At 50.4% G+C, this 57,671-nt stretch carries 52 protein-coding genes, 1 pseudogene and 1 riboswitch (1 of these 54 only partly in view); of the genes and pseudogenes, 34 read left to right on the top strand and 19 right to left on the bottom strand.

The features are described from left to right. Window positions 1-59 precede the first annotated feature (59 nt). The 9 genes from IVG45_RS00240 (at window position 60) to IVG45_RS00280 (ending at window position 14,372) form a co-directional block, all read left to right on the top strand. A complete protein-coding gene (locus IVG45_RS00240; protein ID WP_230874548.1) occupies window positions 60-893 on the top strand; it encodes a LysR family transcriptional regulator in 834 nt (277 codons plus the stop codon). A gap of 255 nt (window positions 894-1,148) precedes the next feature. Continuing rightward, window positions 1,149-1,604: a hypothetical protein gene (locus tag IVG45_RS00245; RefSeq protein WP_196433919.1), complete on the top strand. Its 456-nt coding sequence runs from the start codon at window positions 1,149-1,151 to the stop codon at window positions 1,602-1,604. 94 nt (window positions 1,605-1,698) lie between these two features. After that, window positions 1,699-3,060 carry a TolC family protein gene (locus IVG45_RS00250; protein WP_196433920.1) on the top strand — a complete coding sequence of 454 codons (1,362 nt, stop codon included), beginning with the start codon at window positions 1,699-1,701 and terminating at the stop codon, window positions 3,058-3,060. Then, window positions 3,057-4,604, top strand: coding sequence for an efflux RND transporter periplasmic adaptor subunit (locus IVG45_RS00255; RefSeq protein ID WP_196433921.1), 1,548 nt, complete (start codon window positions 3,057-3,059; stop codon window positions 4,602-4,604). Before IVG45_RS00250 ends, IVG45_RS00255 begins: the two co-directional genes overlap by 4 nt. An 18-nt stretch (window positions 4,605-4,622) precedes the next feature. Continuing rightward, on the top strand, window positions 4,623-7,817 hold the full coding sequence (locus IVG45_RS00260) for a CusA/CzcA family heavy metal efflux RND transporter (RefSeq protein ID WP_196433922.1): 3,195 nt from the start codon (window positions 4,623-4,625) through the stop codon (window positions 7,815-7,817). Continuing rightward, entirely contained in the window at window positions 7,810-10,131 is a 2,322-nt protein-coding gene (locus IVG45_RS00265; protein ID WP_196433840.1) for a heavy metal translocating P-type ATPase, read from the top strand. Before IVG45_RS00260 ends, IVG45_RS00265 begins: the two co-directional genes overlap by 8 nt. Before the next feature lie 39 nt (window positions 10,132-10,170). Next, window positions 10,171-10,494 carry a hypothetical protein gene (locus tag IVG45_RS00270; RefSeq protein ID WP_196433841.1) on the top strand — a complete coding sequence of 108 codons (324 nt, stop codon included), beginning with the start codon at window positions 10,171-10,173 and terminating at the stop codon, window positions 10,492-10,494. A 334-nt stretch (window positions 10,495-10,828) separates the two neighbouring features. After that, window positions 10,829-11,416, top strand: coding sequence for a recombinase family protein (locus IVG45_RS00275; protein WP_196433842.1), 588 nt, complete (start codon window positions 10,829-10,831; stop codon window positions 11,414-11,416). A gap of 7 nt (window positions 11,417-11,423) precedes the next feature. Beyond that, window positions 11,424-14,372 (top strand): Tn3 family transposase, encoded by a 2,949-nt coding sequence (locus tag IVG45_RS00280; RefSeq protein ID WP_196433843.1) that lies wholly within the window; start codon window positions 11,424-11,426, stop codon window positions 14,370-14,372. A 375-nt stretch (window positions 14,373-14,747) separates the two neighbouring features. Here IVG45_RS00280 and IVG45_RS00285 read toward each other — a convergent pair whose 3' ends face one another. The 8 genes from IVG45_RS00285 to IVG45_RS00320 all read right to left on the bottom strand — a co-directional run bounded on the left by IVG45_RS00285 (window position 14,748) and on the right by IVG45_RS00320 (window position 19,074). Continuing rightward, the gene (locus IVG45_RS00285) at window positions 14,748-14,984 is read right to left on the bottom strand and encodes a hypothetical protein (RefSeq protein ID WP_152429037.1); all 237 of its coding nucleotides are present in this window, start codon (window positions 14,982-14,984) and stop codon (window positions 14,748-14,750) included. 269 nt (window positions 14,985-15,253) lie between these two features. Next, on the bottom strand, window positions 15,254-15,610 hold the full coding sequence (locus tag IVG45_RS22925) for a TniQ family protein (protein ID WP_020485767.1): 357 nt from the start codon (window positions 15,608-15,610) through the stop codon (window positions 15,254-15,256). Next, window positions 15,611-16,513 carry a TniB family NTP-binding protein gene (locus IVG45_RS00295; protein ID WP_026147273.1) on the bottom strand — a complete coding sequence of 301 codons (903 nt, stop codon included), beginning with the start codon at window positions 16,511-16,513 and terminating at the stop codon, window positions 15,611-15,613. Beyond that, a complete protein-coding gene (locus tag IVG45_RS00300; RefSeq protein ID WP_230874541.1) occupies window positions 16,507-16,995 on the bottom strand; it encodes a Mu transposase C-terminal domain-containing protein in 489 nt (162 codons plus the stop codon). The genes IVG45_RS00295 and IVG45_RS00300 overlap by 7 nt, the downstream gene beginning before the upstream one ends. 15 nt (window positions 16,996-17,010) lie before the next feature. Next, on the bottom strand, window positions 17,011-17,625 hold the full coding sequence (locus tag IVG45_RS00305) for a class I SAM-dependent methyltransferase (RefSeq protein ID WP_196433844.1): 615 nt from the start codon (window positions 17,623-17,625) through the stop codon (window positions 17,011-17,013). Between the two features lie 38 nt (window positions 17,626-17,663). Next, window positions 17,664-18,014, bottom strand: a complete 351-nt coding sequence (locus tag IVG45_RS00310; protein ID WP_196433845.1) for a hypothetical protein — start codon at window positions 18,012-18,014, stop codon at window positions 17,664-17,666. Between the two features lie 11 nt (window positions 18,015-18,025). Beyond that, window positions 18,026-18,469: a hypothetical protein gene (locus IVG45_RS00315; protein WP_196433846.1), complete on the bottom strand. Its 444-nt coding sequence runs from the start codon at window positions 18,467-18,469 to the stop codon at window positions 18,026-18,028. Window positions 18,470-18,477: 8 nt separating this feature from the next. Beyond that, entirely contained in the window at window positions 18,478-19,074 is a 597-nt protein-coding gene (locus tag IVG45_RS00320) for a recombinase family protein (protein WP_196433847.1), read from the bottom strand. Between the two features lie 152 nt (window positions 19,075-19,226). On the opposite strand from IVG45_RS00320, the gene IVG45_RS00325 reads away from it, so the two are divergent. The 14 genes from IVG45_RS00325 to cysG all read left to right on the top strand — a co-directional run bounded on the left by IVG45_RS00325 (window position 19,227) and on the right by cysG (window position 33,470). Further along, entirely contained in the window at window positions 19,227-22,304 is a 3,078-nt protein-coding gene (locus IVG45_RS00325) for a Tn3 family transposase (protein WP_196433848.1), read from the top strand. Window positions 22,305-22,564: 260 nt separating this feature from the next. Continuing rightward, a riboswitch (cobalamin riboswitch) is annotated at window positions 22,565-22,694 on the top strand. A gap of 88 nt (window positions 22,695-22,782) precedes the next feature. Then, on the top strand, window positions 22,783-22,959 hold the full coding sequence (locus IVG45_RS00330; protein ID WP_196433849.1) for a CbtB domain-containing protein: 177 nt from the start codon (window positions 22,783-22,785) through the stop codon (window positions 22,957-22,959). A 1-nt stretch (window position 22,960) separates the two neighbouring features. Next, a complete protein-coding gene (locus IVG45_RS00335; RefSeq protein ID WP_196433850.1) occupies window positions 22,961-23,611 on the top strand; it encodes a CbtA family protein in 651 nt (216 codons plus the stop codon). An 82-nt stretch (window positions 23,612-23,693) separates the two neighbouring features. Continuing rightward, window positions 23,694-24,494 (top strand): precorrin-4 C(11)-methyltransferase, encoded by an 801-nt coding sequence (gene cobM, locus IVG45_RS00340; RefSeq protein WP_196433851.1) that lies wholly within the window; start codon window positions 23,694-23,696, stop codon window positions 24,492-24,494. Between the two features lie 2 nt (window positions 24,495-24,496). Continuing rightward, window positions 24,497-25,321, top strand: a complete 825-nt coding sequence (locus tag IVG45_RS00345; RefSeq protein WP_196433852.1) for a sirohydrochlorin chelatase — start codon at window positions 24,497-24,499, stop codon at window positions 25,319-25,321. A gap of 6 nt (window positions 25,322-25,327) precedes the next feature. Then, window positions 25,328-25,996, top strand: a complete 669-nt coding sequence (locus IVG45_RS00350) for a precorrin-8X methylmutase (protein ID WP_196433853.1) — start codon at window positions 25,328-25,330, stop codon at window positions 25,994-25,996. 50 nt (window positions 25,997-26,046) lie between these two features. Further along, a complete protein-coding gene (locus IVG45_RS00355) occupies window positions 26,047-27,144 on the top strand; it encodes a cobalt-precorrin-5B (C(1))-methyltransferase (RefSeq protein ID WP_196433926.1) in 1,098 nt (365 codons plus the stop codon). 2 nt (window positions 27,145-27,146) lie between these two features. Next, window positions 27,147-28,454, top strand: coding sequence for a precorrin-6y C5,15-methyltransferase (decarboxylating) subunit CbiE (gene cbiE / locus IVG45_RS00360; protein WP_196433854.1), 1,308 nt, complete (start codon window positions 27,147-27,149; stop codon window positions 28,452-28,454). Continuing rightward, entirely contained in the window at window positions 28,444-29,220 is a 777-nt protein-coding gene (cobI, locus tag IVG45_RS00365) for a precorrin-2 C(20)-methyltransferase (RefSeq protein ID WP_196433855.1), read from the top strand. Before cbiE ends, cobI begins: the two co-directional genes overlap by 11 nt. After that, window positions 29,213-29,950 carry a cobalamin biosynthesis central domain-containing protein gene (locus IVG45_RS00370; RefSeq protein WP_196433856.1) on the top strand — a complete coding sequence of 246 codons (738 nt, stop codon included), beginning with the start codon at window positions 29,213-29,215 and terminating at the stop codon, window positions 29,948-29,950. The genes cobI and IVG45_RS00370 overlap by 8 nt, the downstream gene beginning before the upstream one ends. Before the next feature lie 10 nt (window positions 29,951-29,960). Next, a complete protein-coding gene (locus IVG45_RS00375) occupies window positions 29,961-30,353 on the top strand; it encodes a cobalamin biosynthesis protein (protein WP_196433857.1) in 393 nt (130 codons plus the stop codon). Continuing rightward, window positions 30,350-31,714: a precorrin-3B C(17)-methyltransferase gene (gene cobJ / locus IVG45_RS00380; protein WP_196433858.1), complete on the top strand. Its 1,365-nt coding sequence runs from the start codon at window positions 30,350-30,352 to the stop codon at window positions 31,712-31,714. The genes IVG45_RS00375 and cobJ overlap by 4 nt, the downstream gene beginning before the upstream one ends. Continuing rightward, window positions 31,704-32,063, top strand: coding sequence for a (2Fe-2S) ferredoxin domain-containing protein (locus IVG45_RS00385; protein WP_196433859.1), 360 nt, complete (start codon window positions 31,704-31,706; stop codon window positions 32,061-32,063). The genes cobJ and IVG45_RS00385 overlap by 11 nt, the downstream gene beginning before the upstream one ends. Window positions 32,064-32,081: 18 nt before the next feature. Continuing rightward, the gene (cysG, locus tag IVG45_RS00390) at window positions 32,082-33,470 is read left to right on the top strand and encodes a siroheme synthase CysG (protein WP_196433860.1); all 1,389 of its coding nucleotides are present in this window, start codon (window positions 32,082-32,084) and stop codon (window positions 33,468-33,470) included. Window positions 33,471-33,596: 126 nt separating this feature from the next. Here the strand turns inward: cysG and IVG45_RS00395 are convergent, their stop codons facing one another. Continuing rightward, window positions 33,597-34,820 carry a DDE-type integrase/transposase/recombinase gene (locus IVG45_RS00395; protein WP_230874542.1) on the bottom strand — a complete coding sequence of 408 codons (1,224 nt, stop codon included), beginning with the start codon at window positions 34,818-34,820 and terminating at the stop codon, window positions 33,597-33,599. A 230-nt stretch (window positions 34,821-35,050) separates the two neighbouring features. Between IVG45_RS00395 and IVG45_RS00400 the strand changes: the two genes are divergently transcribed. The 11 genes and pseudogenes from IVG45_RS00400 (at window position 35,051) to IVG45_RS00455 (ending at window position 49,945) form a co-directional block, all read left to right on the top strand. Beyond that, entirely contained in the window at window positions 35,051-35,671 is a 621-nt protein-coding gene (locus tag IVG45_RS00400) for a recombinase family protein (protein WP_196433861.1), read from the top strand. A gap of 3 nt (window positions 35,672-35,674) precedes the next feature. Then, complete coding sequence (locus tag IVG45_RS00405; protein WP_196433862.1) at window positions 35,675-35,905, top strand: WGR domain-containing protein; 231 nt, start codon at window positions 35,675-35,677, stop codon at window positions 35,903-35,905. A gap of 172 nt (window positions 35,906-36,077) precedes the next feature. Then, entirely contained in the window at window positions 36,078-37,121 is a 1,044-nt protein-coding gene (locus IVG45_RS00410; protein ID WP_196433863.1) for a restriction endonuclease, read from the top strand. A 235-nt stretch (window positions 37,122-37,356) separates the two neighbouring features. Next, window positions 37,357-40,398, top strand: a complete 3,042-nt coding sequence (locus tag IVG45_RS00415) for a type I restriction endonuclease subunit R (protein ID WP_196433864.1) — start codon at window positions 37,357-37,359, stop codon at window positions 40,396-40,398. Continuing rightward, window positions 40,391-41,395, top strand: coding sequence for a PDDEXK nuclease domain-containing protein (locus IVG45_RS00420; RefSeq protein WP_196433865.1), 1,005 nt, complete (start codon window positions 40,391-40,393; stop codon window positions 41,393-41,395). Before IVG45_RS00415 ends, IVG45_RS00420 begins: the two co-directional genes overlap by 8 nt. Further along, complete coding sequence (locus IVG45_RS00425; protein ID WP_196433866.1) at window positions 41,392-42,702, top strand: restriction endonuclease subunit S; 1,311 nt, start codon at window positions 41,392-41,394, stop codon at window positions 42,700-42,702. The genes IVG45_RS00420 and IVG45_RS00425 overlap by 4 nt, the downstream gene beginning before the upstream one ends. Continuing rightward, window positions 42,699-43,724, top strand: coding sequence for an AAA family ATPase (locus IVG45_RS00430; protein WP_196433867.1), 1,026 nt, complete (start codon window positions 42,699-42,701; stop codon window positions 43,722-43,724). Before IVG45_RS00425 ends, IVG45_RS00430 begins: the two co-directional genes overlap by 4 nt. 22 nt (window positions 43,725-43,746) lie before the next feature. Beyond that, window positions 43,747-44,903, top strand: a pseudogene (locus IVG45_RS00440) (IS3 family transposase). A 165-nt stretch (window positions 44,904-45,068) separates the two neighbouring features. Further along, complete coding sequence (locus tag IVG45_RS00445; protein WP_196433869.1) at window positions 45,069-46,679, top strand: type I restriction-modification system subunit M; 1,611 nt, start codon at window positions 45,069-45,071, stop codon at window positions 46,677-46,679. Between the two features lie 412 nt (window positions 46,680-47,091). Beyond that, on the top strand, window positions 47,092-48,513 hold the full coding sequence (locus IVG45_RS00450; RefSeq protein ID WP_196433870.1) for an SMEK domain-containing protein: 1,422 nt from the start codon (window positions 47,092-47,094) through the stop codon (window positions 48,511-48,513). Continuing rightward, window positions 48,503-49,945 carry an argonaute/piwi family protein gene (locus IVG45_RS00455; RefSeq protein WP_196433871.1) on the top strand — a complete coding sequence of 481 codons (1,443 nt, stop codon included), beginning with the start codon at window positions 48,503-48,505 and terminating at the stop codon, window positions 49,943-49,945. Before IVG45_RS00450 ends, IVG45_RS00455 begins: the two co-directional genes overlap by 11 nt. 232 nt (window positions 49,946-50,177) lie before the next feature. Here the strand turns inward: IVG45_RS00455 and IVG45_RS00460 are convergent, their stop codons facing one another. From IVG45_RS00460 to trbG, 10 genes are all read right to left on the bottom strand, one after another. Next, on the bottom strand, window positions 50,178-50,387 hold the full coding sequence (locus tag IVG45_RS00460; RefSeq protein ID WP_196433872.1) for a cold-shock protein: 210 nt from the start codon (window positions 50,385-50,387) through the stop codon (window positions 50,178-50,180). A gap of 151 nt (window positions 50,388-50,538) precedes the next feature. After that, window positions 50,539-51,027 carry an OmpA family protein gene (locus tag IVG45_RS00465; protein WP_230874543.1) on the bottom strand — a complete coding sequence of 163 codons (489 nt, stop codon included), beginning with the start codon at window positions 51,025-51,027 and terminating at the stop codon, window positions 50,539-50,541. 10 nt (window positions 51,028-51,037) lie between these two features. Further along, on the bottom strand, window positions 51,038-51,736 hold the full coding sequence (locus IVG45_RS00470) for a TraX family protein (RefSeq protein ID WP_196433873.1): 699 nt from the start codon (window positions 51,734-51,736) through the stop codon (window positions 51,038-51,040). A gap of 36 nt (window positions 51,737-51,772) precedes the next feature. After that, the gene (locus tag IVG45_RS00475) at window positions 51,773-52,351 is read right to left on the bottom strand and encodes a hypothetical protein (RefSeq protein WP_196433874.1); all 579 of its coding nucleotides are present in this window, start codon (window positions 52,349-52,351) and stop codon (window positions 51,773-51,775) included. 125 nt (window positions 52,352-52,476) lie between these two features. Continuing rightward, window positions 52,477-53,871, bottom strand: a complete 1,395-nt coding sequence (trbL, locus tag IVG45_RS00480) for a P-type conjugative transfer protein TrbL (protein WP_196433875.1) — start codon at window positions 53,869-53,871, stop codon at window positions 52,477-52,479. Then, window positions 53,868-54,164, bottom strand: coding sequence for an entry exclusion lipoprotein TrbK (trbK, locus tag IVG45_RS00485; RefSeq protein WP_196433876.1), 297 nt, complete (start codon window positions 54,162-54,164; stop codon window positions 53,868-53,870). Before trbK ends, trbL begins: the two co-directional genes overlap by 4 nt. Window positions 54,165-54,170: 6 nt before the next feature. After that, the gene (trbJ, locus tag IVG45_RS00490; protein ID WP_196433877.1) at window positions 54,171-54,974 is read right to left on the bottom strand and encodes a P-type conjugative transfer protein TrbJ; all 804 of its coding nucleotides are present in this window, start codon (window positions 54,972-54,974) and stop codon (window positions 54,171-54,173) included. A gap of 23 nt (window positions 54,975-54,997) precedes the next feature. After that, on the bottom strand, window positions 54,998-56,401 hold the full coding sequence (locus IVG45_RS00495) for a TrbI/VirB10 family protein (RefSeq protein WP_196433878.1): 1,404 nt from the start codon (window positions 56,399-56,401) through the stop codon (window positions 54,998-55,000). 4 nt (window positions 56,402-56,405) lie between these two features. Next, window positions 56,406-56,843 (bottom strand): hypothetical protein, encoded by a 438-nt coding sequence (locus IVG45_RS00500; protein ID WP_196433879.1) that lies wholly within the window; start codon window positions 56,841-56,843, stop codon window positions 56,406-56,408. Between the two features lies 1 nt (window position 56,844). After that, window positions 56,845-57,671 carry the 3' portion of a P-type conjugative transfer protein TrbG gene (gene trbG / locus IVG45_RS00505; RefSeq protein WP_196433880.1) on the bottom strand. It continues 76 nt past the right edge of the window, so the window shows 827 of its 903 coding nt (coding positions 77-903); its start codon lies off the right edge, out of view — the gene reads right to left on this strand; the stop codon is at window positions 56,845-56,847.

Genomic DNA, 57,671 nt, shown 5'->3' on the forward strand with positions numbered 1-57,671 from the left:
TTAGTAAAATACCGGTTTTCTATGAAACAATAGGTTTTTCCTATTCAATTGGGGTAGATATGGAAATGCAACAAATACGCTATTTTCTGGCGGTATGCGATAAGGGATCGTTTACGCGGGCCGCGCAATCGGCTTTTGTTGCGCAGCCGTCGTTGACGCAAGCAATTAAAAAGCTGGAGGACGAACTGGGCGGGGAGTTATTCAGCCGCGAACGCAGCGGCTGTCGTTTGACATCGCTGGGGCGTTTGGTGGAGCCGACCCTGAGGCAGATTTTTCACGAGGCGCAAACCATCAAGGCCGAGGCTGTCCGCTTCAGCCGCTTGAACACCGTGCCGCTGCGCATAGGCGTGATGGCTACTATTGCCGCGCAACATCTCAGCACGTTCTTTGCCGACTTCCAGCAAGAACGGCCGCATGTGGAATTGGAACTGGTGGTGGATAACGAGTGTAATCTGGCGCAGCAATTGGATGAGGGAAGGCTGGATTTGATGGTCAGTGCGCCGACCTCGCCGCTGCCGGCGCATTTACAGTCCTTAAAGCTGTACGAGGAGCGTTATGTAGTGGTTTTTAACGACAAGCATCGCTTCAATCAATTGGAGGTCATCGATTTGGCGACCATCCAATCCGAGCCTTATCTGGATCGCCTAAACTGCGAATTACGCGAAACCTTGCGCGGCGTTTGCCTGGGCCGGCAGATCAATCTCTATGCGGCTTATAGAAGCAACAGCGAGGAATGGATATTGAGCATGGTGCGGGCCGGGTTAGGCGTGGCGTTGATGCCGGAATTCAGTGTGCCGAAGCGGGGCGATAAGCTCAAAACCCGGTATTTAGGGGTAAAACAAGCAGTCGTGTCACCAGCCGCCATTTTAATCTGTCGAACTGGTCTCTTCTGAACACCGACGGTCCGGAATGGCTATTTTCCATGCACCACGAATCATTGCTGACGGTCCCTTGCAGCCAGTTCGAAGTCCAAAAATTACTCAAGGTTCAGTCATAACCAGAAAGCGGACACAGCTGCACATCTGCGTGAATCCGTATAACTCAATGAGCTATTCTCTCAAAAGTCGATAACTGACAAATCCAGCCGTCTGTGTGTACAACGGCAAAAAACTGGGTATTAATGCTTTCGTGTGATAAATTTATTAGACATGAATGCCTTACGACACTCCAAAAATTGGCTCTCTATCGTGCTGATCCTCGCTATCCTTGGTCATTTTGGCCTAGGTCATCGCGATGCGTCGGCCTTTGTGCTGTGTTTTGGGGTGGATGGCCATGTCGCTGTGGAGCATATCGGGCATGATCATGGCATCGGTCCGGACAAAAACGACCATTTCAGCGATGCAGCCGGTGTCCATTTCACCGGCGGCGATACACCTTGTAACGCCCCATGCACCGACATCTCTCTGGATGGCGATGATCACATCCCATTGTCATTAACGGATTTTGTAAAAATAGCGCTTGATAGCGGGCTTTTGCCGATATTTTTCCTCTTTTCGCTCTTGGCGCTTCATGGCCGATCTTTTATTCGGCAACCGATATTTTTCGATCCACCGTTCACCGATCCCCGGCTGCTCGCCCTGCGCAGCATCGTTTTACTGATTTAGCCCCATCTCCTAGCTGCAACCTACCAGCCAAAATCGCAGGTTTAATGCCTGTGTTTTTTGCTGACGTTATCTCTATGCTACGGAGAAGTTTTCCATGTTCCTGAATTCTATGCGGTCATTTGGCATCGCATTGTGTTGTTTCATCATTGCCGGTCCGGTAGATGCCAATTCGTCTGACGGCACGCTGTCGTCGGCTCAACCGGACTATCAGGTTCCGAGTGATTCCAGTCGGCCCATCGCCGAGGAACCGACCGGCGTCTTGGTTTTATCTCAAGCCCTTGCTTTAGCATTAACCCAGAACCCGGAACTGTCGGCCTTTTCCTGGGAGAGCCGCGCACAGGAAGCCGCCACCCTACAAGCCGGATTGCTCCCTAATCCCACCTTCAACGCTAATGCTTCGAACTTCGGTAATCGGGTTCTTCAGGGCTTCGATGGCGATTCAGTTACCTTGGAACTCAGTCAATTGATCGAGTTGGGCGGTAAGCGTACCGCACGCATCGAAGCCGCCGCGCTGACCAAGCAGCTCGCCGATTGGGATTACGAAGCCAAACGTGCCGATGTGCTTACCCAAGTGACTCAAGCCTTTATTGACGTGTTGGCGGCTCAGCAGCGCTTGGCGCTAACCCAACAAACGCATAATTTGGCGAATCAGACGACCTTAACAACCACTGCACGAGTGCAGGCAGGCAAGGTATCGCCCGTTGAAGAAACCAAGGCCAAAGTTGCTCGCGCTTCGGTGCAAATTGAGCTGATGCGAGCCCAGAAGGAACTGGAAGCCGCCCGCAAGCGTTTAGCCGCTGGCTGGGGTAGCACTACACCGCGTTTTGAGACGGTGAGCGGAAATTTGGAAAACATCCAAATACCCGCGTCCCTGGATTCATTGGCGCAACGCCTCTCCAAAAATCCCGATTTAGCCCGTTGGGCCACCGAAATTACCCAACGTCAGGCACTCATCTCCATGGAAAAGTCCAAAGCCATCCCGGATGTGACCGCGACCGTCGGCGCCACTAAATATCTGATGCCCAATGATTACGCCTTAGTGGTGGGTTTCTCGGTGCCCTTGCCGGTGTTTGATCGCAATCAAGGCCGCATTCAGGAAGCCGAGCATCGGTTGAGCAAAGCGGAACAGGACATGCGTAACACCGAGGTACGTATTACCACCGCATTGAACACCGCTTATCAGGCTTTGGATGCCGCCCATTCCGAAGTGATGACCTTACGCCAAGAGATTCTGCCCGGTGCGCAAAGTGCCTACGACGCGGCCCGCGAAGGTTATCGCTTGGGCAAGTTCGGTTTTCTGGATGTGCTCGACGCGCAGCGCACCCTGTTTAGCGCCAAAAACCAGTATTTAGTGGCCTTGGCCAATTATCACAAGTCCGTGGTTGACGTAGAACGTCTGGTTGGCAGCGGCATGAACGAGACAGTGGCGGACAGCCAACCCGAGGTATCACCATGAACACGATTAACAAAAAACAATGGATCGCTATTACCGCGATTATTGCTGTCGGTCTCCTGCTCAGCCTATTCATTTTGAACATCGACAAGTCGATGCCGGAAGGAGAGGAACACGGCGAAGAAAGCCATGCAACCGCAAAGCCCCATGATGCTGACAGCGATGAGGATCATGAGCACGCCGATGCAACCCAACAGGATCAAGGGCTGCACGGTGGCGCCGTTTACAGTGACGGTGACTTCAAACTGGAAATCGTGCTCAGTGAAGAAGGCGGTGAACCACGCTTCCAGATTTATGCGTTTGATCAGGATAAACCACTGCAACCCACGGCTGTACAACTCACCATGAGGTTGACACGCCCGAGCGGTGAACAACAGCAGATCGAATTCGAGCCCGAAAAGTCGTATTGGCAAAGCATCCAGGCGATTGATGAGCCGCATAGTTTTGCCGCTAATATTACCGCCAGGCACGGCAGCCGGACGTTTGATTTTGTCTTTAGCAAGGAAGAAGGCAAAGTAGCCCTGAGCGACCAGCAAATCACACAAAATGGTATCTCGCTGCAAACTGCCGGCCCAGCCCACATCGTCAGCGCCGTAAAGCTACCCGGTGAAATTCGCTTCAATGAAGACAAAACCTCGCATGTGGTACCGCGTCTGGCCGGTGTCGTCGAGAGCATTTCCGCTAATCTCGGTCAAGCAGTGGAAAAAGGCCAAGTGATTGCTGTGATTGCCAGTACGGCGTTATCGGAACAGCGTAGCGAGTTATTGTCGGCGCAAAAACGTCTGGAACTGGCTCGCACCACCTTTGCGCGGGAAAAACATTTATGGGAGGCGAAAATCTCAGCGGAGCAGGATTATTTGCAAGCCCGGCAAGTGATGCGGGAAATGGAAATTGCCGTTCAAAACGCCCAGCAAAAATTGATCGCACTCGGCGCAAGCCCCACGGTACCGGCCAATAGCGGCAGCCTCAACCGTTATGAAATTCGTGCACCGTTCGACGGCATGGTGGTCGAGAAGCATATTGCTTTGGGCGAAGCGGTCAAGGAAGACGCCAGCATCTTCACCATTTCCGACTTATCAACGGTATGGGCGGAAATTATCGTCTCGGCGAAGGATTTGAATGTGGTCCAGGTTGGCAAGCAAGTCACCATCAAGGCCACGGCATTCGACTCTACCGCATCCGGCACCTTGTCCTACGTAGGCGCATTGATGGGCGAACAAACCCGCACCGCCACGGCACGGGTCACGCTCGATAATCCGCAGATGGCCTGGCGGCCCGGCTTGTTTATCACCGTCGATCTGCCCGCCAAGGAAAGCGACGTTCCGATAGCGGTCGCCAGTGATGCCATTCAGATGGTGAAAAATCAAGCGACGATCTTTATTCGCGTGCCGGGTGGCTTTGTTGCCCAACCGGTTACGACCGGCCTCTCCGATGGCAAAGTCACCGAAATCGCAGCCGGACTGATGCCGGGCACGGAATACGCGGTTAACGGCAGCTTTGTCATTAAATCCGAGCAAGGCAAAAGCAGTGCCGAGCACTCGCATTAATCCCCAGGAGCGCACATCATGTTTGAACGACTGATTCGTTTAGCGATAGAGCAACGCTGGCTGGTGATGCTGGCTGTACTGGGCATGGCGGGCCTCGGTATTTTCAATTACTCGATTCTGCCGATTGATGCCGTGCCGGACATTACCAATGTTCAGGTGCAAATCAATACCACGGCGCCGGGGTATTCGCCGTTGGAAACCGAACAACGCATTACCTACCCCATCGAAACCGTCATGGCCGGCTTGCCTCATCTGGAGCAAACCCGGTCGCTGTCCCGCTACGGTTTGTCGCAAATCACCGTGATTTTCCAGGATGGCACCGACGTCTATTTCGCCCGGCAACTGGTGAATCAACGCATCCAGGAAGCCAAGGATAAATTGCCTGCCGGTATCACGCCAGCGATGGGGCCCATTTCCACCGGCCTGGGCGAGATTTATCTGTGGATTGTCGAGGCTAAGGAAGGCGCCAAGAAGCCGGACGGCTCGCCTTATACCGCTACCGACCTGCGTGAAATCCAGGACTGGATCATCAAGCCGCAACTGCGCAATGTGCCGGGCGTGACCGAAATCAATTCCATCGGCGGCTATGCCAAACAATATCAGGTGGCGCCGAACCCGGAAAAACTCGCATCCTACGGTTTAACTTTACAGGACATCGTCACCGCGCTGGATCGCAATAACAACAATGTCGGGGCCGGCTATATCGAAAAACGGGGCGAACAATACCTGATTCGGGCACCCGGTCAGGTGCATTCGCTAGAGGATATGCGCAACATCATTCTCGGCAATGTGCAGAGCGTGCCGATTCGCATCCGCGATGTCGGCGAGGTGGGCATTGGCCGGGAACTGCGTACCGGCGCCGCCACCGAAAATGGCCATGAGGTTGTGTTGGGAACTGTGTTCATGCTGATTGGCCAAAACAGCCGCGCCGTTTCGCAAGCCGTCGACAAGAAAATGGCGGAAATTAACCGCACGCTGCCGGAAGGCGTGCAGGCGGTTACCGTTTACGACCGGACCGTGCTGGTCGACAAAGCCATCAATACCGTCAAGAACAACTTAATGGAAGGCGCTGTCCTGGTGATCGCGATTCTGTTCCTGTTTCTTGGCAACATCCGCGCGGCTGTCATTACCGCGATGGTGATACCGCTGGCGATGCTGTTCACCTTTACCGGCATGGTGACCTATCAAGTCAGCGCCAACTTGATGAGCTTGGGAGCCCTGGACTTTGGGGTGATCATTGACGGTGCGGTGGTGATCGTCGAAAACTGTGTGCGGCGATTGGCCCATGCCCAGGAACACCGGGGGCGTGCGCTGACCCGCACCGAGCGTTTTGATGAGGTGTTTACCGCCTCCAAAGAAGCCCGTCGGGCGCTGATATTCGGCCAGTTGATCATCATGGTGGTGTATTTGCCGATCTTCGCGTTGACCGGGGTGGAAGGCAAAATGTTTCATCCGATGGCGTTTACGGTGGTGATTGCCTTGGTGGGCGCCATGATACTGTCGGTGACCTTTATACCGGCAGCCGTGGCGCTGTTTATCGGCGATAAAGTGGCCGAAACGGAAAATATGCTGATGCAGACCGCCAAGCGCGTGTATGCGGCTATTTTAAACGGCGTGATGCACAACAAGCCGGTGGTACTCACTTTTGCCCTGGTCGCCGTGATTTTATCGGGACTGCTGGCAACGCGGATGGGCAGCGAGTTTGTGCCCAGCCTGAATGAAGGCGACTTCGCCATTCAGGCGATGCGTATTCCCGGTACCAGTTTGTCGCAGTCGGTCGCCATGCAACAGCAAATAGAAGCGACGCTGAAACAGCAGTTCCCGGAAATCGAGCGGATATTCGCGCGGACCGGCACCGCCGAGATCGCATCCGACCCGATGCCGCCCAATATCTCGGACGGTTACATCATGCTCAAGCCGCGCGAGCAATGGCCGGAACCGGATAAGTCGCGCGACGGCCTGCTGGCCGCAATCCAAACGGCGGCCAACAAACTGCCGGGCAATCTCTACGAGTTTTCACAACCCATCCAGTTACGTTTCAACGAACTGATTTCCGGGGTGCGTAGCGATGTGGCCGTTAAAGTGTTCGGCGATGATATGGATGTCTTGAACGACACCGCGACCGAAATCTCGGCGGTCATGGAAGCGATTCCCGGCGCATCCGAAGTCAAGGTCGAACAAACCACAGGCTTGCCGATGTTGACCGTCAATATCGACCGGGACAAAACCTCGCGCTATGGCCTGAATGTGGGCGACGTACAAGATGCGGTGGCGACCGCTATCGGCGGTACCGAGGCCGGCACCTTGTTTGAGGGCGACCGGCGTTTCGATATTATCGTGCGTCTGCCGGAGAGCCTGCGCAGCAATCTGGATGCCATCAACCGCTTGCCGATCTCACTGCCGCGCGGGCAAAACCGAGACGGACGAACCAGCTATATCCCACTCGCCGAAGTGGCCCACCTGGAAATGGCCCCCGGCCCGAACCAAATCAGCCGCGAAAACGGCAAGCGGCGCATCGTCATTAGCGCCAACGTGCGCGGTCGCGACATCGGTTCCTTTGTCGCCGAGGCCGAACAAAAGCTGCAACAGAAAGTCAAAATCCCATCCGGTTACTGGACTACATGGGGCGGGCAGTTCGAGCAATTGCAATCCGCCACGCATCGATTACAGATCGTGGTGCCGTTGGCGCTGATTTTAGTGTTCACCCTGCTGTTCATGATGTTCGGCAACGCCAAGGACGGTTTGCTGGTGTTTAGCGGCATCCCATTCGCACTGACTGGCGGCTTGGCTGCGCTGTGGCTGCGCGATATTCCGATGTCGATTTCGGCAGCAGTGGGTTTCATTGCCTTGTCGGGCGTGGCGGTACTCAATGGCCTGGTGATGATCGCCTTTATCCGCAGCCTGCGTGAAGAAGGCATGCCGCTGGATAAAGCGATTTTCGAGGGCGCGCTGACCCGGCTTAGACCGGTACTGATGACGGCTTTGGTGGCGTCATTCGGTTTTGTGCCGATGGCACTTGCCACCGGTACCGGCGCTGAAGTCCAGCGTCCCCTGGCCACGGTGGTGATCGGCGGCATTCTGTCGTCGACGGCGTTAACTTTATTGGTATTGCCGATTCTGTATTGGTTCGCCCATCGTCAGGACGAGCACATTACAGTCGAGACGCCTGACGGTGTGGCTATGGCTTTTAATGAGGAATTGAATCATGAGTAACTGCAAGCAAACAGAAAAAACCTGCTGTTGTTCTAGCGAGAAGCAAGATACCACCCAACCGAAGCCATCAAACTCGCCGTGTGGCATGACCTTCAAGGTCGAAGGTCTGGATTGCGCCGAAGAAGTCGCCACCTTGAAAAGTGCGATAGGGCCATTAGTGGGCGGTAGTGACAAGCTGGCCTTCGATGTATTAAACGGGCGCATGACGCTGTTATCTGATGCGGAGCCTGTGACGGAAAAAGCTATCATAAAGGCGGTTGCCGCAACTGGGATGAAAGCAGTTCCTTGGCAACCCGGTCAGACAGAGGCCGATGCCCAGCAACTGCATCGTTCGAAGACCGTTTATACCGTACTCAGCGGTTTGTTTATCGTAGCAGGCATGATCATTCATATCGCCATGGCCGAAGGTTTAGCGAATCTGCAAACCGTTTTCGGCCTGCAAGGCAATGTTGAACTGCAATGGAACGTGGTGACTCGCTATCTGCACAGCTTATTGAATGCTCACGCTCAGTTGGCAATGCCGCTGCCTGAAAAAATAGCCTTTGGCCTAGCCGTGGCTTGCGGTGCTCGGCATGTGATTGTAAAGGCGTTTTATGCCTTGAAACGCTTACGGGCGGATATGAATTTGCTAATGACGATTGCCGTGATTGGTGCCTTATTCATCGATGAGTGGTTCGAAGCGGCCACCGTCAGCTTCCTGTTTTCACTGTCTCTGGCGATTGAAAGCTGGAGTATTGGCCGCGCCCGGCATGCCGTCGAAGCCTTGCTGGATTTAGCGCCATCGACGGTTAGGGTCAAGGATGAAAGCGGACAGGAATGCATAATATCTGCCGCAGAAGTCAGTATAGGCAGCCGCTTCATTCTCGCACCAGGCGATAAAATCCCGCTCGATGGCGAAGTGTTCCGAGGTTCCAGCTCGGTCAATCAGGCGCCGATTACCGGTGAAAGCATGCCGGTTGCCAAGCAAGTGGGTGACGAGGTATTTGCAGGAAGCATTAATGTTGAAGGCACATTGGAAATCCGATCCACCAAGCTGGTTTCGGATACCACCCTGGCGCAGATTACCCGTATGGTGGGCGAAGCCCATGGTAAGCGAGCCGAGGTCGAGCAATGGGTCGAGAAATTTGCGCGTATTTATACCCCGGTCGTGATGCTGGTAGCGTTAGCGATGTGCGTCATTCCGCCCTTATTTTTCGAAGGCGTCTGGGATGAATGGTTTTACCACGCATTAGTTTTGTTGGTCATAGCCTGCCCATGCGCGTTAGTGATTTCGACGCCGGTGAGCATTGTCGCTGCGTTGGCCTGTGCTGCCAGGCAAGGCATTCTGATCAAAGGCGGTACTTATATTGAAGCACCCGCATCCATTCAGGCTTTTGCTTTTGACAAGACCGGCACATTGACCTGCGGTGAACCCATTGTTACCGGTGTCTACCCGTTCAATAGTCATAGTGAAGAAGAGCTAATGTCCCGTGCTGCTGCCCTTGAGGCGCGTAGCAATCATCCGCTGGCAAAAGCCATATTACGTCACACAGAAAAACTCGGTATCCGTGTAGCCAGTGCCGACAATGTGTCGGTGTTGCCCGGTAAAGGTGTTACCGGGCTATTCAATGGCACGGATTACTGGCTGGGATCGCGTCGTTATCTATTGGAACGAAGTCAGGAAATCCCCAAAATCAGTGACAAAGCCATTGCCCTAGAACAGACCGGACAAACCGTGATTGCGATTGGCAATGATCGACACATCTGCGGCTTGATTGCGGTTGCCGATCAACCCCGCGCAGAGATCAAATCGATTTTACAGGCCTTGAGACGGACGGGTGTTAAACACCTGGCCATGTTGACCGGTGACAATCAGGTAACCGCCAATAACATCGCTGCCCAAATCGGTATCGATGAGGTATACGCCGAATTGTTGCCAGCAGATAAAGTGGAAATCGTTGGTCAAATGGTCGAGCAATACGGACAGGTGGCGATGATTGGCGATGGTGTCAACGATGCACCGGCGCTAGGGCGGGCCAATCTGGGCATTGCCATGGGAGTATTAGGTTCGGATGCGGCTATCGAAATAGCCGATATCGCCTTAATGGGCGATGATCTGTCCAAGTTGCCTTGGCTGATCAGGCATTCCAAGCGAACATTATCGATCATTCGGCAGAATATAACCTTTGCGCTGACGATCAAGGCGGTTTTCGCCGTGCTCGCCTTTGCCGGTGTGGCGACCTTGTGGGAAGCCATCGCCGCCGACACGGGGGCGTCACTATTAGTCGTCGCCAATGGCTTACGGCTGCTTCAGCCTAAAAATACTGCGATTTAAAAATCTGAGCCATACAACTAAACAATTTCGGAGATTCCCATGACATTTAAACCACTGATTCCCCTGATTTTGGCTCAATGCTTATTGTCGGCCTGTAGCTTGATGGACCGCCATGCCATGGATGTTGATCTGGACGTACAGCATACGGCATTGGCTAAGCACTTTGAAAAAGAAGCCAACGAATTGCAGGCCAGGATTGAGGAGCATCAAAAATTCCTAAACCAATTCGAGACCAAACGCTATTTGTACGGCAGACATGCCAACGATCTGAAAGCACACAGCCAAGAGGTGATCGATCTTTATCAACAAGCGATTACGGCTAATCGGGATATGGCCGACATGGTTCGCGGAACGGGACATTAATTTTTTATCTGGCATGACCGTCGGAATGGACTGCGAAGCGGTCAGTTGATTAATATTATAGGGAAAGACCGAACTGCCAGGTCACAGGTATTCCTGTAAGCGGCTATTCAGGAAAATTGAGACTTGATCATGGCCGACCATCTAGTGATCGTTGATACATCGGTCAACATCCAAAGGTTGTAGCAAGCTGCGGTTGAGCTATCGTAAAACATCTGTTTTACGACATGTATGCGACCTATGACCAAAATGCCGCTTTAACAACTTTGAAAGTATACGTAAAACACTGTCGTAAAATGATATTATACGGAAACATCAAATTTATGGTTTTCCGTCTATGTTAGTGGGCTATATGCGTGTTTCATCGGAATCGGACCGGCAAAGCACGGATTTGCAACGTGATGCGTTGCTGGCCGCCGGTGTCGATGTTCGCCATCTTTTTGAAGATCGAGCATCAGGGGCCAAGGATGATCGTTCCGGACTGACCAATGCATTGGACTTCGTCCGTCCTGGGGATGTGCTAGTCGTGTGGAAATTGGATAGGCTGGGCCGCTCTTTGTCCCACCTGCTTTCAATTGTCAACACGCTTAAAGAAAAACAGGTTGCATTCCGTTCACTCACTGAGGGCATGGATACCACTACGCCATCAGGCGAACTGTTGTTCCACGTCTTTGGCGCTCTTGCCCAATATGAACGGGCTTTAATCAAAGAGCGCGTTTTAGCGGGTCTGACTGCTGCCAGAAAACGCGGACGAATTGGCGGACGCCCACCCGCCATTATGGGTGAAAAATTAGAAGCGATTATCGCCGCATTGAATAGCGGTATGTCTAAATCGGCAGTCTGCCGTAACTTTGGTGTCAAGCGAACCACACTGATCGAAACGTTGGCTCGCATCGGCTGGCCTGCTTCAAATCCAAATCCATAACGGTGCGATGGACAATAGTAGCGATAAGGATCAGTGGGTACTAACACCCGCCGAACGCTCGCTGGTCATGGCCAAGAATCTAGCAAACCGGTTAGGGTTTGCAATTCTGCTAACGTTCTTCCGCGAACGCGGCAGGTTCCCGCGCGATGAATCCGAAATCGAAACCCAAGGCGTAGCCTTACTCAGTCAGCAACTGGAAGTGCCGATTCCAATAGATGGCGAAGCCATTCCTACTGGCCGCACTGCCGAGCGGCTACGCGCTGAAATTCGAGTCCGTTTCGGTTTCCGGGAAGTCACGGTTGCCGATGGGGAAATGCTGACAGCTTGGCTGCGTGATCATGTTGCCGGTGAAGTCGGCGGCGATATAGACCCGATGGTTGCACGATTGGAAGCACGTTGCAAAGAGCTCTCGATTGAACCGCCTACACCTGATCGAATGGATCGTATTGCACGTAGTGCGCTGCATGCGCATGAAGACCTGTTCCACAATGCAGTCTATGAACGTCTTTCGCCCGAACACCGCGAGAATTTGGATGCCTTGTTACGGTCTGAAAAATTCGGTAGCGAGAATAGTGAGCAAGATGATATTACCGGCAGCGCGTCAGCCCTCTTACTGACGCTGCGTAGCAATCCTGGCCGCCCCAGCCTTGCCAGTATGCAGGATGAACTGGCGAAATTAGCGCTCATCAGGAAAATCGGATTGCCAGCCGATTTATTTGATAAGGTTTCACCGCTTGATTTGGAGCGTTGCCGCAAGCGCGTTTCGGTCGAAGTGCCCCGCGACCTGCGTAGACATCCCGATGCCGCACGCATTACTTGGTTGGCCGCATTCGTTTACTTGCGTGCCCGCAGTTTGACCGATGATCTTGTGGACTTGCTGATCGAAACTATCCACCAGATCGGCGCACGCGCTGAGCGCAAAGTCGAACGGGAATTGTTGGAGGACCTTAAGCGTGTTTCCGGCAAACAAAACCTATTGTTCGAACTGGCTGACGCCACACTGGCCCAGCCAGATGGTGTCGTGCGTGACGTAGTATTTCCCGTGGTCGGAGAACAGACGTTGCGTGATTTGGTAAAAGAGTGGAAAGCAACCGGACCAACTTACCGAATCACACTCCGAACCGTGATCCGTAATTCGTACAAGGGACACTATCGCCGCATGGTGCCTACTTTGCTGGCCGCGCTGGAATTTCGGTGTAACAATGACCTTCACCGTCCGGTGATGGACGCGCTTGAATTGGTAAAACGTTTTGCGGACACCAAAGCTCATACCTTTCCGGTGGATGAAAATGTGCCGCTCGATGGCGTTGTGCGCGGATTATGGCGTGAAGCCGTGATGGATAAGGACGCAGCCGGACGGGATCGCATTAATCGCATCACTTATGAAATTGCGGCGCTGGAAGCGTTACGCGAACGACTGCGCTGTAAGGAAATTTGGGTAGTCGGCGCGAACCGTTACCGCAACCCCGATGAAGACCTACCCACCGACTTCAATGCGAACCGTGAAAACTATTATCAAGCGTTAAATCTGCCGCTCGATGCGGAGCAGTTCATCGCCAACTTACAGGCCGAAATGCGCGAAGCATTAAACGCCTTCGACACTGGCCTGAAAAATAATCCCTTCGTCCGATTAAGCAGCAAGAGCAACGGCTGGATAATATTAACCCCGCTGGACGCACAGCCCGAACCGCCAAATCTGGCAACGCTCAAAGCTGAACTTAACGCCTTGTGGCCTATGACAAGTTTGCTTGATGTGGTGAAGGAAACCGATCTGCGGCTGGGTTTTACAGATGTATTGAAAAGTCCAACCTCTTATGAAACGATGGACCGCTTGGTGTTGCAACCACGCTTATTATTATGTTTGCACGGTCTTGGTACCAATGCGGGTCTACAACGCATGGCCGGACTCGATTCCGGTACAACGGCAAGAGACTTGGCTTATGTACGTCGCCGTTACATTGGTGTTGACGCTATGCGGCGCGCAATTGCCATTGTCGCCGATGGTACGTTGCATGCGCGGAATCCGGCTGTATGGGGTAGCGGTACCACCGCCTGTGCATCGGATTCCAAGCATTTCGGCGCATGGGATCAAAACCTGACTACACAATGGCATGTTCGCTATGGTGGACGAGGCATCATGATTTACTGGCATGTCGAACGCAATTCACTGTGCATCCATTCGCAACTCAAATCGCCATCCTCTTCGGAAGTGGCATCAATGATCGAAGGCGTTATCCATCATTGCACCGAGATGGAAGTTGACCGTCAATATGTCGATTCTCATGGCCAAAGCACGGTTGCGTTTGCCTTCTGCCGATTATTGGGGTTCCAGTTATTACCCAGACTGAAAGCCATTCACTCACAAAAACTAAGTCGGCCAGATGTCGGCATGACTGATGCCTATCCTAATCTGCAAGAAATTTTAACGAAACCTATTGATTGGGATTGCGTGCGGCAGCAATACGATCAGATGGTTAAATACACGACGGCTCTACGCCTTCGTACAGCGGAAACCGAAGCCATCTTAAGGCGTTTTACTCGAAAGAACGTTCAGCATCCGACTTACAAAGCATTTGCAGAACTTGGTAAGGCGGTTAAGACTATATTTCTTTGCCGCTACTTGCATGACGAATCTTTACGCCGGGAAATCCATGAAGGCCTGAATGTGGTTGAACAATGGAATGGTGCAACTGATTTTGTGTTCTTTGCTCGTCGTGGTGAAATGTCAAGCAATCGCAGGGAAGACCACGAGATTAGCATGCTAGCCTTACATCTCATTCAAAACTGCATGGTTTATATCAACACGTTAATGATCCAAAAGGTGTTAGCGCAGCCACACTGGCAGGGCAAGATGACAACACGAGACTACGCCGCGTTAACTCCCCTGATTTGGGAGCATATCAACCCCTATGGGCGATTTGACCTTGATATGAACACCCGGCTTGACTTACCGTAATGGAAATGGCGGCTGGTGACACGACTGCTTGTTTTACCCCATTTATCCGATCCGGAAATTCGGCGCACGATTTTTGCGGTTTACCAGGACTCGGCGGCGACAAATCCGGAAGTAAACCAGTTGCTGGAAAAGTTAAAAGTTGGGTTTTGACGGGAGCGATTAGCTTATCCGCGTCTTGGCTAAGCAATTGTGTTAATTTGCGCGCAAACCAAACCGCCGCCGCTTAGCCGGGCGAACCCAGATTAATCATCGTTCCCACGCTCCGGCACCACCTCTGTTTTAATCACTGGTGTCACTCATTAACAAGCCGGGGGAGCTTAGACACAAAGCCCAAAATACTATCGGATTACTTTGAAAAACAGTTACAGCCGAGTTTCAACAATTTTTCGAATTGGGATGCTGGTAGTGGCTTGCTAAAAAGTCAGCAAAATCTGGTTCCTGAATACCTGCAACTTGTTCACGAAGGGTGTCGGGCACTTCCCAGAGAATCTCGTTTTTTCTTTCTTCTGGCGTTTTCTGCCAAAGCAATTTGGCATCGTCAATAGTTACCCTTTCAACAATCCCACAAGTTACCCAATCATCATAGACACGATCTCGAGAAGCGATAGCCACTTCTCTAAAGTTCAGGATTAATTAAAATGGTCGCTAACTATCCCGATATAACACGGGCAGCAGTGACGGGATAATCAGCCAGTCAATTGAGGGATTTCAAAAACTTCGACCGTCAACAAGTGGCCGAAACTGCGATCTGAGCGGTTGGGCATCGGTGAACCGCTGCAATGACCATGAAACGGTCGCGTAATTCGTGCTCCATCTTGATGGACATTTGAACGTCTTTAGCCATGCCAGCCTCACGGATATTGTTGAATGATGCTGATTATTCATTTATGCGGTGGATTTCCTACCAACCGCCTGTTCGCGACAAGTTCTAACGCAGCTTTGCCTTCAGCAGTTTCTACATATTGACGCACTTTGTCCATAAGTCGATCCCAAACACGCCGCCAAGTCATCTGCTCAAGCAGTTCAACAGAAATTCCCGTGCCATTGGATAGTCGCTGGAGTAGTTCCGGTGTGGGAGCCTGAAATTGTCTCGCTCGGCTATCGGCGACAGGGATACCAAGAGCGCGAAGGCAAAAGAGTTCATAACGAACACCGTAACACTCAGCCAGTCGGCGGACATAGTGTTCTAACGTTTCGGCATCATGAGGTTTCGGATGCAACGGCCAGCGCTTTTGCACTCAACGCAATTCCCGCTCAACCATGCGCCGACGCACGCTAGGAGGATGATAATCAGCGCGCTCAATGACGGCGCAATTAATGCGTTCTTCTCCCTGCAATAGCGCAGCTACCGTGGCACTGTTCAAGAGTGCGGTAATTTCACCAATAGTACCTTCAGATCGCCGCAAAATCAGCTCGCACAGCGGTGCAGTTGCTAAATGTGAGGGTTCACGCAAGGGCAAAACAGTTTCGAAGCTGGCCAGCAGACGTGCTAATTCCTCGCCAGCCTCCCAGAGTGGTAGTAACAGAGGATGAAACCGATTTTCAAGCTGGTCGTCGCTACGAATCGCAAGATAAGCGTCACGGATACCCAGGCAAACGATAGGAATGCGCAGATCGTTGCCAATAAAACGGAGCAGATTCAACAGTTCGCGTTGCCGCCTAGCCGTTGCGCCGAGTAAATTGTGTACCTCGTCAATTATCAGCATGCGGACGCCGACGGTTCGCATCAGTCGTAATGTCAAGGCCTCACGCACGTCGTGCCGACCATAAAAGCCAACTGGCGTACCCAGTGTAGCCTGCAATGCGGTGTGTAGTCGGTTAGCGGTTGCCTCGGCTGGCATTTGTAGCATGAGGACCGGAATGACCTCGTGTTCACCGTCCTCTGACATCCGCTGGGGATGCGCGCGATGAAACTTTTCGGCAATCATGGTTTTGCCGTTGTTGCTTGGGCCTACTATAAGGATGTTTTTCGGACGCAGTTTGCCAGGCTCGTCGGAAAGTAACGCTTCAAGTTGTAACAATGCTTGGTGGGCACAGGTGTAGCCGATCCATCGCTCGATTCGAAGGCGAGCTAGACGCTCTGCACTGGGTAACATGGCCAGTGAGCGCGCTTCTGGACCTAAATGGCTAAGGCTTACCATGCTTCGATGTCATCAAACGGGCGTACTGGACCAATATCAACTGTCGACGTGGTATTCTCAATTTGAGATGACTCCCTCTCTAGCTTCGAACCCAATTGGCGGCGCGTCCGGTTGCGGCGGGCTGTGCGCGTAAGCGTCTCGGCCTTACGCTCAATCTCACGCATTTCATCAATGGCGGCGAACAAACTGGCTTCGTCGACCGCAGTGCGTCGCTGTTCACGCAGACGTTTTCGCGCTAGTTTGTGCTCCCATAGGCTGATAGCCGGTCGAGACAACATGCGATACGGTACTTCCAGGTAGACATTATGCTCTTCATCAAGCACGAAAATTCGTGACAAATCGCGGGGATCGCGGCGAATCAGCAAAGGAGTTGGCTGATTGCGCAACTGTATCCATGGACGTAGCGCATTGCTGTAGTAGGCTATTTTTGTCCATCCCCTCGAAAAGGTAAAAATTAGAGAACACTTATATAGATCGTCCATCACCTTGACGAAGGGCTAGGCGTAACTCTTGCTAAAGGCAAGCCATGACCACGTAACACCGGCTTGGCGATTGATTAGCTGGGCAGACTGTACTTCGATGTTTAGAGTGTTGCGCAGACCTTCCCGTTCGGCAAGCAGGATTGTTTCGTCGACCGATACCTGGAACATTCTCCGATTTTCTGGAACAGGCCCATGCCGAAGCGACATGAGCAGAACACCATCTGCCTTGAGCAATGCGGCGACGTTGGGCATTGCCTTATGACGTTCTTGCTGGGCTAGGTGCATCCATACCGCAGTCAAGAGTACAAGGTCGAAACTTTGTCCAAGGGAAATTAGCTTTCGTAAATCGGGAAGGCTATCGGCAACCCACTCGATCAGCGGCGATGGGTGAATCGCTTTCGCAGAATCTCGAAGGCGATCCGTTGGCTCAACGGCGAGCACCCGATGTCCCGCCGCCGCGAACCAAGCAGCATCAGCTCCTGTGCCCGCACCGATGTCTAAAACATCGCTTGTCTTTTCTGGCATCAAGTGAAAGACAGACTCGTATTTCTCGGCAAACGAAACGCTCTCGTACCGTGCGATTAGAGAATCGGCGCTCTCGGTATACCCTTCAGTTCCGGCGATGACCATTAGCCTTACAAGCCACTCTGAACCGTATTGTTATAAATTTAATAGACCATAGCATGATCTATCAGCAAACGATTATCATGTTCGACAAACACCGCCTCGGCAACGTGCTCATCTGTCGAATTGGAGCAATATTGTTTCCAGACCACGGCTATCGAATGCTTACGTCTAAACAGGGCGACAAACTCTCGTTTTCCGAATAATCCCCACCTTGCCTGGTAGTCCTTGCACATGCATTGAAGATTTTCCGGGGTGACAATGGCTTTCATCCTATCTGTAAAGTCACGAGTATGCTTAGCATGATTAATTTCAGTGGAACCTTCCATCATATTATCCATGATGGGGGTTATCTCATTGAATATTTCCTCGTCTGACTTTTCCAGAAGATTCATACTTATTTACTTTAGCCGTCAATTAGTAATAAAGACACATCACAGCTTGCCATGACCGAAAACCAATTGTCGTAATTCCTCAAAACATATTTTTTGCTGTGAGGAACGGTACACTGTGAACAGTCTTGATGAATTTTATCTCCAAAAACACCCTGATGCCCAAATTTTGAGTTTACTTCACAGTAACTGAAAACAGTTTTATCGTCGATTTTCTCTATGCCATCAGAATTGAATCGAAATAATGGACATGCACAAAGATAACAGTTTAGATTCTCCACATCGTGGCATTTTTTCCTGTCAGCGTAACGTTCGCAAAAGTCAGATTCAGATTTCACCATATTATCGAAGTCAAAATAATCGACAATATCTTCTTTACTTAAACATTTAGCTTGTAGTTTTTCAACTATAGCTTTGTGTTTATTTCCATGTTCTGTAAACCAAGTTCTGTAGCTCATTTGATGTTTTAAGTTTTTCCAGAGCTATTTCGTTTTTCTGCGATGTGGGAGAAGAATTTCCGTCTACCCACACCGGCAATCTCACAAACTTCAGCAGCGGTTTTGCCTGAATTTTCGTATAAGATTCTGGCATTCTCCAATTTTTCTGGGTCAGTTTTAGGTCTTCCACCCGTTTTGCCCCGCGCTTTAGCGGATGAACGTCCTGCTGCCGCCCGCTCAGAGCGTAGCTCCCTCTCCATTTGGTGAATAGCGCCCATCATCGACAAGAAACAACGACCAGTCGCCGTGGTGGTATCGATATTTTCGCGCAATGATACTAAATTAATTTGCCGCTGTTCCAGCACCTTTGCCGTTGTCAGTAAGTCCATCAAAGAGCGCGTCATGCGGCTTAATTCGCTGACAACCAAGGTATCGCCAGGGCGAGCATATTCTAAAAGCTGATCCCAGCCAGGCCGATCCATGTGCGAGCCGGTCATCTTGTCGGAAAATATTTTGCCGCACCCGGCTTTTTGCAACGCATCAATCTGAGAATCCAGATTTTGGCCGGTACTGCTGACTCGGGCATAACCGATTCGATGAAATGGCGTAGTCGTATTGGTTTGCATGGTGCAAAAAGCTAACACATAGTAGGGTTAAATGCATTATGATTTTGGCAAAGGTTTTTGCACTCAAAATTGAAGGAATTGAAATTGAAAAGGATCGGTGAACGTAGAGTGCAAAAAGTGTACTTTCTGCACTCGCCGAAAAGCGGCGCCGAATGAATGTCAATTCGCGCCGCCTGTCTATCCTGACGAAAAGTGAAATCGATGATCTATACGGGTTACCTCGTTTCAGCGATGACGACCGCAGTGTCTTCTTCGATTTAAGCGCGGTTGAACAGAAAGCCGTCGACGCCGTTTATGCCCGCTCATCGGCAGTCCATTTAATCCTTCAAATCGGGTATTTCAAGGCCAAGCAACAGTTTTTTGTTTACGTGCGGGAGGCCGTGCTCGACGACCTACACTATATTCTCCAGCGGTATTTCCCCGACCAGGCATTAGATAAGATCAAAACCCTTTCCAAGCCGACCCGGCTCGAACAGCAACAAATCATCCTCCAGTTATTCGACTATCGCCTATGCGACGGCGAGGCCAAGGCGGCACTGGAACTGAAAGCGCAGCGGGTCGCCATGCTGTCGACACAGCCGATTTACATCCTACGCGAAACCTTACAATACCTTACTAACCAACGCCTAATTGCTCCTGGCTACACTTATCTACAGGACATGGTGAGCCGAGTAGTGACTGGCGAACGTCGGCGAATTACGGACTTACTGAAAAAAGCCGTGACGCCGGATGTCGACAAGCAGCTCGAAGCCTTGCTTGAGTCCGAGGAAGGCATGTATCGCATCAGCCTACTCAAACACGAGCCTAAGGATTTCAGTTACCGCGAGTTACGCCAGGAGGTTGACCGCCGCAAATTTTTTCAGCCGCTGTATGAATTCGGGCAAAGCTTTCTGGGTACTGCCGGCCTGTCCAATGAGAGTATAAAATACTATGCATCATTGGTTCCGTTCTACTCCGTCTACAAGCTGCGGCGCATGGCGGAACCCACAACACGCCTGTATTTGCTGTGTTTCGCCTTTCATCGCTTTCGGCAAATCAACGATAATTTGATCGAAGCCCTGATTTGTCTCATTGGCCAATACGAGAAACAAGCCAAACTTGCCGCCGACGAGGCCATGCAGCAAGCCATCAACGAGGCCGGCGCGAATCTACAGGCGGCAGGCCAAGTTCTGGAACTGTTCATCGACAATTCAATCCCTGACGAAACACCGTTTGCGGCCATCAAGGAAAAGGCTTTCGAGCTACTCAACATCGAGAGCTTTCCTGTCGTATCCGGTTTTATGCGTAACATCGAATTCGATAAAACCGCTTTTGAATGGTCGTATTACGGCACGCTACGGCACAAATTCAAGCTCAATTTACGGCATTTGTTCTGTAACCTCGATTTCGTCTGCCTAGTGTCGGATGAACCACTGTTGGAAGCCATTTTGTTTCTACAGGAGCTGCTACGCCAAGGCAAGACACCACGACAAATGAACCCGTCCAACTTCCCGACCGGAATCATCGCAAAGAATTTGCAGCGGTATTTATATACCAAGGCGGAAGAACAAAAAAAGAAAACCCTAGAGGTTGATCGCTATGAGTTCCTGGTATACCGCGAGCTACGGAAGGCGCTTGAAGCCTGTGACGTATTTGTTCGGGATAGTAACGAATTTCGCAGCTTTGATGACGACCTGATCAACGCCGAGCGCTGGAATAAGGATAAAGACGCAATATTGCAAGAAATCGGCGCCCCGATTCTGTTGACACCAATCCAGGATACGTTAGACGCGCTCAAGCGGGAACTGGAAGCCAAGTACAAATCAGTGAACCAGCGCATTGAAAGCGGCGACAATAAACATATCAAAATCACCGGTAGCGGGGACAAACTTCGCTGGACGTTGGTTTATCCTTCCGAGGAAGAGCCAACCAACAGTCCGTTCTATGGTCAATTGCCAAGTATCGGCGTGGCCGACCTGCTTTGGTTTGTCGCTGAAAGAACAGGATTCTTGAAATCATTTGCCCACGTTTTGGAACGCTACGTTAAACAAGATGCCGATCCGAAACTGATCCTGGCCTGTATCGTTGCCATGGGTACCAATATGGGTTTAAGGAAAATGGCGGAAGTCTCAGGGCTTAGTCATTCTGCGTTGCTGACGACGGCGCGCAATTTCCTGCGGGCGGAAACGCTGCATGCAGCGAATGACGTCATTTCCAACGCTACGGCTGCGTTACCCGTTTTCCAAGCGTACGACATCCACCACCAGAAGCATTCTAGCAGTGACGGCCAGCATATAGTCACGCAGATCGACACGATCAATGCCCGACACTCCAGCAAGTTTTTCGCGCTAAAGAAAGGCGTAAACTCCATTACCTTGGCCATAAATCATGTCCCGATTAATGCCAAGATTATCGGTGCGCACGAACATGAATCACATTTCGTGTTCGACATCCTGTACAACAATACAACGGAGATCAAGCCGGAAAGGCATTCGACGGACACGCATGGCACCAATCAAGTGAATTTCTTTATCTTGCGCGTCTTCGGCTACCAATTTTCGCCACGTTATCGTGACCTGCATAAAAAGATCGATAGCCTAGTTGGGTTCCAGCACCCAAGCCGTTATGGCGATGCCTTGTTTAAGCCATCGCGTAAGGCCTTTGATACCTTAATATGCAAGGAGTGGCCGAATATCCAGCGCATTCTGGCTTCGCTTGCACAAAAAGATGTGACCCAAGCAACCATAGTGCGTAAGCTCGCCAGTTATAAGCGGCAGAACCAGACCAAGAAGGCACTATGGGAATTGGACAATATTTATCGGTCACTTCATATCCTTGATTTCATCGATGACCCGATACTCAGGCAGCGCATCCAAAAGGCGCTTAATCGCGGCGAGGCGTATCATCGCATGCGACGAGCCATTTCCTATGTCAATGGCGGCAAATTCCGGGTAAAAACCGAAGCGGAGCAGCAAATCTGGAACGAGTGTTCCCGGCTCGTTGCCAACGCCATCATCCACTACAACACGCTGATCTTGTCGCGGGTGTATGAGCAAAAACTAGCAGCCGGCGACCAGGATGCTATCGAGATCATTAAGGGGACTTCGCCAGTCGCCTGGCAAAATGTGAATCTGATCGGTAAGTTTGAGTTTACGGAAGAAAACACCAAGGTTGACATTGATGCGTTGGTTGCACGATATAACGATCCTGATTTCTGGCGTAAATCGGTTGAGGGAGATGGAGTTCCTTAGTGAAAAAACCATCTTTTTCGACACATACTCAGCTATATTCGATTGCTTGCTTGTTATGCTCATCTCCTCTATTGCCTCTCGCAGAGGGTAATCTCCACGTACTGATAGAAAAGGGAGTAGCAGGAAATCACTTTTCTACGAAACGGCTACTTTTAAAAGCTTATTGTCGCAATTTTGCTCTGTTTCGAGCCGAGAACTTGTAATTCCAATGCCTTGGCTCAACCACATATCGTTTGCCATATTGCCCTTGCCAGCATAGAATCACGCCTTAGCTTTAAGGTTCCCGCGCTACGCGGGTGAAACTGGAAGTCGGTTAAATGCCGACGCTGCCCCCGCAACGGTAGGTGATTCGTCACGAGCCCGGAGACAGGCCTAAAGCTGTAGTCAACAGCATTGCGGAGGGCGATCTGTCAAATCGGTTTTTTTGGTTTGTCATCCCGTGCTGTTATTCCGTTTATCAGATCCGGGAACGTTAACCATGAAAACACTCGCTGCATCCACCGCTATATCAACTTCAAAATTCCTGCCCGGCTTCAGTGCCATCGTATTGGGTCTAACCGTCGTTTTAGGTTTGGGCTTTTTGCAGGATGCCAACAATTACCTACATAATGCCGCCCACGACGGACGCCACAGCGCTGCCTTTCCTTGCCATTAACATGGCTGATTTTCGTAAGCTGGTCGCCGTCTCGCTACTGGCGGGATTATTGGGCGGCTTGTTACTCAGCCTGCTGCAACACTATCAAACCCTGCCGTTGATTTTGGCCGCCGAACAGTTCGAAACGCCATCGACTGAAGAACATGTGCATGACTGGCTGCCAATGGATGGCTGGCAACGTAATGGTTTTACCCTGATATTCAATGGCCTGACCGGTTTTGGTTTTGCCTTGTTAATCAGTGCTTCGATGTACTGGCGGGATCAACGCGGTTATCTGTATGGACTGGGCTGGGGTTTAGCCGGTTATTGGGTGTTTTTTGTCGCGCCATCGTTGGGTTTGCCGCCGGAATTGCCCGGTACCGACAGCGCCGAATTGCATAGTCGCCAAGCGTGGTGGCTATTTGCAGCAACGGCCACGGCCATGGGTTTGTTTGGCCTGTTTTTGACCAAACAACGTTGGCTGCAAGTCGGCGGCGCCGGCTTATTGGCTTTGCCGCATCTGATCGGCGCGCCACATCCGGAAGTTGCCCACGCCTTGGCGCCCGAAGCATTACAACAGCATTTTGTAGTATGGACCTCTATTAATAACGCCATTTTCTGGCTAGCCTTGGGCGCGATATCCGGCTGGTTGCTGCGTAAACTGGCATTTTAATGATGATTACCGGCTCGTTGCAGGCTTCTTATTTGCACCTTTATTTCCCATTCAACCCGCAAGTCGCGGCTGGATTTTTTTTATGAGCGAACTCGCGAAAGTCTGGTTTGTCGGCGCTGGGCCCGGCGACCCGGATTTAATCACCGTCAAGGGCCGCGACTTAATCGCCAAGGCTGACGCCATTTTGTTCGCGGGCTCACTGGTACAGGCCGCCGCGACACAATGGGCGCCGAGCGGCTGCGTGATCAAAGATTCCAAAGACATGACCCTGGAGCAGATTAGCGGCTGGCTGATAGCCCAAGCCGGGCCGGGAAAAGTCGTGATTCGCCTGCAAACCGGCGACCCCGGTTTGTACGGCGCCTTGATCGAAATGGTGCAGCCGCTGGATGCGGCCAGTATCGCGGTTGAAGTCGTGCCGGGCGTCTCGTCGGCTTTTGCCGCGATGGCCTGCGCGGTGGAGAGCCTGACCTTGCCGGAAGTCACGCAAACCGTGATTTTGACCCGCGTCGAAGGCCGCACGCCGATGCCGGACGGTGAATGCTTGCAGGAACTGGCCAGCCATCACAGTACCTTGTGCCTGTTTTTATCGATTACCTTGTTGCCCACGATCGAGCGTGAACTGAAAGCCGCCGGCTGGGCGGATGACGCCCCGGTATTGGTGGTTCACAAAGCCAGCTGGCCTGATGAACAACAGATTATTCGCGGCACGCTGGCCGATATTCGAGAACGCTGCCGGGCCGCCAAGATCAACAGCCAGGCCATGATCGTCATCAGCCCCACCTTGGGCTCACGCCATTGGTCGTCGTTAAAAAAATCCAAACTTTACGATGCCGGGTTTACCCATCGTTTTCGCCGTGCCGAACGGCCTCAGTCTAAGGAATAAGCATGACAACCACCGTTCTCTTAGTCGGCCACGGTTCACGTAATCAGGCCGGTAACGATGAAATTCGTCAATTTCAGCAGCAATGGCAAGCCCAACACCCCGATTGGCGCATCGAGTTGTGCTATATCGAATTGGCTGACGTACTGTTGCCCGAGGGTCTTCAGCGCGCCGCGCAAGGTTCTGACCGTGTGATTGTGGTACCGCTGATAATCAGTGCCGCCGGGCATGTGAAGATGGAGATTCCCGAGCATATCGAAGAAGCCCGCGAAAAATTTCCAACGGTCGAATTCATCTACGCGCCGCATCTGGGCAGCAACGAAACCATGCTGGCCATCCTGCAAAAACAACTGAAAAGCGCACTGAAAACACTGGCGATGCCGGATCCCAAAACCACCGGGGTGATCATTTTGGGACGTGGTTCATCGGACAAAGTCGCCAACGGTGAATTGGCCAAACTGGCACGCTGGCTGTTTGAAGCCACCGAGCATGAACTGATCGATATCGCCTTCACCGGCATTACCCATCCACGTCTGGAAACCGCCGTGCAACGTCAGGTGCGACTCGGCATGACGCAGATTGCGATTTTGCCTTATTACCTGTTCACCGGCTTGCTAATCGAGCGTATCGGCAAACAGGTCGAGCGCTTGCAAAGCCAATATCCGCGGATTGCGTTTGGTTCCGGTACTTATTTTGGTTTTGATCCGGCGATTTTTAAATTGCTGGATCAACGGGTGATCGAAGCCAGCGACCCGGTCGCGCCGCAAATGCTGGAATGCGACGGTTGCCAATACCGCGAGCAAGCCGAACATCACCACCATCATCACTAAGTCGCCATGAGCCAAAATAGTCAGACCGAACAACTCACCCAGGCCGGGCAACAGATCGAGCACGATTCTTTTGCCATCGTCGACCGCGAAGTCGGCAAGCACCCTTATTCCGATGACCAATGGCAAGTGGTGCGACGCATGATCCACGCCACCGCCGATTTTGAATTCAACGGCCTGACCGAGTTTTCCGAGCAGGCGGTTGAAGGCGGTATTAAAGCGATTTTAAATAGTGCGCCGATAGTCGCCGACGTGGAAATGATTTGCGTCGGCCTGTCGCAGCCGCGTCTGGCACACTTTGGCATTAGCGCCCGCCAGTTTATCGCCGATGCGGACGTCATAGCCGCGGCCAAACAAGTGAACAGCACCCGCGCGGTGCAAGCCATGCGCAAAGCGCAGCGCCTGGGTTTAATCGATGGCGGCATCGTCGCCGTCGGCAATGCACCGACCGCATTGCTGGAAGTGTTGCGCATGATCAGAGAAGAAGGCATCAAACCGGCGCTGATCGTCGGCATGCCGGTCGGTTTTGTCTCGGCTGCCGAATCCAAGGATTTACTCGCTGAATTACACGATGTGCCCTGGATCATCACCCGTGGCCGCAAAGGCGGCTCGACGCTGGTGGTGGCCGCCATACATGCCTTGCTGAGCCTGGCGGAAACCCGGCAGATGCATGGTTAGAAATATCGTAGGGTACGCGCTGCGTACCCCACAAGGCTGATCGCATGGCAATGCCTGAACGCAAACCCAAAGGCACCCGCAAGGGTTACACCACCGGCGCCTGTTCGACTGCGGCGGCGCGGGCGGCCGTATTGGGTTTGCTGAATGGTCGCGTGCCGGACACCATCGACTGCGTGCTACCCAATGGTCAAGACGTGGTGTTCAAAGTCGAAGAAAGCTTCGTACAGAACGGCAGAGCGCATGCGGTCATTGAAAAAGACGCCGGCGACGATCCAGATTGCACCAATCACGCTCGGCTGACAGCGGATGTAATCTGGATAGAACAACCGGACACTATCGTATTGCAAGGGGGCGAAGGCATAGGCCAGATCACGCGCCCCGGTTTGGGTCTTGAGGTTGGCGGCCCGGCCATCAATCCGGTTCCGCGCAAAAATATCGAACACAATATCCGTCTAATCGCCGCCGAAGCCCTAAAAACCAGAGGCTTACAGGTGACCCTCTCCGTGCCGGACGGCGAAGAGATGGCAAAAAAAACCCTGAACTATCGTTTGGGCATCATCGGCGGTATTTCGATTTTAGGTACGACCGGGATCGTGCATCCGTATTCCACGGCGGCGTTTCGGGCTAGCGTGGTGCAAGGCGTTGAGGTGGCGGCCAATCAGGGTCAGGCTAGTGTGGTCCTGACCACCGGCGGCCGCACCGAGAAATTCGTGATGCGCGAATTGCCCGAGCTGGATGAAAGCTGTTTCGTGCAAATGGGTGACTTTCTGACCCCGGCATTGGAGGCCGCCGACCGTTGCGGCATTCAAAACATCATCATCGGCGGCATGGTGGGCAAGCTGACCAAAATGGCCCAAGGCGAAACCATTACGCATGCCGGCCGCGCACCGGTTGACGTGGAACTGGTCGCCGATATTGCCCGCAGCATCGGCGCACCGGCTGAAGTGTGCGATGCCATCGCCGCGCAGGAAACCGCCCGTTACGCATCGGAATGCATGGCGGAACTGGGGCTTGAACGCGCATTTCATGTCGAACTGGCCAAGCGGGTCATTGCGACGCTGGAAAGCCGTTATCCCGGACGGTTTCACATCAGCGTTCTGGTGTGTGATTTTGACGGCAACAAACTGGCGGAAGCCGGAAGGATTTGATCATGCAAGCCATGTGCAGTTTTATCGGCGTACTCGATAACGGCGCCGCCAGCCTGAGCCAGGAGGCCTTGCAGGTATTACACGAAGCCCAACACGTCATCGCCGGTAGCCGTCTGTTGGCAACGCTGGCTAAAGACATTACCCAGGCCAGACACTACGACTTAACCGGGCAACTCAAACAAGTGCCGGATTGGATCAATGCCGCGTTGGCACAAAATGAAGCCGTAGCAGTACTGGCGACCGGCGATCCCTTGTGTCACGGTATCGCCGGTTTTTTGGCCGGCAAACTGGATCCGGATCGTGTGCGCATCTTGCCCAATCCGAGCACGATACAATTGGCCTTTGCCGAATTGAAATTGTCCTGGCAAAACGCCACCATCGTTTCAGTGCACAGTCAGGATGCCGGCGAATGGATGCGAGGCACCAAGCCCGATCACGGCTTGTACGAATTGGCCCAGCGCTGCCGTCAACACACATTATTGGCGGTTTTGACCAGCCCGGACAACACGCCGGCGCGCATTGCCCGCTTATTGCAAATCGAAGGCTTGGCCGATGCGTTCGAGATGGCGATTGCCGAAGCGCTGAAACAACCCGAACAGCTCGTCAGCGGTTGGCTGAGCATTGCTGAAGTGGCCCAAAACAGCTATCGCGATCCCAATGTAGTGATTCTGAAACGCAGATCGGCTGTGCCGGCACCGGTACTGTTTGGCGTCAGCGACGACCTGTTTCAGCAGCGCAAACCGGAAAAAGGCCTGATCACCAAACGTGAAGTGCGCGCGGTATCGCTGGCCCGCATGCAATTGACGCGTCGCAGCATTGTCTGGGACATCGGCGCCGGCTCAGGCTCGGTCGGACTGGAGGCGGCGCGGCTGTGTCCGGAGGGTCATGTATTTGCGATCGAAAAAAACGCCGATGATATTGCCAATGTCGAACAGAATCAGGCTGCCTGGGGTATCAGCAATTACAGCGTCGTGCAAGGCAAGGCGCCGCAATTTCTCGACACCTGGCCCGATCCGGATGCGGTATTCATCGGTGGTTCCGGCGGGGAATTGGCCGAACTGATCATCTTTTGTTTAGGTCGTTTGCGCCCGGCAGGTTGGCTGGTGATGAATTTTGTTACGTTGGAAAACCTGTCCACCGCCGTCGACACCCTGAAACAACTCGGCGCAGACTGGGACGTCTGTCAGATTCAAGCCTCGCGTAGTAGTCCGATTCTGGCTATGCATCGCTTACAGGGCGAAAACCCGGTGTGGATCGTGTCGGCCACCCATTCTTTACAGCCCATATCAAGCGGTCACGATGAACACTAAACTTGGCACTCTCTACGGCATCTCACTCGGCCCCGGCGACCCTGGCCTGATTACCCGCCGTGCCTGGGAATTACTCGCAGGCAATGGTCATTGGACCTATCCGGTGCGCAAAAAAAATAGCGAAAGTTATGCCTTGGACATTGCCTTGCGCGCCGGTCTTGAATGTCCACAAGCCCATACTGCGCTGCATTTTCCGATGACTCACGATGCGGATATTCTGGCTCGCTATTGGTTGGAAGCCGCAGAGACCGTGCTCGCACTATTGCAACGCGGCGACGATGTATTGTTTTTGGTGGAAGGCGACGCGTCAACTTATTCCACCTTCGGCCACTTACAACGTAGCGTTCGCGCTTTGCAAGCCGATGTCAACGTGGAGATCGTGCCCGGCGTATCGTCGTTTCATGCCGCCGCCGCGCGGGCGGGCGAAGCCTTGGCCGATGTCGACGATACTATCGCCATTGTGCCGGCCGGTTACGGCATCGCGCAGATAGAACGCATGTTGAACGACTTCGATACCTTAGTATTGCTCAAGGTCAAACCATTGTTGGATGACATTATCGATCTGTTGCGCCGCCGTGATTTACTGGCCCACGGTTGGTTCGTCGAGAAAGCCGGCGCCCCGGAAGAACGCATGGTGCATGACCTAGTCAGCCTACAAGGGCAAAAAGTGAATTACTTGTCTTTACTCATTATTAAAAACCCAGGCCGTCAACGCAGCGAAATGCAGCGCGGTTGCCGCAAGAAAAAGGACACAAGCGATGAATGAAGTGCGTGTCGCCCTGGTGGCGATTACCAAACATGGTGCCGGTATTGCCTCCCGGCTAGCACCACAACTCCCCGACGCGGAGGTGGTGGTGTCGGAGAAACAAGCCGAGCATTTGGGCGATTTTGCCAATCCGCGCCGCGTGTACCAGGGGGCATTGAGCGCGCAAATCGGCGAGCTGTTCGCGGCTTATGATCAAATTATTTTTTTGGTGTCACTGGGCGCGGTGGTACGGCTGATTGCGCCGCATCTTAAATCCAAGGATGAAGACCCTGGTGTGTTGGTGATCGACGACGCCGCCGAATTCGTGATTCCGGTGCTGTCCGGCCATGTCGGCGGCGCCAACGCCTATGCGGAAAAAGTCGCCGCGCTGCTAAATGCCACGCCAGTGCTGACCACGGCGTCGGATGTCGGCAAAACCATTCCGGTGGACATTTTGGGCCGCGAATTGGGCTGGCAAGTGGAAGCCCCTAAGATCAACATCACCCGCGTGTCGGCGGATGTGGTCAATCAACTGCCGATTGCCTTCGTGCAAGAAGCCGGTAGTTCGAATTGGTGGACGCGGCCAACGCCGTTACCGGCCAATATTCATCTGTTCCAGCGCTTCGAGGACGTCAACACCGAACAATACCGGTCGATTCTATGGGTCACACACCGCGCAATCGATCCGGCTGTTTGGCAGCAACTCGATGAGCGACTGGTGGTGTACCGGCCGCCGCTGGATCAAACCTAAACACCAACTTATGAAAGTCATGATTGGCATGGGTTGTGACCGTAATGTCAGCTTGGAGACTTTGCGGCAAGCCTTGGCTCAGGCCTTATGGCAATGTGGACTGGACGTGTCTGCGATAGCCGGTTTGGCCAGCATCGACAAAAAAAATGATGAAGCAGCCTTGTTACAACTGGCCCAAATATTCGATTGGCCGTTGTATTTTTACCCGGCTGAAGCACTGGCCAGCATCCCGGTACCGAATCCATCCGAGGTCGTCATGAAATACATGGGTACCCCGGCGGTGGCGGAAGCGGCCGCTTTGAAAGCCGCCAATGCCGAGTTGTCGGATTTACTGGTCGAGAAACATAAATATTGCGGTGCGGACGGCAAGAATGCCACCGTTTCGATAGCGAGAATCAAATGACAAAAGCAGGCAAAATTTTATTGGTCGGTATCGGCCCCGGCAATCACGAGCACATGACAGCCCGTGCCCGTCAGGCCATCGCCGAAGCCGACGTAGTGATCGGTTACAGCACCTATATCAAATTGGTGCAAGACTTGCTCGATGGCAAGGAAGTCATCAAAAAAGGCATGACAGAAGAGCTGGATCGTAGCATCGAAGCCTATGAACATGCCAAGCAAGGCAAAATCGTCGCCATGGTGTCGTCCGGCGATATCGGTGTTTACGGTATGGCAGGACCCACTTATGAACTGCTGCTGGAAAGCGGCTGGACGCCGGATGATCCAATTCAAGTGGAAGTGGTGCCCGGTAGTACCGCTTTGTCTAGTTGCGCATCCTTGGTCGGGGCGCCGTTGACGCATGATTTTTGTTCGATCTCGCTGTCCGATTTACTAACGCCTTGGCCGGTGATCGCCCGCCGCCTGGAAAGCGCGGCGCGAGGGGATTTCGTGGTGGCTTTATACAACCCGAAAAGCGGCCGTCGCACTCAGCATATCGTTGAAGCACAAAATATATTGCTGCGCCATCGTAGTCCGGACACGCCGGTTGCCATCGTCAAATCCGGTTATCGAGCTCGTCAACAGATTCAGATCGTGCGTTTGGCGGAGATGGCTGATTGCGACATCGGCATGCTGACCACGGTCTTGGTCGGTAACAGCAGCACCTTCGTTCGCGCTGGGTTGATGGTGACACCGCGCGGTTACGCCAACAAATACGATGCGATGACGGGTGAAGCTCGGGAAGGTGAACAGGCGGGTCGTTCGCTGAGCATGGGTTTGGAGGGTTGGAAAGCTTGTGTGCGGCAATATTTGCGCGATACGCCTAAAGTGACGTTACAACAGGCGGCGGAATATTTTGCGCAACCCTTGGCGGAAATTCTCGATGCTGTCAGACTAGCCACGCCTGACGATCATGCCGGCATTTTCTGCGCGCAACGTGCAGCTCCGGACAGTCATGAACGTTTACTGGCCACATTCCAGAGTTGGGGCAAATTACGTGCCGTGGTACGCAGCGAAGGCGGCGCGGTGGCGGAGTTATTGATCAACGGCACTGATTTGCAGGAAAAAAACGGCTGGTTGAGCATCGTCAACGACGCCTTTCATTTACACATCGACTGGCGCAAAGCGCGGCAAATCTGGTTTGTCGGCCGAGATGAGCAAGCGCATGGCATTCAAGTGCTCGATCAGCAAGGTGACGCCTTATTCAACTTATGGTTGGTTGCTGACGAAACAGGCTTCGACAGCGCAGCCATACAGCATTACCGCGAAGACCAAACGCAATTTAGCGCCCCAACCGCTCTGGAACCTATTCACCATGACCGATAACAACACTCCCATGCCTGAAAAACCCAAAATGGGCGACTACAAACGCCACTTGCTGGTGTGTACCGGCCCACGCTGCACCGAAAATGGCGAAGCACAAGCCTTGTTCGAAACCTTGGGCGAGAAGTTCAAAGCGGCCGGTATCGATAAAGGCGAACTTCGGGTTAAGCGCACCCGCACCCACTGTTTTGCCACCTGTAAATCCGGCCCCATCCTATGCGTGCAACCCGATGGTATCTGGTATTACAACGTCAATGAAACCAATTTACAACGCATCATCGACGAGCATTTGGTGGGTGGTCGACCTGTCGAAGAGCTGATTTATCATCAAAGTGCTTGCTCGGCTCCCTAGCAGTAAAACAAAACCGTTATGGAATATTTTCCCCTTTTCTTAAAAGTTAAAGACCAAACGTGCTTGGTGGTAGGCGCTGGTGAAATCGCGGCGCGAAAAATTGAATTATTGATCCGGGCTGGAGCCAACATTGTCGTCGTTGCTACAGAAATTGGTAACGCAGTATCCGCGTTGCAACGTTCGAATTCAATCGTTATCCGCCAAAAAGCATTTACGGATGAGGATATCGACGGTATGGGACTCGTGGTTTCCGCTACCAATTGCCGCGTCACTAATATCGAGGTCTCCAAGTTGGCGAATCAGCGGAAAATCCCCGTTAACGTGGTTGATGATCCGGTGTTATGTTCCTTTATATTCCCGGCCATTATTGACCGTTCGCCCCTACTTATCGCTATATCCTCAAGTGGTGTATCTCCCGTATTAACGCGACTTTTACGCGCTAGGGTAGAAAGTGCAATTCCGGCATCGTTTGGCCTGTTGGTGAAGCTTGCTGAGAAATTCAAATTATTGGTCAAACAACGCATTCCACAACCGACTCAACGCAGGGTTTTCTGGGAAAAGATTTTACAAGGCCCTGTGGCTGAATTAGTTTTTGTAGGTAAGCAGAGCGAAGCGGAAGAACTGTTTCAGTCGCAACTGCGGCAGGTTGACCCTACAGCAAATCAGGGTGAAGTGTATTTAATAGGCGCCGGTCCTGGCGACCCGGATTTATTAACGTTTAAAGCCTTGCGTTTGCTGCAACAGGCCGATGTTATTGTTTATGACCGGCTGGTTTCCATAGACGTTCTCGACATGGCTCGACGAGACGCCGAGAAAATCTATGTTGGTAAACAGAGAGATAACCATAGTCTGCCGCAGGAGTCGATCAATCAACTGTTGATCGATCTTGCCTTGGCCGGTAAACGGGTAGCCCGATTAAAGGGAGGAGATCCTTTTATCTTTGGTCGTGGGGGTGAAGAAATTGAGTCTTTTATACAACTTGGGATCAGCTTTCAGGTGGTGCCCGGCATTACGGCAGCGGCAGGCTGTGCCAGTTATGCGGGCATTCCGCTGACCCATCGAGACCATGCTCAATCCTGTACATTTGTCACCGGCCACTTAAAAGACGGCAGCATCAATCTCGACTGGCAGCAATTATCTAGTCCCAATCAAACCGTTGTGATTTATATGGGGCTGGCCGGATTGGCAACCATCTGCCGATCGCTGATGGCACACGGTTGTCCGGCCGATCATCCCATTGCCGTCATTCAACAAGGTACGACTCGAAACCAGCGGGTTTTAACCGGAACGCTAGTGGATATGCCAAAGCGTGTGGAACAGGCCGAAATGGAGCCGCCGACACTGATTATTGTCGGTTCGGTAGTTACACTCCATCAACAATTGGATTGGTTTCAGAGGATTTTATAAAAGTGAAATCATTGCATTGGGCATATTTGGGAGACTGAATATTTGAATATGAAACCGGGAATAGAAGGGCTCAATCCATTAGATATTACTAATTTTTACCTTTTCGAGGGGATGGGCAGAAATAGCCTAGTAAGTAATGTGATCAATCGTAATACCGTCCCGTTGTAAAGAGCGGCGCACTACTGGCAGGAAGTCGATCAGGAAGGTGCGTGGGTCACGTGGTATTGGTATCGTTTTGTTGGCGGCAATAAGCGACTGGAGACCTTGCTGGTAGCGATGCAAGGGAATATCGTCATCCATACCTTCGTGCGGCCGCAGGTGGTAATACTTGGTAATCGTGACGGCAAACCAGCGTTCAAGTTCCTCAAGTGTTAGACAGGCCGTCTTGTCACTATCATAGCCACCGCGTTGGGTTGGATTTGAAAAGGTTGTACCGGGCAAAGCATGAACTAGCTGCATCAACGTGCCAATAACGCGCTCGACGACTCCGCCGTAATGAGGCAGGCCAGGTGGTCGCCATTCGATGGCAATGCCATGCTGAGCACAGCCCCGTTCAAATGCTAGCGAATGAAATTCTGAGGCGTTATCGACGCCGATACGACGCGGCTTACCGTTGACGGGCCAGCTTGCTTCAATGTCCCGCTGTTGTAACCACGGCGCCTTATCACTGGCTACCAGGGCCAGACAAAGGCCAACACTGGTGGCCGAGGGCGCCTCAAGCGATAGATGGAACCCGGCAATGCAGCGACTAAAAACGTCAATGGCCACCGTTAGCCATGGTCGGCCAATCGGTGAACGATCCACTGGATCGACGATAATCAGATCGACTGGCGTATGGTCTATTTGTAGCCAGTCAAGAGGAATATCAGAGGTTGGCGTGATGCCGTAAATCGGCTTGATTTCAGGATGGGGCTCGCCGCGTTGACAGTGTTCAGCCGGAGATAAGGTTTTCAAGCGGCGGCGGATAGTACTCTCAGAAGGCGGCGCTAATCCAGCTTTTAAGCATTGATTCCGGATTGCAAACACGAGTTCGGCTGCTGACCGTTTTTGCCGCGTAAGAAAAATTTCGGCTATCAGGCCACGGAGCAAATTTTCGCGAGGTGCGGCAAGTCGCTGTTTACCTCGCCCACCATTGGAGCCACCCGGCAATAGCGCAGTGAGTTCGCCGCCGGACTCGCGTAACCGTTGAATTAGCCGGTACACCTGCCTTTCGGATAACCCCAATTCAACGGCGGCTTCATGCGCTTTCTCGCGAGAACAATACTGGATTTCAAACAACGGACGCAAGACGACAGCACGGCGATACGCTTCATTCCATTCGCATTCTGCAATCTGAGAAAGGTCAGTCATAGTGCCCCCTTTGCGACGTGCTGACGTCGACTTTAACAATTTGCAGCTTACTGACATCGGGTTAGATGGCTGCTGTCATCGACTATGACATTTTAGTTTGTGGATAGCAAGGTAATACGCGAGCTTTGCTAATGACTGCTGACAACGGCTTCGGAAAGTCACAAAAGTGGTCAAAACGACTTTCGTACATGTGTTATAATTCGTACATCCCTTTCGGACGGAATTAGCGCATGTCACGCGTCTTTGCTTACTGTCGAGTGTCGACCACGGACCAGACCACCCAAAATCAAAGCTTGGAAATTCAATCTGCCGGTTTCGCCATTCAGTCACATCGTTTGATTGAAGAAAGCATCAGCGGTTCAGTCGCGGCTAAAGAACGTCCCGGTTTTAATAAACTGATCGAGCGACTGGAAGCGGGCGATGTGTTGGTGGTGACCAAACTGGATCGGCTTGGTCGCAACGCCATGGATGTCAGAGCCACGGTCGAGCATCTTTCTGATTCCGGAGTGCGGGTCCATTGTCTGGCGTTAGGTGGCGTTGATCTAACCAGTTCTGCCGGCAAGATGACCATGCAGGTCATTGCAGCGGTCGCTGAATTTGAGCGTGACCTGTTAATTGAGCGAACCCAAGCAGGCCTTAGTCGCGCGAAGGCCGCAGGTAAGCAGTTTGGCCGACCGCCGGCGCTTAATGCGGAAGCTCGTGCAGAAGTTGTCAAGCGCTTGGCCGCAGGCGCCAACGTTTCGGAGTTGGCTCGGGAATTCAAAACCACCCGGCAAACCATTATGCGGATTCGGGAAGCGGCATTGAAATCACCGCAAACTGACAATACGGTCCAGTCTTCTGGGGAGTAACTGATGAATCATCTATATCTTGAAAGACACGATACCGAAAACAACATGCATCGTTTTTACCAGATGTTTGTCACGCCAGGTCTATTTGACGATTGGTCATTGATTAAGGAATGGGGCAGGGTAGGGTCACCCGGTACGGTGAGGAAGGAATGGTTTACCACCGAACAAGAAGCAGAATTAGCCAGCCAAAAAATCAGCAGCAAAAAAATTAAGAAGGGTTATCGATTAAAATAACTCCATGGGGACTGTATTACGTTGCATATAATCAAAGCTTTTTTTTACCTAGTACACTTAAAAATCATGCTAGACGACATTAAAAGGACACTCTGATCCCCCGTCTAATCTCCGGTCAGTTACATCTGCCGGAAGCCAAGGCAATCGCATTGGAAAATTAAAAGGAAACATCATGTCATTATGGTTAGTTCGTGCAGGCAGTTACGGCGAGCACGAGTCAAAATTTATCGATGAAAACCGAGTCTATCTGACGTGGGGGGAACTAACGGCAAATGACATGACATCTATCCCCGACTATGAGGGGATCAAGCAACGGGTGCTTCAGACTTATCCGGGAGAGCTACCCCGTAAATTGGGCAATTGGTCGGGTCAGATCTGGGCTTTTGTCCTTGCGATGAAGGTTGGTGACTGGGTGGTGCTGCCCAATAAGAACAAACCGACAATCGCCATTGGCGAGATCAAGAGTCCATGCAAATTTGACCCTGCCGCCGCAGATGACTATCGTCACTATCGGGAAATTTCGTGGTTGAACACCGAGATCCCCCGAACTGCTTTCGATCAAGACCTCCTTTACTCGTTTGGTGCCTTCCTAACGGTTTGCGAAATCAAACGCAACAACGCTGAACAGAGAGTCCGCTCCATGGCGCTCAATCTGTGGCAGACCCCGATGCCGGCGCCGACCCAGGTGTCTGTGAATGGGAGTGCCACTGATGAGGCCCCGCAAGAGAGCTTAGTCGATCTGGAACAATTGGCCCGAGATTCTATCGCCAAGCTGATCATACAGAAATTCAAGGGGCACGGGATGGCTCGTCTGGTCGATGCGATTCTGAAGGCGCAAGGATTTACGACTTATCTCAGCCCAGAAGGGCCTGATAAAGGGGTTGATATTTTGGCCGCCGGCGGCCCTTTCGGCTTCGACTCGCCTAGGCTATGTGTTCAGGTGAAGTCTGGCGATACGCCGGCAGATCGTCCAGAATTCACTCAGTTGATCGGGGCCATGCAAAGTGTGAACGCTGATCAGGGGTTGTTCGTGTCTTGGTCGGATTTCAAACAGACCGTGTACAAAGAAGTACCTGTTCAGTTCTTCAAGGTGCGACTCTGGAACCAAAACGACTTGATTGAGCAATTACTCGACAACTACGACAAACTTGATCAGGACGTTCGTGCCGAACTGCCCTTAAAGAGAATCTGGACAATTGCTATTCCCGATCGGTAATAGTAGTCGTCATGAGCTATGCTCGGATCGGCACGAAAGGTCGATACAAAACAGGGGTGTTCCCTCAATATTTTTATTTCGAATAATGGGACTTCGGTCTTTTTAAGTATTCAAGTCTTACAATAAGGGATGATATGCAGAAAGGAAAACCCTTGGTACCAGGAATTTACTTAGTCTTCAGTAGCCTGCGAATAATCTCTTGCTTTGGCCTGAACATATCTTCTAAAAGTTGCAAATGACCATAAAAGAGAACCAGATCGAGCAAAGGTTAATCGGCAAGTTGACCGATCTTAAATACAACCCGCGCCCCGACATCCGCGACCGCGAATCGCTAGAACAAAACTTCCGCCATAAATTCGAGGCGTTGAACCGTGTTCATTTGACCGATGCCGAATTCGCCCGCCTGCGCGACGAAATCGTCACCGCTGACGTGTTTACCGCCGCCAAAACGCTCCGCGAGCGTAATTACTTTCAACGTGAAGACGGCACCCCGCTGCATTACACCCTGGTCAATATCAAAGACTGGTGCAAAAACGACTTTGAAGTGATTAACCAACTGCGTATCAACACCGAAAACAGCCACCACCGTTATGACGTGATTCTGCTGATCAACGGTGTGCCGGTCGTGCAGATCGAGCTGAAAACCCTGCAAGTAAGCCCTCGCCGGGCGATGGAGCAAATCGTCGAGTACAAGAACGACCCCGGCAACGGCTACAGCAACACGCTGCTGTGCTTCATGCAGTTGTTTATCGTCAGTAACGAAAGCAATACCTATTACTTTGCCAACAACCACAACCAGCACTTCAGCTTTAACGCCGACGAGCGCTTTTTGCCGATTTACCAACTGGCCGATGAAGCCAACCAAAAAATCGCCCACCTGCACGACTTTGCCGACAGCTTTCTGGTTAAATGCACACTGGGCCAAATGATCAGCCGCTACATGGTATTGGTCGCCAGCGAGCAAAAGCTGATGATCATGCGCCCGTACCAAATCTATGCGGTCAAGGCGATAGTCGATTGCATCCACCAGAACCGGGGCAATGGCTACATCTGGCACACCACCGGCAGCGGCAAAACTCTTACCTCGTTCAAGGCCTCCACGCTGCTCAAAGACAATCCGGATATTGAAAAATGCCTGTTCGTGGTGGACCGTAAAGACCTGGATCGGCAAACCCGCGAGGAATTCAACCGCTTCCAGGAAGGGTGCGTCGAAGAAAACACCAACACCGAAACCTTGGTGCGGCGCATGCTATCGGAAGACTACGCCGACAAAGTGATCGTCACCACCATTCAAAAGCTTGGCCTGGCACTGGACGAAAACAGCAAGCGTAATCAAACCAACACGCAAAAGGGCAAGCCCACCTACAAACAACGCCTGGAACCGTTACGCGACAAGCGCGTCGTGTTTATCTTCGACGAATGCCATCGTTCGCAATTCGGCGAAAACCATAAAGCGATCAAAGAATTCTTCCCCAACGCGCAACTGTTCGGCTTTACCGGCACGCCGATTTTCGATGACAACGCCAACTACACCCAAATCGATGGTACGGTAGGCTCGTTTAAAACGACTAAAGACATTTTTGAAAAAGAGTTACACGCCTATACCATTACCCACGCCATCGATGACAAAAACGTACTGAGTTTTCACATCGATTACTTTCAGCCCGAAGATAAGAACGGCAAAAAAGCCAAGCTCAAGCCCGGAGAAACCGTCTCCCAGCAAGCCGTCGTCGAGGCGATCCTGAACAAACATAATGCCGCTACCAACTCGCGGCGTTTTAACGCCGTTTTGGCCACGGCGTCGATCAACGACGCGATAGCCTATTACGACTTGTTCAAAACCGTTCAGGCTAAAAAACAGACCGAAGACAACAGCTTCGAACCGCTGAACATCGCTTGCGTGTTCTCGCCGCCCACCCAAGCGCTGGCAAAAGACAACGACAATCTAAACGGCAAAAATGTTGCCGACATCAAGCAACTGCAGGACGACCTACCGCAAGAAAAAGCCGACAACCAGGAACAGCCGGAACAGAAAAAAGCTGCGCTTATGGCGATTATCGCCGACTACAACGCCCAGTACGGCAGCAACCACACCGTTAACGAGTTCGACCTGTACTATCAGGACATACAACAGCGCATTAAAGACCACAAATATTCCAATCAGGATTACCCGCGCAAACACAAAATCGACATCATTATCGTGGTGGACATGCTGCTCACCGGCTTCGATTCCAAGTACCTGAATACCTTGTATGTCGATAAAAACCTCAAATACCACGGTTTGATCCAATCCTTCTCGCGCACCAACCGGGTGCTCAACGACAGCAAACCCTGGGGCAATGTTTTGGATTTTCGCGGTCAGGAAAAAGAAGTCGATGCCGCCATTGCCTTGTTCTCCGGCCAATCCATCGACAAAGCCAAAGAAATCTGGCTGGTAGACCCCGCGCCGACGGTGATCAACAAACTGAAAACAGCGTTCGGCAAATTGGCAATCTTCATGAAAGCGCAAGGCCTGGACTGCGCGCCGGAACAAGTGGCCAACCTGAAAGGCGACACCGCCCGCGCCGAATTCATCAACCACTTCAAGGAAGTGCAGCGCCTGAAAACCCAACTGGATCAATACACCGACCTCGGCGAAGAACAGCACGCCCAAGTCGAGAAACTGCTGCCGGAAGACACCTTGCGCGGCTTTAAAGGCGTGTATCTGGACACCGCCCAACGTCTGAAAGCCCAACAAGGTAAAGGCAACGACGGTAATAGCACTGTGCAACAACTGGAATTTGAATTCGTGCTGTTCGCCTCGGCGGTGATCGATTACGACTACATCATGGGGCTGATCGCCAAATTCACCCAAAAAACCAGCAAACAAAAAATGACCCGCGAAGAGCTGATCGAGCTGATCAGTTCCAGCGCCAATTTGATGGACGAGCGCGACGACATCATTGCTTACATCAACAGTCTGCCCGCCGGGCAAAGCCTCAATGAAAAGGCCATTCGCGACGGCTACCAAGCCTTCAAAGCCGCCAAGGCTGCCAACGACTTGACCGCTATTGCGGACAAACACGGCCTGCAAGCATCGGCCCTGCAAGCCTTTGTCGATACCATCATGAGCCGGATGATTTTCGATGGCGAACACTTAAGTGATTTACTCAGCCCCCTGGAACTGGGCTGGAAAGCCCGCACCCAAGCCGAACTGGCCTTGATGGAAGACTTGCTGCCCTTATTACACAAACTGGCCCAAGGCCGCGAAATTTCAGGATTGGCGGCGTATGAATAAACCAATCATACCTAACCCCGTGTTCAGCGAAGTGCTGCAACACATCCAGCAAGCGCGACGCAAAATCTTTAGCCAAGCCAACACAGCCCTGATCGACCTGTATTGGCAAATCGGCCTTACTATCAGCCACAAAGTGCAAAGCGAAGCCTGGGGTAAAGGCGTAGTCACCGAACTGGCGCAATATATTGCCCAAAACGCCCCGGACATCAAAGGCTTCAGCGACAAAAATCTATGGCGCATGAAGCAGTTTTACGAAACCTATCAGGCTGATGAAAAACTCTCGGCACTGGTGAGAGAATTGCCCTGGTCGCACAACCTGGCTATTTTTTCGCGCTGCAAAACCCAACAGGAAAGAGCGTTTTATTTAAAGCTGACTATTGATGAAAAATACAGCGTTCGCGAGATTGATCGGCAAATTAGCGCCTGTTTATTTGAGCGTGCCATGCTGGATCAGCCAAAACTCTCAACACAGTTGAGAGAATTTCATCCCCAAATTAGCGCGGCCTTCAAAGACAACTACGTGCTGGAGTTTCTCGGCTTGCCGGAAACCCACAGCGAAAACGACCTGCAAACAGCCCTGATCCAGCACATGAAGGACTTTATTCTGGAACTGGGTGGCGACTTTATCTTTATGGGTGAACAATTCCGCCTGCAAGTCGGCAATCAGGATTTTTATATCGATTTGCTATTTTACCACCGCGGCCTGTCCGCGCTGGTGGCCTTTGAACTGAAAATCGGCAAATTCTCACCGGAACACATGGGGCAACTGAGTTTTTACCTGGAAGCACTGGATCGCGATGTCAAAAAGCCCCACGAAAACCCCAGCATTGGCGTCTTGCTGTGTCGCGACAAAGACGACGAAGTGGTGGAATACGCGCTATCACGCAACCTATCGCCGACCTTGATTGCTCAATACCAATTGCAATTGCCGGATAAAAAATTGATACAGGCCAAGCTGCATGAGCTACTGGCACAAGAACGGGAGGGTGACAAATGAGTGAACCCACGAAAAAGGCTTTGGTGCCGGTGTTGCGTTTTCCTGAGTTTCGGGATGCGGGGGATTGGAATAATGTACCCTTGGAAAGTTTGTATTCTTTTAAAGTAACCAACTCGTACTCAAGAGATCAATTAAACTATGAGAATGGTTCAGTAAAAAATATTCATTATGGCGATATACACACCAAATATTCGACTTTATTTAATATCGAAAAAGAAGTTGTACCGTTTATAAATCCGTCAGAGGCTCTCGAAAAAATTAAGCCAGAGTGTTACTGCGTCGAGGGCGATATGATTTTTGCTGACGCATCGGAAGATTTGGAAGATGTAGGCAAAAGTATAGAAGTTATTAATCTAAATAATGAGAAACTGTTATCTGGGTTACACACCCTATTAGCACGACAAAAAGACAAAAAGTTGATAATCGGGTTTGGTGGATATTTATTTAAATCAAACCGAATTCGGATGCAAATTAAAAAAGAATCTCAAGGAGCGAAGGTTCTTGGAATATCGGCGGGAAGACTATCAAATATTGAAGTTGCTTTTCCTTCAGATAAGAAAGAACAACAAAAAATCGTCGATTGCCTGTCTTCCATCGACGAATTGGTCACCGCGCAAACCCGAAAAGTCGAGGCCCTCAAAGCCTATAAAAAAGGCCTGATGCAACAGCTATTCCCCACCGAAGGTGCAACCGTGCCCAAACTGCGCTTTCCTGAGTTTCGGGATGCTGGGGAATGGAAAATCAGAGAACTAAAAGACTTTATAACTGAAAGAAATCAGATACCGTCAGAAAAATTACCGCTATACAGTCTAACTATTGAAGATGGCGTCACGCCAAAAACGGAGCGATATGAGCGTTCTTTTCTAGTCAAAGATGAGAAGGATGCTTATAAATTGGCGGGTCCAAATGACTTTGCCTATAACCCTATGAATTTGAGATTTGGCGCTATTGGAAGACATTATGGTTGTCAAAATATTGCTCTTTCAAAATATTACAATATTTTTTATTGCGATGAAACTGTAGATTCACGATTTTGTGAAATTTACTTTAAAAGCGGTGAAATGCTTACGCATTATGATGACGTCGCAACTGGCTCTTTAATTGAGAAAAGACGTGTTCATTTTAGTAGTTTTCTGAAGATTAAAATCGTATTTCCGAACTTATCTGAACAACAAAGAATCGCCGATTGCCTGTCTTCCATCGACGACCTGATCACCGCGCAAACCCAGAAGCTAGCCGAACTCAAAGCCCATAAAAACGGCCTGATGCAGCAACTTTTCCCCGCCGTTGATGAAGTGAACGGATGAGCGACAAACCGAAAATCCACAAACTGCCAAACCTGCGCCGCTTAGTGCAAAGGCTACGAGATGACCTGCGCGATAACACCAACGGCGGTTCCGATTTTGTTTTGCTTTACGCCTATAACGGCACCGGCAAAACCCGCCTTTCCATGGCGTTTAAAGAGGCAGGAAAACGCAAAAGGGGCGTTGCCAGAGATACCCTATATTTCAATGCCTATACCGAAGACCTGTTTCATTGGGATAACGACTTAAGCAACGATACCGAACGCGTGCTGCAAATCAACTCGGATTCCAATTTCTTTAACGGTTTTAAAGAGTTGGCTATTGAAGACAAAATTCGTCCTTATTTGAATCGTTACGCCGAATTTGATTTCAAAATCGATTATGAAAACTGGACCATTACCTTTTCCAAAGGCGATGCCAACCATATCAAGGTATCGCGCGGCGAAGAAAATATTTTTATTTGGTGTATTTTTCTGGCAATTTGCGAACTCACTCTGGATGGTGCAGAAGACGAAGCCTACAGCTGGGTGAAATACTTTTACATTGACGACCCAATTTCGTCACTGGATGACAACAACGCCATTGCTGTTGCCAGTGATTTGGCGCAACTGCTCAAGCGCGGAACGAAGCGGGTAAAGACAGTGATTTCATCCCATCACAGCCTGTTTTTTAATGTGATGTGTAACGAGCTGAAGAAAACGTCGCATAAAACCTATTTTCTGCATCGTGGTAATGATTCAGACTCCTACACCCTCCGGGCCACCGATGACACGCCGTTTTTCCACCATGTCGCCATGCTGGCCGAACTGCAGAAAGCCTCGGAATCCGGCAAACTATATACCCATCACTTCAATATGCTGCGGAGCATTTTGGAAAAAACCGCCACTTTTTTTGGGTTCAATGATTTTTCTGCCTGCATTCACGGCATTGACGACGAAGTGTTATTCGCCCGCGCCTTAAATTTGCTCAGCCACGGTAAATACTCTGATGTGGCTACACTAAACCGGACACACTTTTTAAAATAACCTGAAAAAGCGTGAATCCAAAATGAGCCAAGAAAAACCCAATACCTATACAGCCGAATTCAGAGCCTCAGCCGTCAAGTTGGCGAATGAATCCGATAAACCGATCAGCCAGGTAGCCCAGGATCTTGGCATTAACGTCAATACCTTGCATACCTGGATAGGAAAATACAGTCGCCCCAAAGACAGCAATAAAGCGGTCCGTACCGATGAACATCTGTACGATGAACTCAAGCGCCTTAAGAAGGAAGTGGCCCGATTGACCGAGGAGCGCGATTTACTAAAAAAGGCAGCGGCGTACTTCGCCAAGGAACAAAGATGAAGTACGCCTGGATCAAGCAGCATGCAGAGGACTTTGCGGTAGATACCCTGTGCCGGTTCATGAGGGTATCCCGAAGCGCCTACTACGACTGGCTGAAGCAAGGCCCCTCTGCGGGCGAACAAGACGATGCCGCCCTATCCGAGATGATCCAAAGCACCTTTGGCAAAAGCCGGGCAACCTACGGTACGCGCCGTCTCAAAGCCGCCTTATCCGCTCAGAACCGAACCGTCAGCCGCCGCCGTATCGGTCGTTTGATGCGGGAAGCGGGGTTGGCCTGTAAAACCAAGCGCAAATTCAAAGCCACGACGAATTCGAAGCATCATCAACCGGTTGCGTCCAATCACCTGGATCGGCAATTTGCCGTGGAAAAGCCCAATCAAGTTTATGCCGGCGACATCACCTATATCCATACGCAGGAGGGCTGGCTGTATCTGGCCGTGGTGATTGATCTCTATTCCCGGCAAGTCGTGGGCTGGTCTATGGCCGAACATATGCGGACCAAACTGGTGAACGATGCGCTACTGATGGCGGTTTGGAAGCGCAAGCCCGAGAAAGGCTTGCTATGGCATACCGATCGCGGCAGCCAATATGCATCGGACAGCCATCGAGCCTTATTAACGCAACACGGCATCCGGCAAAGCATGAGTCGTAAGGGAAACTGCTGGGATAATGCCGTCTCGGAAAGTTTCTTTCATACCCTGAAAATCGAGTTGATACATCACCAGACCTATCGAACCCGATCCGAGGCCAGGCAGGCCGTATTCGAATATATCGAAGTGTTTTATAACCGCGAGCGACTTCATTCCGCCAATGGCTACTTGTCGCCCGTTGACTACGAATTGCAGCTTAAAGCTGCTTAGCTGTGTGTCCGGAAAAGTGTTGACACATCACTCGGCCTACGAACCGAAAGAAATGGGCGAAGACACCAAGCAACTCTTTCAAAACATTTTAAGTGCATTTCTGAACCGCTATCAATTTGACTTGCCGGAAATGATCACCGTTACAACGACACAAGCGAATTAACCATGACCGAACAAGAACTAAGCAAACTAGGCAGCACGCTTTGGGGAATAGCCGACGATTTACGCGGTGCGATGAATGCCGACGACTTCCGCGACTATATGTTGTCGTTTCTGTTTTTGCGGTATCTATCGGACAACTACGAGGCTGCCGCCCAAAAAGAACTGGGGCCGGATTACCCGAAACCGGTGGATGATGATAAGCGTGCGCCGCTATCTATATGGTATGCAGCGAATGCCGGTGATGTGGCGGAATTTGAAAAACAAATGCGCCGCAAAGTGCATTATGTGATTGAACCGCAGCATCTTTGGACCAGTATTGCTGAACTGGCTAGAACCCAAAACGGGGAATTGCTACACACCCTGGAAAAAGGCTTTAAATACATTGAAAACCATAGCTTTGACAGCACTTTTCAAGGCTTGTTCTCGGAGATTAACCTCAATTCCGAAAAGCTCGGCAAAAATTACACTGACCGGAATGCCAAACTGTGCAAAATTATCAGCAAAATTGCCGAAGGGATTGCCCGATTCTCGACTGATAGCGATATTCTGGGCGATGCCTATGAATACCTGATCGGCCAGTTTGCCGCCGGTTCGGGCAAAAAAGCCGGTGAGTTTTATACGCCGCAACAGATTTCCGACATTCTGTCCGCTATCGTTGCCCTGGATAGTCAAGAACCGGCTACGGGCAAAAAGAAGAGGCTGGATAAGGTGCTGGATTTTGCCTGTGGCTCCGGCTCGTTGTTACTCAATGTCCGCAAGCAACTTGGCCAGCATGGTATCGGCAAGATTTACGGCCAAGAATCCAATATCACGACCTACAACCTGGCACGCATGAACATGCTACTACACGGAGTGAAGGATTCGGAATTTGAAATTCATCACGGCGATACCTTGTTGAACGATTGGGCTATTTTGAAGGAAATGAACCCAGCCAAAAAGCTATTGTTTGATGCCGTCGTGGCGAATGCGCCGTTTAGTCTGCGTTGGGATCCCAACGAAACCCTAGCCGAAGACTTTCGTTTCAAAGGCTATGGCCTCGCGCCCAAATCCGCTGCCGACTTTGCCTTTTTATTGCACGGTTTTCACTTTCTCAGCGACCAAGGCACCATGGCAATTATTTTGCCGCATGGAGTGCTGTTTCGTGGTGGTGCAGAAGAACGTATTCGTACCAAGCTGTTAAAAGACGGCCACATCGATACCGTGATTGGACTGCCCGCCAATCTGTTTTTCTCGACCGGTATTCCGGTTTGTATTCTGGTGTTAAAAAAATGCAAAAAGCCGGACGATGTGCTGTTCATCAACGCCAGCGAACACTTTGAAAAAGGCAAACGCCAAAACCGCTTACTGCCTGAGCATATCGACAAGATTGTCGATACCTATCAATACCGCAAGCAAGAAGAGCGGTATTCCCGTCGGGTTTCGATGGCAGAAATCGAGCAAAATGATTTCAACCTGAACATTTCCCGTTATATCAGTACCGCCAAAGCAGAAGAGCAGATTGATTTGCAGGCCGTTAATGCGGAGTTGGTGGCATTGGAGCAAAAAATTGTCGCTAGTACTGACCGGCATAATGTCTTTCTCAACGAATTGGGCTTGCCGTCTTTGCCAGACTAGCGGGAGCATTTGAACAGAAACTTACGGTTTCAAAATCCAGCCATGCAAAATTTCTCTAAAGCAGACGCTGGCAATTATTCATTTCAAAGAGGTTGGATATCAGGTTACGCCCCCCAAGCTGACTATAGATAAATTTTCAGAATGGCAGCAAGCCCATGAAGAGCAGACATTTAAAAACCCTGAAGCATTTGTCTCTAGTGGTTCACTCGTGGGCGTTATCTTGATCCGGTTATCATGTCAAAAATGCATGTTATCCCGTTTAGAACTTTAAGGGTTTCAGAAGGAGATTGACGTAAACAGAAAGCCTAGTGTACAAGATATGCAGACCTAGATAATAACTTGATGGCTTCGCGGAGCGGAGCCATCGGGTCAGATAGCTATAAATAGAATTTCATAAAACTGGATTATTTTATTGAAACAGATTGAGATTGAAAATCAACTACGAGAAGTTGTCAGCAGGCTGATAACCGAAATTGATTTGGCGACAAAACAAGGAAGGCTTGATGTTAACCTTATTTCTGAAGATGCCTGGATACCTATCCTGAAGGAAGTTTACCAGTGTCCGAATTTGGTAAACCTGAATAGAAAACACAAGAATTTCCCTGGCATTGATTTAGGGGATGAGCAGGATAGGGTCGCCTTTCAAGTAACCTCGTCCATAGACATTGAGAAGGTCAAATCGACCTTAGAGCAATTTAAGAAGCGCAACTACAAGAATGCCTTTGACGAGCTCTATATTTTTACGCTGCGTTCTAAGCAGAAAAGCTACTCACAGAATGCGATTGATAACGCCATCGGTGATGAAATTCGTTTTGATGCGAAGGAACACATTATTGACCCCGGTGATGTATTGGCTGAAATCACCGGTTTACGATTGCCAGCACAAGAGAGAATGTTGCAGGAGTTCCGTGCAATACTCGGTGATGTAGAAGCATCGGTTAAAGCGCTAAACGCACCTGAGAATGCCCCATATATCTTAGTTTCAAACCTCATTGAGGTTACACCTCCAAGTGCATTATATTTGGCTGAATTGTGCATCGACGAAGAAAGCACAATTGCTGCAGCCAAGCGCGATTTAAACTACAAAGGGAAACACCCAAACAAGCATCTTTTAGTGAGGCTAGCTTTACAACTTGCCGGATTAGGCTGTCATGGTTGGGCTGTATTTGAGAATCGCATTTTCACGTTCTATGACATGGAGCGAGAGTCGGCTTTCAGATCCATAGTAGACGTTGGAAGTATCGAAGAGCTGACGACGGAAGATATTTCACAACATGAGCTCGTTGAATATCAAAATCTATTCAAATATCTGATCAAAGATACTCTCCGGGACCAACTTCTAGCCTTCAATGTGAATTGGAGCAAGCAACAAAACCAATTTTACTTTTTGCCTGATGAAAAAGACTCTGATCAGAGAAGGGAAGAATGGGTGGGTAAAAAGCTCTCAAGAAGAAGAGTTTTTGAGAAGAAATACCAGACGAAAGACCCAACGAAAGTAGCCTTCTTTAAGCACTTAGCGTTTGACATCTCATTTATTGATGTTGACTCACAATGGTATGCCACTGTTACACCGAGCTGGTATTACACATGGAATCTGTATAAGCGAAATCGATTCCATGACGATCTTCTCTCAAAGCAGAAGCGTCTTGAGCATAACAATTCCGTTAGGGATCAAGTTAGATTCGTCGGGTATTTCCTTGCAAATAGCCGTAACGATAACGATTTGATCACATTTGGCGAATTGGTCGAATTCCAATGTTTGTCCAATATTTCACTCGAAGAAAACGAAGAGCTGGAAGAGGTGTTGGAAGAGGAGGATGTCAGTGCAGATTAAGATCCTTGATGAGCCGAAGCTGGAGTTTGCCAATGGAACACACATCTGTCCAAAGGCAGGCATTGAAACACTTGGCGTATATGACAAAAACGATGAGTTCCGGCAGAGCGAGTTGAGACTGGGAATAGTTGGACGCGGAGAAGGTGTCGATCTTTTAGATCTCTGGATAGCAAAATGCCAAGAAGGAATCGAGGGTAAAGAGTCAAAATATTCAAATCTTTTTAGAGGATTCGGTGGATTCACACAGCATCATGGATTTTATGCGAAGTTCTTATATGGTCCGACGCTAACCAGAACCATTCAAAAGTCAGAGTTAAACAAAACATTGAAAATCGAATCGAGGGAACAGCGAGTCAGGGTATGTGTTGATCTGTACTTTGATCAAATCCGCTTTCTTGCCGAACACCGTCCAGTGGATGTAATTATTTGCGTCATTCCAAATGATATGTTCGATGCTCTGACTAAGGAAAAAGGAAAGGAAGAAGATCCCGAGAGCTATGATGGCGACTCTGACGATGATAAAGCCAATGGTTCATTAGAACATAACTTCCGCCGTTTTTTGAAAGCGAAGACCATGCACTTGGGCAAACCTTTACAGCTTGTTTTAGAGAAGTCATTGTCTATTGATACCGGTAATAAAGGGCAGCAGGATGATGCGACGAGAGCGTGGAACTTTTGTACTGCACTTTACTACAAGGGAAATAAGACAATTCCTTGGCGATTGGTGGAGGAAACACATAAGCCAAAGACCTGCTATGTGGGAATTGGATTTTATAAAAGTCGTGATAATGAGACAGTATCAACCAGTTTGGCACAGGTCTTTGATGAGTTTGGTCATGGAGTGATTCTCAGGGGTTCTCCAGTTCAGTTAGATAAGAGCGACCGACGACCTTACATGAACGAAGGGCAAGCGTTCGAGTTGTTAATGAACGCTTTGAATGAGTATGATCATGCTTTGATGCAAATGCCTGCGCGGATTGTCATTCATAAATCCAGCAACTTCCGGGAAGAAGAGATTAGAGGATTTATCAGAGCAATAGAAAGCAAGGGTATACGAATGAAAGACTTCATAACCATTATGGAGTCCAAAGTACGGCTCTACAGCTACGAACAGTATCCCCCCGTGAGAGGAACATTGCTGTCACTATCGGAAAGCAAGGCCATTCTCTATACAAAGGGAGCCGTCAATTTTTACAAGACTTATCCGGGAATGTATGTTCCATCTCCACTCGAAATCAGAGCTTTTGAACACGACTCTTCGTTGGAAGATTTATGTGAGGAAGTACTCGGGCTGACTAAGATGAATTGGAACAATACGCAATTTGACGGACGGTATCCCATCACTCTGGAATGTTCACGGAAAGTTGGCGAAATAATGAAGTATGTTGAGGAAAATGAGAAACCACAAGTTAGCTATAGCTTTTATATGTAGCACTTTGCACATTTTAAACTGCTAACAAAGCATTGCAGCGGACGAGCCGCTGAATGCGGCGTTAACCCCATTTATAAAAACTCAGTTATACCTTGTTGTTTAAGTGTTTTGTTTATAACTTCGCATAAGATTGATTATGTTAAATAATGGAAATTAACCGCTTAATTTTATAATAAAAACAAGCGTTTACATCGGGCCCGGTTTCGCTCTTTGCTAGCCAATGAATAGATGCTTATAAAGGGGTCACGTTTTCAGCTTGTGGGCCTTTGGGCCCAGCGGTCACTTCCATGGTCACGCGCTGGCCTTCTTTCAGGCTTTTCCGACCGCTGCCTTGGATCACACTAAAGTGGACAAAGACATCTTTGCCGCCGGCTTGTTCAATGAAACCAAAGCCTTTTTCATCGTTGAACCACTTTACTTTGCCTTCTACTAGTGCTGCCATATATTTCTCTGATTGTAAAAAACCATTGCTGGGGCGTATTGTTCATACGGACAGAATAACAATTATCGCTTAATTTAAGGTTGAATGCGCGATTGGTAAAACCGCAAAAAGTGCCGGCAAGGTTACTGTGGGTAGGCAAAGTACTTTCCTACTATTGGGTGACTGACGAGTAACTGCTTGTCGGTGTGACGTACACCAGTTCAATTTCCACCCGCTGGTTTTGACGCCTCCCTTCGGGTGTTGAATTGTCTGCGATAAAATCAGATCTGGAAGCGTAATTCACGTGAATTTTCAAAGGAGACACGCCACGCTCTATTAAGTAATTTCTAGCGGATACTGCCCTTGATAATGCAAGCTGCTCGTCCTTAGCGCTCGTGATTGGCGTACTGGTCCGGCCTCGAACCGTTATCAATGCGGCATTCTTGGCGTCGTCCAAAACCGACGAATCGTTAATGCTAGGACGAAAAGTAATGCTCCGATTATCAAATAAGACTGTTACGGTATTTGATCGTGGCATTTCAATGATGCCGACATCGGCTACCGTGTTTGAGGTAATCGGCTCAATATGGAATGTTTGCGCTTTTGCGACGTTTGCGAACGTCATAAATGACGCAAGTATGACTAGGCGCTTTATGGTCATAAATACTTCCTTATAGGTTGGTGAAAGTTGTGTCTGTCATGGAAATGATCCACAGAGCGGTTAGGTGCAATGGGTAAAAGGCATAGAACGCCCATTGGACACGCGGAACGGGCAATCGCACTAAACAAGCTATCAATGCAACCGGTAATACCGCCAGGGCCCAGTAATTGCCACTGATTAGACGTAATGACAGAATGGATATAGTTGCAATAATTACCGGGGCAAGCCGTGGCGTTTTACAATACCACCACGCCGATAAGCCAAGAATAAGACCAGGCCACCAATATTCGACCACTGAGCCACCAAGTAAAAACACTACCGCCGCAGCTAGGTAGCCAGTGATCGTTTGATGCTCGATTAAATAAATGGTGAGCGTGAGAACCAACAACGCAAACATAAAGTTTAACGGCCACCATCCGGCCAGTAATCCCCCCAAAGCAAGGAAGGCCGGGGTTGCCAACGATCCACACAACGCCAATCGCTTAATAATCCGGATATGTACGCCACGCTCGAACGCCATTGGCCTTGCAAGGTTATACGCGAGAACCAGAACAAATAACGGCATCGCTAAGCGGCCCATGTTGAATAAAACAGGAATGCCGCCCTTATATAAATATTTGTTGGTGTGATCGATAATCATAAGGATCAGTGAAAACCACTTGATGGCTTCAATGGTGCCATCTGCCACAACTACACGTGGATAGTTCATTCTATTCTTCCTTTTTTAGCGGCTAAAATGAGACAGTTAGTCGGCGCTAACCATAATTTTGCGAGGGATGTAAGTTGTGGCCGTCTGCATTTGCATCGGCCTTTGATACTGCGCCGTTAAGATATTCTGTTGACTCTGAGCGGGTGCCGGCTCCGTCTTCCTTGCTTGATGGACCTCTAAAGTTCCACCCTTTAGAACCACATCTAGCCAATCGGCCCACTTGTTGGCTCGTACCATCAAATCCGCCTTGTATATCCCATTGTAATAAGGCGTTCTTGAATGATAATTTGCGACTTTGGTCCACAAGTCACCCTTATCGTCTTTGATATGAACAGCTAACCGCCATGCAGCTAGATCGTATGGGTAGCATCCGGCGCTTGCTACATCCTCTGGCGTAATGCCGTACTTTGCCAGTTGATTTAAGTAGGACGTATTGAATTGCATCGGGCCTACATCGTAAGTGCCATTTGTATTCCTGACCCATTGCCCCGGTTTTCCGCCTTCTTTCTCGGCAACAGCCAGCACAATATTCGCTGGTATATCAAATTTCTCTGCCGCAGTAATCGCGCAAACAACCTGCTCTTGTTTTTGTGGAGGAATGTCTATAGCGGGCATATTATTGTCTCGGACATTGGTTTAAGAAATTCGCGCGAGCTGTTTTCGGTTGAGAAAACACTAACGCTGAAAATATGCTGATTGCAATAATGCAAAGTTTTAACGTTTTCATGATTTTTCACCTGTTATGCTGATTGCGCGTTACCGCTATTGTTACCGTTAGTGAATGCAGCGACTTCTTCGGCTGGATCAACTGCCTCATCGGATCCAGATAAGCTATCTCCACCAAATGAGGGTGTTGTTTGCCCGCTATTGCTAATTGCGGATGCGACTTGGCCGCCGAACGTATTACTGGTTCTGTCCCTGATTTTCTGTTTTGCGACTTCGCCAATACCAGTCGCCAGATTTTTTATCATTGAAGGGCCATATTTGGGGTTGCTGTCCCGGCTGGACGTACTGCTTCCCCCCATTGCTTCACCAAGCGGTGTCGTCGTTTTTGAGGATGATGAATCGCTATTGCTCTGGCCGCCTTGTAGATAGTCGGCGGTCATCCTTGATGCTGAATCCGACCCACCACTTCCGGCGAATTCCGCTGCTTTATTGGACGCCGCCATAATGGCTTGAATACCGCCTCCGATATTCGTTGCTCCAGCGGCAATCGCCCCGCCAGCAACGCCGATGGCGGCTCCGGCAGTAGCCGCCGCCGCCATTGCTGAACCAGCTCCAAATCCGTGCCCAAGTGCCCCAGTTCCGCCACCGAATGCGACTTGCCCTAGCATTGGCGGCACTTTGTTGACCAATAACAATAAAACCACTGATGCGACTAGAAACGAGCCCATATCCGCGTAGGTCATATCGGCCTCCATTGCCGCGACATAATCATTGATAAAGGCTTGCCCAATCCCGACAATCAGAATCATTGCCATCAATTGTATGGCGACGTTCAGTACCGTTTTGTAAAAGCCAATTGCCATGTCCGTAGTCCAGCGGCCACCGCCGAAGCCCAGATAAATCACACCGGCATAAGCAAGGATCCAGCCGCTAATAAAGAGCACAAGCATATTCGTAGCAATCAGGGCCATTATTACCAGTACGACCGCTCCCATGATAATCAGCGCAGCGCCCTCGACTGGTTCCCAGATGGAGGATGCTGTAATTGCTTTGCCAAACACCTGGAATCCAGCATCAATAATGCCAGACGGTGTTACCACTCCGAGGCCGGCCGCATTTGACCCTAGCGTTTGCATTGATGCAAATATGCCGGTCGCCATTGCAGGACCGTTACTCAACAACCACCAGAAGAACCCTGTGGTGATCGTGAACCGAAGGAATTCGGCATAGAACTCGCCAATATCGGCCTTTCTTAATAATAAAAAGCCATGTGTCCATACCATAGAAATTAAGGCCAATACCCAGAATAGCCAGGTTGCTCTCGCAGTTATGGCGTCGGCCCATCCGGCTGCTGCTGCGGCGAATCGTCCTTGAACATCATCCATAATGTTCGGCCCATCTATTGCCGCTAAGGCGTCAGTAGATAACGCTATCAGGATGGTAGCAATCAATAACATTTGTTTATTCATTTGATCGTCCAATTTCGATTGTTGGCAGCACCGAACGTCACCCGGCGAGCACAAGCCGACGCTAGTCGACGCCGCTTTTTCTCATTCACAATGCGAGCAAGATTTTCATGTCGACAATTTATTTCATTGACAACAAACTCTTCGCCATCAGTGTCAGTGTCAGTGTCTGATTCCGCTTCCTCCGCGACCGGCAAAATGTCATCGCCGCGATTAAAAAGACCGTCCCAGTTGCTTACGGTTGTTGCAATCGCGGACACGATCAGTATCACCACCAGGATATATTTAATGGACATGTGGAGTTACCTGATGCTCCAGCCTGCATTATCGCCGTATGCATACGGCACAACGTGGGCCTTGTCTGATGCCGCTTGTTGTTGTGCTTCCTTATTTGCAAGAGCCTGATTTCGGGTTATGTCGGCGTTTTGTTGCGCAATCAACAACCCGCGAATTTGCAGAAGCTGATTGGCCTGTTGGCTGGCGAGCTGATTGGTATAACCGATTGCCTTGACTTGACCATCGGCACCTTGTGCCGCCGCTTGAAGATCTTCAAGCGTTGCGGCATCGGCCTCCAAAGCGGTTTGTTGGCTATCCAGGCCTTCGATTGCGGCTTTGTTTGCTGTTTGTTGCGCCTCAGAACCAAGGTGAACAGAATCGCGTAAGTCGGCTAAATCGGCTTCCGTGCAGGCCTCGCCGTTAAAACATGCTGAGCCTCTATAAGTGTTGATGTCTTTAAACTTTGACAAATAGTTATCTAGGTTTCCGAACCTGTCTTTATAACCAGTGACGGTATCAATGGTTCCGCGAAGTCTTCCCATTGTTGCGGTCGCTCTATCCCAGATATTGACCACTGGAGATGCAGTGTTTTGCAGCATATTTTCGTATTGCTGCAACTGCGTTGAATACTGTTCCAGTTGAGTGGCATATTCCTGCACTTGCTTCAATGTCTGAGCGACTTCTTCAACGGCAGTCATAACGTTTTGCGTCAGATTTGTGCCGTCAATTACTGGAACGCCCGCACGTGAAATCGTTGGTGCGAACATTGCTGTAGCGATCACCAAGCCTAACATCAATTTTTTAGCGGCTAAAATGCTGTTGTTTTTCATAACTTACTCCTATGGTGTGAACCTTAATAGTCGAATGCTTGATACGGTTTGGTTAGCGTTAGATCTTTCGTAACGATAATGTTGAATCGATAGCCGGGTCTTATTTCCAGAGTCGGCGCGATATTCATGTTTTTCGCGATCATTTGGGAGGTCACACGGCCTAGTTGTTGTCCGAGTGCATTACTCATCGCACTGTTGGCATTAGGGGCCGTGTATCCGTTGTTTTGCTGGTTCTGCTGCTGGTTATAAGTAATTCCGGCAGTAATCGCCGACATCAGCAGTGCGGAACCAAATATACGAACAAAGTGATGATTTACTTGGTCCGTGAATCCTGCATATCCCGCGCTATCGGCCCCCGGCATTGCGCCAATATCCATCGCCTTGCCATCGGGGAAGACGATACGTTGCCATGCAACAAGAACACGCGATTGACCGTATTCCACTTCGCTTGAATAAACACCAACCAATCTGGAGCCTTGCGGAACCAATAAATATTTTCCGGTTGCCGTATCAAACACGTCCTGTGAAACTTGGGCCATAATCTGCCCAGGTAACTCGGAATTGATCCCAGAAATTAACGTTCCAGGGATAATGAAACCGGCTCTCAGTTCGAATGGCGTTCTGGGCGCTTCTGGTAATGAGTCCAGTCGCCATCTATCGCTTGATCCTGATTTCCCGAATTGATTGATGTTGTTTTTGTCACCCGTGCCTTCGGAACTAACGAGTTGCGGCGATAGTTCATTGCTGCCAATCCCGCCTTCCCCACCTGCTTCCATAATTCCAGACTCTTGCAATGCCGAAAGTCGTTTCTTATATGCGGTCATCGGGTCTGCGTCCGTCATTTGCTCTCTGACCGCCGCCAGCTTCGCGAGTACTCCGTCTCGGCTTGTTGTCTGAACTTGTGATGCTGAAACGACGGTTGGAGGTGAGCCGGCGCTACGCGGGGAAACTGCCGTTACCATCGTTTTTGCCTTAATTGCATCTTCAAATTGTTGACGCTTCATTGCGGCAATACGTGCGGCTGCATCCTCTTCCGGGGTCCGGGCTCTATTGGGCGCGGCGGCTGGGGGTGTAGGCGGCATATCGGCCCGAACAATTTTGACTGGCGGTGTAGGTTCCGCTTGCGGCTCTGGTTGCGGTTTAGTTTCAGGGGGAATAATGCCTCCCAGATTATTGCCGACTATTTCCTTTGCCAACATATTGGCGTTCCCGCCTTTCTGCCGATCTGCTATATCGGGTTTGTTCTGCTGGTTTGCCCGGTCGGCTGCAACAAGGACCATTATGATCAAAAATATTGAGATGGCGACGCCCAGAATAAGCACTGGCAAGTTATTGACCCGGCGAACGCCGTGACCGGCTTCTGGCTCATCCGGTGACATTTCCGGCGACATATAATCTTCATTGACGGTATCTGCTGTACGTTCCATTGCTTTACTCCATTTTTGCCCATGCGCCTGCTGACAAGGCGGTGTTATTCTTTGCCTCATAAGCATGAGTCAACGTAACGTCGTCGATCTTGAGCTTAAGACGATACAAATCTGGCGTATTAGATGGCCTGTCAATGACGTACTGGAATCTCAGTCCAGCGCCGGTGGCAGTTGATTTCGGGCTATATTCCTTCACTGCATAGCCTTTTGCTCTCAGCGATTCCAGCAACAACATGCCAAATCGGTCGGATTTTGGAACCACTTGGCCGAAATTGAATTGAGTTTGAGCAGGTGGATAGACCTTTTCCAGCTGCTGAATGGTATCGGTCGCAATGCCTTCATGAAGCCCAGAAGGCGCATTGGATTCGAAATTGCCGAATCGTTCAGTTGCGCATCCAAACAGTCCGGCAATACTGATGACGAACGCTAATATCCTGATCATGTTATTTCACCCGTTGAATGGTTACGGTGTCTTGATTTGAACCAACACCTGCAATCATGATTGCTCTATCGAATACAGTGTCGACAATGTAACGGTCGCCCTGTACCCGATAATTCACCATCACGGTTTCATCGTCCTCGAACACCCCCCCTTCCCTGCGCACAACAAGCAATGTCGGTGCTTCGGTTTGGGCCATTGTTTCCGGCATTTGAATTATGGTTTTTTGCTTATCGTGATAAACGCGAACTGGAGTCCATGAAATTGGGCCATTAGGTTCGATTTCATAATCGAAGCTCAGATCCCCTAAATACTCGCCGGTTTGAGGAATGGTCTTTTCTTGGCGTTCTTTATGTTCTTTATGGACGATTGCATTCCATTTCGCCATCGCATCCTCGGGATAAGTAAAAGCCACTTTGGGCATGTACTGTGTGCGGTGTGATCGTAGCTGCAAGTTATAGGCCCGGCGATTGGTTGTCACCGATAGCGATGTTTCCAACCCAACATCATGTGGCTTGATAATCAGATGTTGTACTTCGTTCGAACCGCTACCTTCTATCGCGGGTTCAATGGTCCATCTTGCGGTGTCACCGAGATTTATCCCGTTTACTTGTTCGCCAGGCTGCAACGATAAGTCGCACACCTGGAGAACTGCACAGACGATACTTGGTTGTTGAGCTCCATAAAGAAAAGTGATCGTACCGTTTTGTCCGCTGGTTGGTGCCATACCGGTTGCACTACTCGCTTTCCACTTTTCCGCTATCGCAATCGCCTGTTTTTCTTGCTTGGTTAATGTTGGGTTTTTCGTTGCAAAGTACATATCCGCCATAT

Origin of the sequence: Methylomonas sp. LL1 (genome assembly GCF_015711015.1) — a bacterium.
Classification (GTDB): domain Bacteria; phylum Pseudomonadota; class Gammaproteobacteria; order Methylococcales; family Methylomonadaceae; genus Methylomonas.

Excerpts from the sequence above, each read along its gene's own strand:
- IVG45_RS00240 (WP_230874548.1), top strand. The coding sequence starts at position 60 with ATGGAAATGCAACAAATACGCTATTTTCTGGCGGTATGCGATAAGGGA.
- IVG45_RS00245 (WP_196433919.1), top strand. The coding sequence starts at position 1,149 with ATGAATGCCTTACGACACTCCAAAAATTGGCTCTCTATCGTGCTGATC.
- IVG45_RS00250 (WP_196433920.1), top strand. The coding sequence starts at position 1,699 with ATGTTCCTGAATTCTATGCGGTCATTTGGCATCGCATTGTGTTGTTTC.
- IVG45_RS00255 (WP_196433921.1), top strand. The coding sequence starts at position 3,057 with ATGAACACGATTAACAAAAAACAATGGATCGCTATTACCGCGATTATT.
- IVG45_RS00260 (WP_196433922.1), top strand. The coding sequence starts at position 4,623 with ATGTTTGAACGACTGATTCGTTTAGCGATAGAGCAACGCTGGCTGGTG.
- IVG45_RS00265 (WP_196433840.1), top strand. The coding sequence starts at position 7,810 with ATGAGTAACTGCAAGCAAACAGAAAAAACCTGCTGTTGTTCTAGCGAG.
- IVG45_RS00270 (WP_196433841.1), top strand. The coding sequence starts at position 10,171 with ATGACATTTAAACCACTGATTCCCCTGATTTTGGCTCAATGCTTATTG.
- IVG45_RS00275 (WP_196433842.1), top strand. The coding sequence starts at position 10,829 with ATGTTAGTGGGCTATATGCGTGTTTCATCGGAATCGGACCGGCAAAGC.
- IVG45_RS00280 (WP_196433843.1), top strand. The coding sequence starts at position 11,424 with ATGGACAATAGTAGCGATAAGGATCAGTGGGTACTAACACCCGCCGAA.
- IVG45_RS00295 (WP_026147273.1), bottom strand. The coding sequence starts at position 16,513 with ATGGTAAGCCTTAGCCATTTAGGTCCAGAAGCGCGCTCACTGGCCATG.
- IVG45_RS00300 (WP_230874541.1), bottom strand. The coding sequence starts at position 16,995 with ATGGACGATCTATATAAGTGTTCTCTAATTTTTACCTTTTCGAGGGGA.
- IVG45_RS00305 (WP_196433844.1), bottom strand. The coding sequence starts at position 17,625 with ATGGTCATCGCCGGAACTGAAGGGTATACCGAGAGCGCCGATTCTCTA.
- IVG45_RS00310 (WP_196433845.1), bottom strand. The coding sequence starts at position 18,014 with ATGAATCTTCTGGAAAAGTCAGACGAGGAAATATTCAATGAGATAACC.
- IVG45_RS00315 (WP_196433846.1), bottom strand. The coding sequence starts at position 18,469 with ATGAGCTACAGAACTTGGTTTACAGAACATGGAAATAAACACAAAGCT.
- IVG45_RS00320 (WP_196433847.1), bottom strand. The coding sequence starts at position 19,074 with ATGCAAACCAATACGACTACGCCATTTCATCGAATCGGTTATGCCCGA.
- IVG45_RS00325 (WP_196433848.1), top strand. The coding sequence starts at position 19,227 with ATGAATGTCAATTCGCGCCGCCTGTCTATCCTGACGAAAAGTGAAATC.
- IVG45_RS00330 (WP_196433849.1), top strand. The coding sequence starts at position 22,783 with ATGAAAACACTCGCTGCATCCACCGCTATATCAACTTCAAAATTCCTG.
- IVG45_RS00335 (WP_196433850.1), top strand. The coding sequence starts at position 22,961 with ATGGCTGATTTTCGTAAGCTGGTCGCCGTCTCGCTACTGGCGGGATTA.
- cobM (WP_196433851.1), top strand. The coding sequence starts at position 23,694 with ATGAGCGAACTCGCGAAAGTCTGGTTTGTCGGCGCTGGGCCCGGCGAC.
- IVG45_RS00345 (WP_196433852.1), top strand. The coding sequence starts at position 24,497 with ATGACAACCACCGTTCTCTTAGTCGGCCACGGTTCACGTAATCAGGCC.
- IVG45_RS00350 (WP_196433853.1), top strand. The coding sequence starts at position 25,328 with ATGAGCCAAAATAGTCAGACCGAACAACTCACCCAGGCCGGGCAACAG.
- IVG45_RS00355 (WP_196433926.1), top strand. The coding sequence starts at position 26,047 with ATGCCTGAACGCAAACCCAAAGGCACCCGCAAGGGTTACACCACCGGC.
- cbiE (WP_196433854.1), top strand. The coding sequence starts at position 27,147 with ATGCAAGCCATGTGCAGTTTTATCGGCGTACTCGATAACGGCGCCGCC.
- cobI (WP_196433855.1), top strand. The coding sequence starts at position 28,444 with ATGAACACTAAACTTGGCACTCTCTACGGCATCTCACTCGGCCCCGGC.
- IVG45_RS00370 (WP_196433856.1), top strand. The coding sequence starts at position 29,213 with ATGAATGAAGTGCGTGTCGCCCTGGTGGCGATTACCAAACATGGTGCC.
- IVG45_RS00375 (WP_196433857.1), top strand. The coding sequence starts at position 29,961 with ATGAAAGTCATGATTGGCATGGGTTGTGACCGTAATGTCAGCTTGGAG.
- cobJ (WP_196433858.1), top strand. The coding sequence starts at position 30,350 with ATGACAAAAGCAGGCAAAATTTTATTGGTCGGTATCGGCCCCGGCAAT.
- IVG45_RS00385 (WP_196433859.1), top strand. The coding sequence starts at position 31,704 with ATGACCGATAACAACACTCCCATGCCTGAAAAACCCAAAATGGGCGAC.
- cysG (WP_196433860.1), top strand. The coding sequence starts at position 32,082 with ATGGAATATTTTCCCCTTTTCTTAAAAGTTAAAGACCAAACGTGCTTG.
- IVG45_RS00395 (WP_230874542.1), bottom strand. The coding sequence starts at position 34,820 with ATGACTGACCTTTCTCAGATTGCAGAATGCGAATGGAATGAAGCGTAT.
- IVG45_RS00400 (WP_196433861.1), top strand. The coding sequence starts at position 35,051 with ATGTCACGCGTCTTTGCTTACTGTCGAGTGTCGACCACGGACCAGACC.
- IVG45_RS00405 (WP_196433862.1), top strand. The coding sequence starts at position 35,675 with ATGAATCATCTATATCTTGAAAGACACGATACCGAAAACAACATGCAT.
- IVG45_RS00410 (WP_196433863.1), top strand. The coding sequence starts at position 36,078 with ATGTCATTATGGTTAGTTCGTGCAGGCAGTTACGGCGAGCACGAGTCA.
- IVG45_RS00415 (WP_196433864.1), top strand. The coding sequence starts at position 37,357 with ATGACCATAAAAGAGAACCAGATCGAGCAAAGGTTAATCGGCAAGTTG.
- IVG45_RS00420 (WP_196433865.1), top strand. The coding sequence starts at position 40,391 with ATGAATAAACCAATCATACCTAACCCCGTGTTCAGCGAAGTGCTGCAA.
- IVG45_RS00425 (WP_196433866.1), top strand. The coding sequence starts at position 41,392 with ATGAGTGAACCCACGAAAAAGGCTTTGGTGCCGGTGTTGCGTTTTCCT.
- IVG45_RS00430 (WP_196433867.1), top strand. The coding sequence starts at position 42,699 with ATGAGCGACAAACCGAAAATCCACAAACTGCCAAACCTGCGCCGCTTA.
- IVG45_RS00445 (WP_196433869.1), top strand. The coding sequence starts at position 45,069 with ATGACCGAACAAGAACTAAGCAAACTAGGCAGCACGCTTTGGGGAATA.
- IVG45_RS00460 (WP_196433872.1), bottom strand. The coding sequence starts at position 50,387 with ATGGCAGCACTAGTAGAAGGCAAAGTAAAGTGGTTCAACGATGAAAAA.
- IVG45_RS00465 (WP_230874543.1), bottom strand. The coding sequence starts at position 51,027 with ATGACCATAAAGCGCCTAGTCATACTTGCGTCATTTATGACGTTCGCA.
- IVG45_RS00470 (WP_196433873.1), bottom strand. The coding sequence starts at position 51,736 with ATGAACTATCCACGTGTAGTTGTGGCAGATGGCACCATTGAAGCCATC.
- IVG45_RS00475 (WP_196433874.1), bottom strand. The coding sequence starts at position 52,351 with ATGCCCGCTATAGACATTCCTCCACAAAAACAAGAGCAGGTTGTTTGC.
- trbL (WP_196433875.1), bottom strand. The coding sequence starts at position 53,871 with ATGAATAAACAAATGTTATTGATTGCTACCATCCTGATAGCGTTATCT.
- trbK (WP_196433876.1), bottom strand. The coding sequence starts at position 54,164 with ATGTCCATTAAATATATCCTGGTGGTGATACTGATCGTGTCCGCGATT.
- trbJ (WP_196433877.1), bottom strand. The coding sequence starts at position 54,974 with ATGAAAAACAACAGCATTTTAGCCGCTAAAAAATTGATGTTAGGCTTG.
- IVG45_RS00495 (WP_196433878.1), bottom strand. The coding sequence starts at position 56,401 with ATGGAACGTACAGCAGATACCGTCAATGAAGATTATATGTCGCCGGAA.
- IVG45_RS00500 (WP_196433879.1), bottom strand. The coding sequence starts at position 56,843 with ATGATCAGGATATTAGCGTTCGTCATCAGTATTGCCGGACTGTTTGGA.